Origin of the sequence: Pseudonocardia yunnanensis (genome assembly GCF_039534065.1) — a bacterium.
Lineage (GTDB): Bacteria > Actinomycetota > Actinomycetes > Mycobacteriales > Pseudonocardiaceae > Pseudonocardia > Pseudonocardia yunnanensis.
The window spans coordinates 154,238-209,113 of the sequence record NZ_BAAAUS010000043.1; the positions used below are offsets into that span (position 1 = coordinate 154,238).

Below are 54,876 nucleotides of genomic sequence, written 5' to 3' on the forward strand. Positions count from 1 at the left end.
GGAGCACCCTGAGGTGGTGCTGACGGTCCGCGGCGTGGGATACAAGGCTGGCCCACCATGAGCGTCACGGCCGCCCGTCCGACATGACCGCGTTGCCGCTCGCGGACCGCGCCCGCCGCGCAGCCGCACAGGTCCGCCAGTTCGCGATGGAACTGGCGGATGCGTGGGGCGCGGTCTGGCGGCGGTCGCTGCAGCTGCGGGTCGTGGTCAGCACACTCGTCCTCTCCACCGCCGTCATCGTGGTGCTCGGTCTCGTCCTGCAGACCCAGATCGCGCTGCGGGTGCTGCAGGGCAAGGAGGCCGACACCCTCACGCGCACCGAGGCGGGCGCGGTGCTGCTGGAACGCGATCTGTCCGGTGTCGACCCGAGCCGTGACGGCGCCCAGGGCGATCTGAACAACGCGCTGGACCGGCTGACCAACGCGAGCGTCGCCGACGAGCCCTCGTCCACCGGAGCCGGCGAGTTCCGGGCGGTCCTCAGCACGCCGCGCGGGGAGGGTGCCGGAATCGCCGCAGGCCCCGTGGAGGACGTCCCGGGCGACCTGCGCGACGCCGTCGCCGCGGGCACGCTGTCGAGCAAGTACGTGACCCTCAGCGAGCAGGGCGTGGACATCCCGACGCTGATCGTCGGGCAGCCCGTGCGCACGGCGAACGGCGACCTCGAGTTCTATCTGTTGTTCCCGCTGATCGCCGAGCAACGCACGCTCGGGCTGGTGCAGAGCACGCTGATCGTCGGCGGGCTCATCCTCCTGCTGTTGCTCGCAGGGATCGCGGGGCTGGTCACACGGCAGGTCGTACGGCCGGTCCGGCAGGCCGCGGAGATCGCCGAACGGTTCGCCGACGGGCACCTGGACGAGCGCATGCCGGTGCAGGGCGAGGACGACGTCGCACGGCTCGGAGAGTCCTACAACGAGATGGCGAGCAGTATCCAGAACCAGATCCGCCAGCTCGAGGAGTTCGGTGCGCTGCAGCGGCGGTTCACATCCGACGTCAGCCACGAGCTGCGCACGCCGCTGACCACCGTCCGGATGGCGGCCGACGTGCTCTACGCATCCCGGGAGCACCTGCTGCCCGCGTTGCGGCGCAGTTCCGAGCTGCTCGTCTGCGAGCTCGACCGGTTCGAGGCGCTGCTCGCCGACCTGCTGGAGATCAGCAGGCTCGACGCGGGCGTGGCCGAGCTGGGCGCCGAGCGGGTGGACATGCACGGGGTGGTGATGCGGGCGGTCGAGGCCGTGCGTGGATTCGCCGACGAGAGCGGCACCCCGCTCGAGCTGCGGCTGCCCACCGGCGCGTACGCGGAGGTCGACCCGCGCCGGGTGGAACGGATCGTGCGCAACCTGGTGGCCAACGCGATCGACCACGGCGAGGGTCGGCCGGTGAACATCACGCTGGCCTACGACGAGCACGTCGTCGCGGTGCTGGTACGCGACCACGGCGTGGGGTTGCGCCCGGGAGAGGCTGAGCTGGTGTTCAACCGGTTCTGGCGGGCGGAGGAGTCGCGGGCGCGGCGCAGCGGCGGAAGCGGGCTCGGTCTCGCGATCGCCATCGAGGACGCGCGGCTGCACGGAGGATGGCTGCAGGCCTGGGGTGCGGTCGGCCAGGGCGCAGCGTTCCGGTTGACGTTGCCGCGCACGCTCGACGAGCTCGTCGAATCCAGCCCGTTGCCGCTCGGCCCCGACCCCGCACCCGCCAGCGAGGTCGTGCCGTCCTCCGTGCCGTCGCCGACGCCGCCCCCGGTGCCGACGCCGCCGCGCGGGCGCCCCATCACGGTCGTGCCGTCGTGGTCCGACGACGGCGTCGACACCGCCAACCGGCACGCGGACCTTCCGTGACCCACCGACGGTTCTGTTCAGCGCTCGCCCTGATCCTCGCGCTCACGGGGCTGGCAGGCTGCGCGAGCGTGCCCGAGAGCTCACCGGTGCAGGTGCTGCGCGAGGTGAGCGACGGGGAGGGCGGCACCCTGCCCGCAGGGCCCGTCGAGGGCAGCAACCCACTCGACCTGGTGCGCGACTTCGTGTTCGCCTCCGGCAGCAGCGCCGCCGAACACGGCTTGGCACGTCGCTTCCTCGCGCCCGACGCCGTGGAATGGGACGACGCCGCGAGCCTCACCATCCTCGACGGGCAGTTCGACACCGTGCCCGCAGCCGGGGCGCAGGATCCGAACTCGGGAGTCACGACGATCCGGATCCGCGGCACGGCGGTCGGCCGTCTCTCGTCCTCCGGGGCGTTCGAGCCGGAACAGGCCACGTTCCAGCAGGACGTCACCGTCGTGCGTCGCAACGGCCAATGGCGCATCTCCAACGTGCCGGCGGGCGTCGTCGTGCCCTTGTCGATCTTCCGGGACAACTACCGGCAGGTGCGCACCTGGTTCGTCGACCCGGTCCGCAGGCTCGCCGTGGCCGACCTGCGCTACGTGCCCAGCGTGCCGGCGAGGGCACAGCCCGCCAGAGCACTCGAGCTCCTGCTCGCCGGGCCGTCCGAGGCGTTGCTGGACGCGGCCGTCTCGCAGCTCCCGCCGGGAGCGCAGCTGCGGTCCAACGCCGCCGTGGGTTCGGACGGTGCGCTGATCGTCGACCTCACCGGGGTCGGCGACCTCGACGAGCCCGCGCGGCAGCTCCTGGCAGCCCAGGTGGTCCTCACGCTGTCCGAGGTCAACGTGGCGCGTGTGCGGCTGCTCGTGGACGGCGAACCGTTGCTGTCCGGCACACCCGAGCTCACGCGTGAGGACGTCGCAGCGCTCTCCGCAGAGGTACAGCCCGGTGCCGACGTGCCCGGCGTGGTCGTCGCGGGTGGGAGGGTCCGGCAGCTGGACGGTCCACAGCCGAGCGCACCGCTGCCCGGCCCGGTCGGCAACGGCGCCTACGACGTGGAGTCCGCGGCGACCACGGGTGACGGCCAGCGGCTCGCCGCCGTCGTCCGGATGGGCGGACGGCGCGCGCTGCTGGTCGGCGGGGGAGCGGGGGGAGCGGTGTCCCCCGTGTCGCTGGACGCTGCGACGATGACCCGTCCGTCCTGGACGCCCACGGGTGGCGAGGTGTGGACGGTCCTCGACGGGGCCGTCGTCGCAAGGGTGCTCGTCGACGGCACGGGGCCGGCCCGTACCGGCCAGGTCAACGCCGATCAGCTGACCGCCCTCGGCCCGATCCGCGACCTGCGGCTCTCCCGCGACGGGATGCGCGTGGTGGCGGTGGTCGGCGGGGCGCTCTACACCGCCGCTGTGGCTCGCAGCATCGACGGCGAGGTGGCCATCCGCAACATCCACCGCCTGCGTCCCGACGACCTGGGCGAGGTCGTGGCGGCCGACTGGCGCTCGGCGGAGTCGATCGTCGCGATCACGCGTGGCACCGACATGCTCGTCGGCCAGGTCTCGGTCGACGGCCTGAGCGTGCAGCAGGTGCTCGGCAACAACCTCACGCCGCCGCTCACGGCCATCGCGGCCGCCGCCAACCGCCCACTTCTCGTCACCGACCAGACCGGCGTGTGGAGCTTCGCGGGCGGTGACCAGGCTGCGTGGCGTCAGGTCCTGGGCGGCGCCCCCGACGCGGTCCCCCTGTACCCCGGCTGACCCCCGCCGCAGCCCGGCGAGCGGGTTGGGGGTGAGTTGTGGATAACTGGCTCGTTCCTCACTGTTCGTGACCGGGGGCGGGTGCACGCTTGGCGGGTGGGGATTCGGGAATTTCGGGCGGCGTTGATCGATCTCGTGCTGCCCGGCGACTGCGCAGGGTGCGGTGATCCGGTGCCGCCGTGGTGTCCGCGATGCAGGGCCGGGCTGGGGCGGCCGGCGTGGCCTGCGCTGCCGGGCGGCCCGGCGGTGCTCGCGGTGGGGCGCTACCGCGGTCCGCTGCGAGCCGCGCTGCTCCGCTACAAGGAGCGGGGCCGCCGCGATCTTGCCGGGCCGCTCGCCGCGCTGCTCGCGGCACCGCTCGACGAGATCCTCCGGCCGCCCGCGATCACGTGGCTGGTGCCGGCGCCCTCCCGTCCGGCCGCCGCGCGCTCCCGCGGTGGCGATCACGTCGTGCGGCTCTGCCGGGCGATGGCGGCCGGGCGGCCCGGCGTGCAGGTGGCCCGGCCGTTGCGGCTCGCCCGCCGGGCCCGCGACTCCGTCGGGCTCGACGCCGTGCAGCGCGCGCAGAACCTCTCCGGGCGCCTGCGCGTGCGGCCCGCGGCCCTGCCGCCGGCAGGAGCGACCGTGCTCCTCGTGGACGACGTGGTGACCACCGGAGCCACCCTCCGGGCCTGCCGAGCGGCCCTCGCGGAGGTGGGTGTGAGAGCCGAGGCGGCCCTCGTGCTGTGCGACGCGACGAAGCGTATGGGCGACGCCGAGTGCCTCGGCCGGATGAGGGCCCCGGAAGCCTGAACGGAGCATGGACTTTTACCGTCCGGCAGTCCTACCAAACGTGTCGAGCACCTATATCACCCATCCTGGGTCACTCTGACGCTCAGCCCTGTTGCCGAACCGTGATGCGCGTTACGGTGCTCCGCATCCGCCGAGGCCCCTATCAGGAGGATCTACCGATCGTGCGCCCGGGGATTCGGTTCCCGGCCGCAGTCTGCAACGCCAACCCGACGCTGAGAGCGAGGGAAGTCTGCGTGGAGATCGTTGTCACCGGCCGAAACGTCGAGGTTCCGGAACATTTCCGGGTCCATGTCGCCGAGAAGGTCGCTCGCCTGGAACGCTACGACCACAAGATCGTGGGCTTGGAGGTGGAGCTCTTCCACGAGCCGAACCGGCGCCAGCTCAAGAGCTGTCAGCGGGTCGAGATCACGGGCAGAGGGTGTGGTCCTGTCGCCAGAGCAGAGGCATGCGCCCAAGATTTCTACGCCGCGCTGGACGCCGCTGTCGCAAAGCTAGAAGGACGGTTGCGCCGCTCGCACGACCGCCGCAAGGTCAACGGCAAGCGCACCCGGGTCATGGCCGGCCGCGGCGCCGCCACTGCGCTCCTCGACGAGCTCCCACCGGCCGACACGTCGGCCGAGGTCGAGGTACCCAGCCCCCGTGGCCATGACGAGCACCTGCCGCCCGACGATCAGCTTCCGGGCCGGATCGTCCGGAGCAAGGTCCACACCGCCGACCCGATGAGCGTGGACGACGCACTGTCCCGCATGGAGCTCGTCGGTCATGACTTCTACCTGTTCGCCGATGCCGACAGCGGCGAGCCCTGCGTTGTCTACCGCCGCAAGGGCTACGACTACGGCATGATCCGTCTCGTACGGTAATCACGCGTACGCCCAGGAGGGGCGGCATGTGTTCCCGACCGGAACGCGTGCCGCCCCTCCGGCGTTGTGCTAAGAGGTATCCGTAGCTTCGCTACCCTGGGCCCGGTGGTTCGCCGGGGCACGGCGGGCTACCGGACGAGAACCCGCGTACTGATCCGCGAAGGCGAATGAGGTCGACCGTGCCGCTTTTGAACCGTCTGCTCCGTGCCGGTGAGACGAAGCTGGTGAAGCGGCTGGCACGCTATGCCGACAGCATCGACGCACTCGAGCCCGAGGTGCAGGCGCTCTCCGACGCGCAGCTGCGCGCGAAGACCGACGAGTTCCGCGAGCGCTACGAGGCCGGCGAGTCGCTCGACGACCTGCTGTTCGAGGCGTTCGCCGTGGTGCGTGAGGCGGCGCTGCGCACGCTCGGCCAGCGGGCCTTCCCCGTGCAGCTCATGGGTGGTGCCGCGCTCCACCTGGGCAACATCGCCGAGATGAAGACCGGTGAGGGCAAGACGCTCACCTCTGTGTTCCCCGCATACCTCAACGCGATCTCCGGCGACGGCGTCCACGTCGTCACCACCAACGACTACCTGGCCAAGCGCGACTCCGAGAACATGGGCCGCATCCACCGGTTCCTCGGGCTCAACGTCGGCGTGATCCTCTCGGAGATGCCACCCGCCGTGCGCCGCGGCCAGTACGCCGCCGACATCACCTACGGCACCAACAACGAGTTCGGCTTCGACTACCTGCGCGACAACATGGCCTGGAAAGCGGCCGACATGGTGCAGCGCGGGCACAACTTCGCCATCGTCGACGAGGCCGACTCCATCCTCATCGACGAGGCGCGCACCCCGTTGATCATCTCTGGCCCGGCGGAGCAGAGCGCCCGCTGGTACCAGGAGTTCGCCCGCATGTCGCCGCTGCTCAAGCGCGACCTGCACTACGAGGTGGACGAGCGCAAGCGCACCGTCGGCGTCACGGAGGACGGCGTCGCGCTGGTGGAGGACCAGCTCGGCATCGACAACCTCTACGAGGCCGCGAACACCCCGCTGGTGGGGTACCTGAACAACGCTCTGAAGGCCAAGGAGCTGTTCAAGAAGGACAAGGACTACATCGTCCGCGACGGGCAGGTGCTCATCGTCGACGAGTTCACCGGTCGCGTGCTGGCAGGCCGCCGCTACAACGAGGGCATGCACCAGGCCATCGAGGCCAAGGAGGGGGTGGAGGTCCAGGCGGAGAACCAGACGCTCGCCACCATCACCCTGCAGAACTACTTCCGGCTCTACGAGACGCTCTCCGGGATGACCGGTACCGCCCAGACGGAGGCGGCCGAGCTGCACCAGATCTACAAGCTCGGCGTCGTGTCGATCCCCACCAACCGGCCGATGGTCCGCAAGGATCAGCCGGACCTGATCTACAAGACCGAGGAGGCGAAGTTCGCGGCGGTCGCCGCCGACATCGCCGAGAAGCACCGTGCCGGGCAGCCCGTGCTGGTCGGCACCACGAGCGTCGAGAAGTCGGAGTACCTGTCGAAGCTGCTGGTGCGGCTCCAGGTACCGCACGAGGTGCTCAACGCGAAGCACCACGAGCGGGAGGCGGCGATCGTCGCCCAGGCCGGGCAGGCCGGGGCGGTCACCGTGGCCACCAACATGGCCGGCCGTGGTACCGACATCGTGCTGGGCGGCAACCCCGAGTTCCTCGCCGACATCGAGCTGCGCGGTCGTGGCCTCGACCCGGTGAACTCCCGCGAGGAGTACGAGGCGTCCTGGGAGGACGTCGTGGCCGCGATGAAGGAGCAGGTCGCGGCCGAGGCCGAGGAGGTCAAGACCGCCGGTGGCCTGTACGTGCTGGGTACCGAGCGGCACGAGTCGCGGCGCATCGACAACCAGCTACGCGGTCGTTCGGGCCGTCAGGGTGACCAGGGTGAGTCGCGCTTCTACCTCTCGCTCGGCGATGAGCTGATGCGCCGGTTCAACGGCCAGCTGGTCGAGTCGATCATGAACCGGTTCAACCTCCCGGACGACGTCCCGATCGAGGCGGGCATGGTCACCAAGGCCATCCGCAGCGCGCAGACGCAGGTCGAGCAGCAGAACTTCGAGATCCGCAAGAACGTGCTCAAGTACGACGAGGTGCTGAACAAGCAGCGCACCGTCATCTACGACGAGCGCCGCAGGGTCCTCGCGGGCGAGGACATCAAGGAGCAGATCGAGCACATGCTCGAGGACGTCATCACGGCGTACATCGACGGGGCCACCGCCGAGGGGTACGCCGAGGACTGGGACCTCGAGAAGCTCTGGACCGCGCTACGCACGCTGTACACCGTCGGCATCCGCTGGGAGGACCTCACCGACGGCCATGACGACAACGGGCTGGCCGATCCCGGCGACCTCACCAAGGAAGCGCTGGCCGAGGCCGTGCTCGCCGACGCGCGTGACGCGTACGCCGGGCGCGAGGCCGAGGTCGACGAGCTCATCGCCCCCCTCGGTGGCATGCGGGAGCTCGAGCGGCAGGTCCTGCTCACGGTGATCGACCGCAAGTGGCGCGAGCACCTCTACGAGATGGACTATCTCAAGGACGGGATCGGCCTGCGGGCGATGGCCCAGCGCGACCCGCTCATCGAGTACCAGCGCGAGGGCTACGACATGTTCTCCGCGATGCTCGAGGGCATCAAGGAGGAGACGGTCTCCTACCTGTTCAACGCCCAGGTGCAACCGGCCCAGCCGGCGCAGCCCGCCGCGCAGGTCCCGCCCGCTGCCCAGGCTCAGCCGGCGCAGCAGGTTTCTGCGCAACCGCAGCAGGCCCCGGTGCAGCAGGCCCCGGTGCAGCAGCCGCAGGTGCAACAGGTTCCGGCTCCGGCCGAGCGCCGGCCGGCGGCGGCGGCATCCGGCGGCCGCCACTCGGCCGACCCGACGGCCACCACCAGCGTGCTGCCGCCGGCCTTCCGCGGTTCCCGTCCGGCGGATCTGCGCTACAGCGGCCCGGCGGAGGACGGATCCGCCACGCGCTCGCGCAGCGGCGATGGTGCGCGCGACGGCAGCCGGGGCGAATCCACGGTGTCCGGCTCCGCCGAGCCGTCGCGCAATCGGCCGTGCCCGTGCGGCTCGGGTCGCAAGTACAAGCAGTGCCACGGCTCGCCCACTGCAGCACGCCCCTGACCTGCGCGGTTCGGGTTCAGCAAAGTCGCAGCGCGGTGCACCGCCAGCCGGTGCCCGCGCTGTCGGCTCGCTCGAAGCGCGCCGCCACTGCGCGCACGCGTCCGTCCATGGCGCACGCCACGGCCACCTCCGCGATGCCTGGCTGCGGAAGGCACAGACGCATGCGGGCGAACCGGGCAGGGGAACGCACGGTGCGCTGCTGCGCAGCCGTGCGCCAGTAACGCAGCACGGACGCCGTGACGTGGTCGGCGAGCTGTGTGGACGGCCTGCGGTGGTCGAGCACCTCCAGCGCGAGCCGCAGGATCCGCGTGATGCTGCGGTGCGCGTCGCCGAGCTCGGCCGCCGACGGCCCGGCCGGCTCCGGCTGCGGCGGGCGCGGCGCCGGGATGGCGGCGACGACTGCGCTCGCTCCGGGGCCCGGTTCGTACGCCATACGTCGCAGCCGCGGCCGTCCGGCTGGGCAGGCGGCATGCTGCGGCGCAGGTAGCGGGGGTGGTGAGGCCAGCGTGGTGGTCACGGCGTCAGAGTGCGACCTGGCGCCGGGCCGCCGAGGTCCGTTGGGGTGATCAGGCGACGAACCGTACGGGCACTGATGATCCAACTTCGTACGGTGTGCCGATGACCGGCGGTTTCTTCGAGCCCGACCCGCAGCTGATGCCGCTTCACCGGCTGCTGTCCCGGGCCGGGCAGGCCGTCTCCCGGTACTCCCGTGAGGTGGTCGCCGCACACGGGCTGACCGTCACCTCGATGGGCGTGCTCGGTGCGCTCGCCGACGGCGAGGCCGTGTCGCACCGCGAGCTCTCCGGGTACCTCGGCGTCGCCCCGGCCACGCTGACCCCGGTGGTGGACGCGCTGGAGTCTGCGGGCGAGTTGGCTCGCGAGCGCGACGCGTCAGACCGTCGGGTGGTGCGGTTGCGGATCACCGAGCGCGGGCGGCTCCGGCTGGCGGGCGCGCACGGGGCCGTGGCGACGGCGTTGCGGAGCGGCCTTCCCCAGCCGTCGCCGCGCGACGCCGAGGTCATCCGCGCCTACCTGCTGGCCGTGCTGGCGGCGGCCACGCGGGCGGAATGACGGTCCCGTCGGCTTTGCCGACCCGTGCCGAGCACCGTGATCGGTTAGGTTAGGGTCACCTCATGCGCTCTGGAAGGGTGGGCCGGCCGTCGGGCCGGTGGATGTCTTGGGGGCTCGTGATGGCCCTCACGGCGGTGCTGGCCACGGGCTGCGCTACGCAGCAGCAGAGTTCGTCCGGCGGCACCGGGAACACGGATGTGGCCACCGGCGGCAAACTGTTCTCCACCGCCGACGAGGCGACCGCGAAGCTGGGGGCCGACGTCGGCCCCGGTGTCTTCCCCCGGACGATCACCCACGCCCGGGGCACCTCGCGGCTGGAGAAGAAGCCGGCCAGGGTGGTCACGCTCGACAGCGGCGAGCTCGACGCCGTCCTCTCGCTCGGGGTCACGCCGGTCGGCATGGCGAACCCCAACGCGAAGGCGCCGTCCTACCTGGCCGACCGCGTCGCGGGCATCACCAGCGTGGGGGACACCAACAACCTCAACCTCGAGGCCATCGCGGCGCTGAAGCCCGACCTGATCCTCGGTAGCCAGCTGCGCGTCGACCAGCTCTACGAGCCGCTCAGCGCCATCGCGCCCACAGTTCTCAGCATCCGCCCGGGCTTCCCGTGGAAGGAAGACTTCCTGCTGGCCGGCGCCGCGCTCGGCGAGGAGACCAAGGCCACCGAGGTGCTCAACGACTACCAGCGGCGGGCCGACGCGGTGAAGGCGTCGTTGGCGGGTGGCGCGCCCGCGATCTCGCTCGTGCGGTTCATGCCCGGCCGGATCCGCCTCTACGGGAACCTGTCGTTCATCGGGGTGATCCTCAAGGACGTCGGCCTGCCCCGGGCGCCGGGCCAGGACTTCGACGAGCTGGCCCAGGAGGTCTCGCCGGAAGTGATCAACCGCGCCGAAGGCGACTGGATCTTCTACTCGAGCTACGGCCCGCCGGAGGCCACGGATCAGGGCGCCGTGGTGAACGGGGAGCTGTGGAGTCGGCTGAACGCCGTGCAGAAGGGCCACGCGCGACCCGTCGACGACGAGGTCTGGTTCCTGGGCCTGGGGCCCTCGGGCGCCATGATCGTGCTCGACGACTTGCAGAAGATCCTCGCCACGGCGTAGTGCTCGGCAGCGGCCCGTCCGACCGGCCGACCTGCAGCAAGATCGTCGTTTCGGGACGGGTAGCCGTGAGGGATGCGGTTGTCGGGCCCGAGGCGTTGATCGTGAAAGCGGCGGGCGGTCGAGGCCGGCCCGGGGCGCGACCCTGCCAGGATTTGTGACGGGTAGCCGTGCTCAGGGCGGTTGGCGGGCGCGGATTGCCGATCATGGGCGGCGGGGTCGGGTAGCGGTGGATAGTGGCCGGCGTCCGGTTTCGGGGTCGGCTATCGCCCGGTGTGCATGATCGTCGTTTCGGGGCGCACAACCGTGCCAGAGGCGGCTGCCGGGTCCGAATTGGTGATCATGAGCGGACCGGATTCCAAGATCGTCGGTTCGGGACGGGTAGCCGTGCCGGACGCGGTTGTCGGGCCCCGAACGTCGATCATGAAAGTGGCGGGCGGTGGGGCCGGCCGCGGTGCACCCCGCCAGAATTTGGGACTGGTAGCTGTGCTCGGCGCGGTTGGCTGGTCCAGATTTGCCGGTCATGGGTGGCGGGATCGAGCTGCGGCGGGTAGGGCTGGCGTCCGGTTTCGGGTCGGCGACTGCCCGGCCTGCATGATCGTCGTTTCGGGGCGCACAACCGGGCTCGGGACGGCCGCCGGGCCCGAATCGTTGATCATGCGCGGCCCGGCTTTCCAAGATCGCCCGTTCGAGGCGGGTAGCCGTGCTCGGGGCGGTTGGCGGGTCCGGATTGCCGATCATGGGCGGCGAGGTCGGGTGGCGGTCGGTAGCGGCCGGCGTCCGGTCTCGGGTCGGCGACTGCCCGGCGTGCATGATCGTCGTTTCGGGGCGCACAACCGGGTCAGGGGCGGCTGCCGGGTCCGAATTGGTGATCATGGGCGGACCGGTTTTCCAAGATCGTCGGTTGGGGACGGGTAGCCGTGCCGGACGCTGTTGTCGGGCCCGGAACGTCGATCATGAAAGCGGCGGGCGGGTCCGGGCCGGCCGGGGTGCGGCCCCCGCCAGGATCGGATCCCCGGTTCAGGGCGGGTAGCTGTGCGCGGTGCGGTTGGCGGGTCCTGTGACTGCCGATCACAGGCGGGATCGGGGCCGGCCTGCATGATCGTCAGATCGGGACGCGCAACCGTGTCCGGCCCGCCTCCCGGTACCCGAACGCCGATCATGAACCGTCACCAGAGTGTGAGGTCGACGGCTGAGGGCGCGTAGCCGTATCGGCTGCCGAGGGCCTGGTCACCGATCACCGGTAATGTGCCTGCGGTGCCGCTGCGTGGGCTGCTGATGGATTACCAGGGAGTGCTCACCGACGGGGCGGCCGTGGTCGAACTGGTCGGGCGGGCCCGGGCGGCGGGTGTGGCCACCGCTCTGGTCTCCGACGCGCACGCCGTGCCCGACGAGTGCGCAGCGCAGTTCGACGCCGTGGTGCTGGGGCCTTCGCTCGGCGTGCGGAAGCCCGACCCTGAGGTGTACCGCCGCGTCGCGGAGATGCTCGGGCTCCCCGTCGCCCAGTGCCTCGTGGTGGACGATCAGCTGCGCAACCTGCGAGGTGCGCGTGAGGCGGGAGCGGTCGTCGTCCACCACCAGGACGCCGTTGCCACCACCGCCGAGGTCGAGATCCTGTTGGAACTGCCGCCCACCTGAGCAGTGATGGTCACGACGTGTCGGCGTCGGACGGCTCTTCCTCCGGCGGCTGGGCCGGGTCGTCCTTTTCGGTCCCTGTGATCATCGACTGCCGCAGCAGGTCGCCGACGGAGTACTCCGATCCGGACCGGCCCAAACAGGTGAGCGCTACCGCGGCGGCGGTGGTTCCTGGCTGCCCGGCGTCGCGTCGGGCGGCGCCGCGCCCTGCGGCGGAGATCCAGGCGGTGATTCGCCCGGAGGCTTGGGCTCGGTCGTGTCGCCGTCGCCCGTCATCTGTTGCAGCTTGTCGACAGCCTGGTCGATCTGCTCGTCGTGGCCCTGCACCTTGGTCTTGGCCATCTCTCCGGCCTTGTCGAGCCCCTGGTCAACCTTGTCGTCGTGTTGATGCAGCAGCTCGCGAAGTTTCTCCATGAGTCCCATTCGTGCACGATGGCCCCGTGGCGCCATCTCCGCAGCGTGGGCTCATGCATTCGGGCGAAGGCGGACGTGTTCGCGCCGCAGCTCGTCGACACTGTTGACGCCGATGAGCTGCAGCGTGCGGACGATCTCACCGGTCAGGATCGCCACGGCCTTCTCCACGGCGAGTCGGCCGCCTGCCATCAGCCCGTACAGGTAGGCGCGTCCGACGAGGGCGGCCCGGGCGCCGAGCGCGATCGCGGCGAGCACGTCGGCGCCGTGGGTGATCCCGGTGTCGACGAGCACCTCGGCGCGATCGCCGACGGCCTGGACGGTGGGCTCGACCAGCTCCAGCGGCACCGGTGCGCGGTCGAGCTGACGGCCACCGTGGTTGGACAGCAGCACGGCGTCGGCGCCCGCGTCGACCACACGGCGTGCGTCCTCGACGCTCTGGATGCCTTTGATCACGAGCTTTCCCGGCCACGTGTCACGCAGCCACTCGACGTCGGCGATCGTGAGCGCCGGGTCGAAGACGCGTGCGATCAGGTCGGCGGGAGTGCCCTCGGTGGACGTGAGGCTCGCGAACTTCAGCGGCTCGGTGGTGAGCAGGTTGAACCACCAGTGCGGGTGCCGGGCGCCGTCGACGAACGTCCGCATCGACAGGGCGGGCGGGATGGTGAGCCCGTTGTGGACGTCGCGGAGCCGGGCCCCGCCGACCGGAGTGTCGACCGTGAGCAGCAGGGTGTCGTAGCCAGCATCCGTGGCGCGCTGCACGAGCTCCTTGGCGGGCGCGCGGTCGCGCCACAGGTAGAGCTGGAACCACTTGCGCGCGCCGGGAGCGGCGGCTGCGACCTCCTCGATCGTGGTGGTGCCCAGCGTCGACAGCGCGTACGGGATGCCCGCCTCCTCGGCCACCGACGCGACAGCACGCTCGCCCTCGTGGTGCATCATCCGCGTGAAGCCGGTGGGAGCGAAGGCGAACGGGAGCGCAGAACGCTTCCCCAGGATGTCGCGCCCGGTGTCCACGGACGACACGTCGCGCAGCACCGTCGGGCTGAACTCGACGCGGGCGTAGGCCTGGCGGGCGCGGAGCAACGAGTGCTCGCCGTCGGCTGCGCCGTCCGTGTAGTCGAACACGGCCCGTGGGGTGCGGCGGCGGGCGATCGCCCGCAGGTCGGCGATGCTCGCGGCGCGCATCAGCCGTCGTTGCGCGGAGTCGCGCACGAACGGTGCCGGCCGCAGCAGCGGGCGGAGCTCGGAGGGACGAGGAAGCCTGCGCTGGACCATCCAGACAGACTAGATCTCATCCGGCGCCGAAGCGCTCAGCGAGCGCGTCGGGCCAGCTCGAACGCCGCGACCGCCCCGGCGCTCGCCACGCCCAGCGACTCGACGCCACCGTGCATGGGGATCGCCAGCAGGCCGTCGAGCATCTCTCGCACCGATGACGAGAGCCCGTCCGTCTCGTTGCCCAGCACGAGCGCCACGCGCTCGGGGAGCTCGGCATCGAGCAGCGATGAGCCCCCTGCGTCGAGCCCGTACACGGAGAACCCGGCCGCGGCCAGCTCGGTGCATCCCTCCTCGACCGTGCCCGACCTCAGGACGGGCGCGCGGAACGCGACGCCTGCCGAGGCCTTCACGACCAGCGGGTCGATCGCCGGCACGCCGCGGCGGGGGAGCAGCACCCCGTCGAGCCCGGCTGCGGTCGCGCTGCGCAGGATCATCCCGACGTTGGCCGGGTTGGTGAGGCGGTCGAGCACGAGCACCGACGCCGGGGCGCCGGGAGCGAGCGCAGCCACGAACTCGCCGACCGGCGCCATCCGTGGTGCGACGACGTCGGCGAGTACGCCCTGGTCATGGCGTCCGTTGCCGGCCAGCACCTTCACCCGGTGCGCAGACGCCCACTGCACCGGCACCCCGCGTTGACGTGCGGCGCTGGTGATAGCCCGCACCGGCTCGCCCCGCTGTCCCTCGGCCAGGACGACCTTGTCCACCCGCAGCTGCGCGTCGGTCAGAGCCTCCAGCACCGGTTTGCGTCCGTAGACGGTGATGAAGGTGTCCTTGGGAGAACGGGCTCCCGGCTCCCCCGTGAAACCCTGCGCTCCGCTGCTGCTCCGCACGGGTGTCAGGGTGCCACCTAGGATCTGGTCCATGCCGCCCCGGCTCTCCGCGCTCGACGCTTCGTTCCTGTACCTGGAGCAGCCGACGACGCCCATGCACGTGGGCGGGGTGTCGATCTTCCGGCGGCCGCGCCCGCCCGGCCCGTCCGGCGGATTCGACTACGAGCGGCTCGTCGAGCTGATCGAGCAGCGGATCGCGCTGGTACCGCGCTACCGGCAGAAGGTTCGCTACGTGCCGGGCAACCTCGCCCGGCCCGTGTGGGTCGACGACCCGGACTTCGACATCGCCTATCACGTTCGTCGATCCGCGCTGCCCAAACCCGGCTCGGACGAGCAGCTCACCGAACTCGTCGCGCGGCTGATGTCGCGCCCGCTCGACCACACACGCCCGCTCTGGGAGATGTACCTGGTGGAAGGGCTGGCCAGGGGACGCACGGCCGTGCTCACCAAGACCCACCAGGCGATGGTCGACGGCGTGAGCGCGTTCGACATCGGCCAGGTCATCCTGGACGTCTCGGCCACTCCGGGCGCGGCACCGCTCGACGGGGAGGCAGGCGACGCGCCGCTTCCGGGACGGGGGCGGCGCGGACGCGGCATGGTGGAGGAGTTCTGGATGCCGCGGCCGGAGCCGAGCGACACCCAGCTGATTCTCGGGGCCGTGGCCGAGGCGGTGGCGCGCCCGGCCGAGATCGTCGACAACGTCCGGGTCGCTGCGGGTGATGCGTTGGCCACCGTCGGCAAGATCGCCGGCACGGCAGGCAGCCTGTTCTCGATGGCGCGGGCCGCGAGCAGGCGGGCGCCGGGCACCCCGCTCAACGTCCCGATCTCCACCCAGCGTCGGTTCGCGGTGGCGCGCACGCAGCTCGATTCCTACCGGAGGGTGCGCGCCGCGCACGGGTGCACCGTCAACGACGTGGTGCTCAGCGTGGTCTCGGGTGCGCTGCGCAACTGGCTGCTCTCGCGCGGGGAGCCGGTCAGCCCGTCGTCGACGCTGCGGGCGATGGTGCCGCTGTCGGTGCGGGGCGAGGCTGACGTCCCCAGCTCGGCCACGGCCGGCTCACTCGGCAACCGTGTGTCGTCGTTCATCGTGGATCTGCCGGTCGGCGAGCAGAGCCCGGTGGTGCGACTACATCACGTGACCCACGCGATGCGTGAACACACGTCCACGGGGCAGTCTGTTGGTGCCGACACCCTGGTCCGGATCGGTGGTTTCGCCCCGCCTACGCTGCACGCCCTGGGGGCGCGCGCCGCGAGCGGGTTCTCGAAGCGGATCTTCAACTTGGTGGTGACGAACGTGCCGGGACCACAGTTCCCGCTGTACGCCGCAGGTGCCCGGATGCTCGAGATGTTCCCGGTGGTGCCGCTGGCCAAGGGCCAGGCGCTCTCGATCGGGCTCACCTCGTACGACGGCGGCGTCTTCTACGGCTTCAACGGCGACCGCGACGCGATGTCCGATGTCGACGTGCTCGCCGGTCTGGTCGACGAAGCGCTCGACGAGCTCCTCTCGACCGTGGGGTCGTGAGCGCGATGCGCATCTACGTGCCTGCCACCTGGCCGATGCTGCGGACGCTGGTCAAGAACGGCACCGTGGACCCGATCGGCGGCACCGCGTTCGCTCTCACGCCGCGGTTGCGCGAGTCCTACACCAGCGGCGACGAGGAGGAGCTCGAGTACGCCGCGCTCACCGAGGCCGCCCGTGCGTCACTGCGGCTGCTCGCCGTGGAGCTCGGGGTGGGTGAGGACACCACGCCGGCCCGGCGTGTGGTCATCGCCGCCGACCTCGACGATGTCACCCTGCGGCCCGACCTGGACGACGGCGCCGTCCGGATCGCGGGCACGGTGCCGTTCGAGACCATCGCCGCCGTCCACGTCGACAACGACGAGGCGGAGTACGCGGTGCGCCAGGCCGCCGGTGCCGTCGACGCCGCCGACATGGGCGACCTCGACGCGGAGTTCCTCGTCGGTGAGGCGGAGGACCACGAGCTGGCCTGGTACGACCCGTCCGAGGTGGCGTTCCTGGTGGAGCTGGGCTGACGCCCCACGCGGCCCTGCCCGTCCGGCGGGCGCGGGCTCAGCTCCTCACTCCCGGCACGCGGGATCCATGCGATGTCGTCGGCCGGCTGGTCGCTGTGCAGGCCCAGGACTGGCGGTCGGCGCGGCTCGCTCTGCGCGCCCGGTCCGACGGCCTCACCACCGACGCTCTGGACGCCGCGGCGGCCGACGGCTCGCTGGTGGTCTCCTGGCTCCTGCGGGGGACGCTGCACCTGGTGCGCGCCGAGGACCACGGATGGCTTCTGGGGTTCACCGCGCGAGCCGGCATGGTCCAGTCCCGGCGCAGGCTGGCCGAGGAGGGCGTGACCGAGCCGCAGGTCGACACGGCCCTGCGGGTGATCACCTCGGGACCGGCGGACGGAGCCCGATCCCGCCAAGAGCTCACCGACCAGCTTGCCGCAGCCGGTGTACCGGTCGCCGGACAGGCCGTGTACCACTGCCTGCGCCTCGCGGCGCTGCACGGGCGCGCGGTGCTGGTGCCGGGAGCCGAGGCGGGATCGCTGCTCGTCCGAGCCATCTACCCTCCCGCGGCGCCGACTGATCGGGATGCCGCCGTCGTCGAGCTCGCGCGCCGCTACCTTCGGGGCCACGGACCGGCCACAGCCGCCGACCTCGCGGCATGGTCGGGTCTGCCGCTCCGCGACGCCAGGGCCGGGCTACGAGGACTCGGCGCAGCGCTCGTCGAATGCGCCGACGGCCTCGTCGACCTGGCCTGCCGTGATGCGGCCGGGGGCGATGTACCGGGGGTGCCCCCGCGGCTGCTGCCGCCGTTCGATCCGTTCCTGCTCGGCTGGGCCGACCGCTCGTTCGCGGTGCCGGAGCATCTGCGGTCGCGGGTGCACCCGGGTGGGGGGATGCTGCGGGCCATCGCGACGGTCGACGGTGCGGTGGTGGGTACGTGGACCCTGCGGCGGCGCGATGGGCGCCCGGAGGTCGCGCTCGACGTGGCCGAGCCGGCGCACGTCGCGGCGCTTGCGCTCGACGTGGCCGACGTGCTCCGGTTCTCGGGCTGACCCCTCGGGCGTCGGGTCAGCGCCGGTCGCGGCGGTCGCGGCGGCGCTGCTCGCGCCCACCGTCGCCCCGACCGACCCCACCGCCGTAGACCAGCGCGCCCATCAGCGGAATGAGCAGGAAGAAGAACCACTGCTTGGTGATGAAGAACAGCAACACCGCCACGATCGGGGTGATCGTGGCGAGCCGTGGCCCCCAACCGTCGAGGAAGCCGTCCTTCTTCGGGGCCACCTCACCGGCGGCCGGGGCCACGGGCAGCGGCGCGGTCAACGGAGCGACCGTGCCGGGGAGCTGTGGGTGCGGCTCCGGCAGATCGGTGAACAGCTCGGCGATCTCGGAGGCCACGACGGCATTGGCCGCCTTTGCCGTGCGCTCGCCGTACTCCTCGACTCCCAGCCTGCCTTCCGACAGGTGCTCGTCTAGTGCCTTCATAGCCGCGGTGCGTTCAGCAGTGCCGATCCGCAGGGGCGAGGATTCTTCCCCGGACGTCATGCGCAGAGCGTGCCAAACCCGTCATCTCAGTGCTACCAGTACCCGGCGCAGCGCGGCGAGCCTGCCGGGCTGCAGCAGTCCCTTCTCCGCCAGGGCATCCAGCGCGCACTCCGGATCAGCGGGCGGGCCGAGGTGCCCGCAGCCGCGTGGGCAGTCCTCGATCGCCGCGGCGAGATCGTCGAAAGCGGCCAGGACGTCGTCGGGCGTGACGTGGGCGAGGCCGAAGGACCGGACGCCGGGCGTGTCGACCACCCAGCCGCCGCCACGTTCCTCGGGCAGCGGCAGGGCGAGTGCGGCGACGGTGGTGTGGCGCCCCTTGCCGACGGCCGACACGAGGCCGACCGCCCGCGCGGCGTCCGGAACCAGGGCGTTGACCAGCGTCGACTTGCCCACGCCCGAATGCCCGACCAGCGCCGACACCCGGCCGGTCAGCACCGTGGCGAGCTCGGCAGGCTCCTGGTCGCGACGCGTGACGATCACGGGCAGGTCGAGGTCGCGGTACTGCGCGGCGAAGACCTCGGGGTCGCCGAGGTCCGCCTTCGTCAGACACAGGATGGGGGCGAGTCCACCCGCGTAGGCGGCCACCAGGCAGCGGTCCACGAACCCGGTGCGTGGCTCCGGGTCGGCCACCGAGGTGACGATCACGAGTTGTTCGGCGTTGGCCACGACGACCCGCTCGAAAGGGTCGGTGTCGTCGGCGGTGCGGCGCAGCAGGGTGCGGCGCTCCTCGACGCGAACGATGCGGGCGATCGTGTCGGGGGCACCCGACAGGTCCCCGACGAGCCCGACGCGGTCACCCACGACGATCGGGGTGCGGCCGAGCTCGCGGGCCCGCATCGCGGTGACCGCAGGGCGCGTGCTGTCGGCGCCGGGAGCGCACGTCCAGCGGCCCCGGTCCACGGTGGTGACCATCGCCTCGGCGGCGTCGGCGTGCTCGGGGCGGCGCTTGGTGCGCGGCCGTGACCCCCGGCGTCCGGGGCGGACCCGGACGTCGGACTCGTCGTACTCGCGGCGCTTCACGTCAGCGCGACGCCGACGGCATCCCGGTCACCGGACCGCCTCGACGAGCGCGGACCAGCGGGCAGGGAAGTCGGGGATGGTCTTGTCGGTGCAGGCCACGTCGTCGATCGTGACGCCGGGCACGACGAGCCCGATGAGCGCGCCTGCCGTGGCCATCCGGTGGTCGGCGTAGGCCCCCCAGGGCCTGTCGGCGGGGGCGGTCAGCGGCACCGGACGGATCTCGAGCCCGTCCGGCATCTCGGTGACGTCTCCACCGAGGGCGTTGATCTCGGTGGCGAGTGCGGCCAGCCGATCGGTCTCGTGCCCGCGGATGTGGGCGACGCCGCGGATCCAGGACGGTCCCGTGGCCAGCGCGGCAACGGCGGCGACCGTGGGCGTCAGTTCGCTGGCGTCGTGCAGGTCGACGTCGACGCCTGCCAGGGCGTCCGGCCCGCGCACCGTCATCCCGTCCGGCCCTGGTTCGACGGTGCAGCCGGCCTGGGTGAGCACGGAGAGGATCTCGGCGCCCGGCTGGGTGGAGTCGGTGGGCCAGCCCAGCACGGTCACCTCGCCCCCGGTGATGGCAGCGGCGGCGAGGAACACCGCGGCGTTCGACAGGTCCGGCTCCACGGTCCAGTCGCGGGCCGCGATCGGCCCGGGGGCGACCCGCCAGGTGTCGGGCTCGCTGCGGCCCGTTCCGTCCGCGCTGTCGTCGACCTCGACGCCGGCCGCGCGCAGCATGTCGACGGTCATCTCGATGTGCGGCAGCGAGGGCACCGGCTTCCCGTCGTGATGCACGGTGACGCCCTTGTCGTAGCGGGCGCCGGACAGCAGGAGCCCGGATACGAACTGGGACGACGCCGAGGCGTCGATCACCACATCGCCACCGGGCAGTCCACCGGTGCCGTGCACGGTGAACGGCAGCCTGTCCCCGTCCACTCGCGCCCCCAGCGCTCGCAGCGCGTCGAGCACCGTGGCCATCGGCCGCTTCCGGGCCTGCGGGTCGCCGTCGAACGCGACCGGGCCGTCGGCCAGCGCCGCCGCGGGAGGCACGAACCGCATCACGGTGCCGGCGAGCCCGCAGTCCACCGTGCCACCGCCGCGCAGTCCGTCGTGGGGGGAGAACGTGACCCGCTCGCCGTCGACCTCGATCGGGACGCCGAGCGCGCGCATGGCGCCGACCATCAGTGCCGTGTCGCGGGTGGCGGGCGCGCCCGTCACGACGGCGGCACCGCCGGAGAGCGCGGCGAGCAGCAGCGCGCGGTTGGTCACGGACTTGGACCCGGGCGCAGCCACGCGGCCGCGGACGGGCCCGTGGGCGAGCGGTGCGGGCCATGGGCTGGTCACCCCCGCAATGATTCCGCATGCTGCCCTCCGCGCCGGCCGGGAGGCTGCCGCGCGTCGAACTTGCGCCGTGCGGCGCTGTAGCCGTCGACGGTGGGACGATGGGGACATGTGCGGTCGTTACGCATCGATCAAGGCCCCCGCCGACCTCGCCGACGAGTTCCGTGCCGTCGACGCCACTGACGGAGCGGCGAAGGTGGACTACAACGTGGCGCCCACCAAGCAGATCATCACGGTGGTGGAGCGGCACCCGCGTGACGAGGAGGGCACGCCCGACCCCGACACCACCGAGCGCACGCTGCGCATGCTGCGCTGGGGGCTCGTGCCGTCCTGGTCCAAGGACCCGAAGTCAGGCGCACGCATGATCAACGCGCGGTCGGAGTCGGCGGCCACGAAGCCCGCGTTCCGCCGGGCGCTCAACTCTCGGCGTTGCCTGATCCCGGCCGACGGCTGGTTCGAGTGGCAGCGCGGGCCCGAGCACAAGCAGCCCTACTACACCCACTACTCCGACGGGAGCTCGCTCGCGATGGCCGGGCTCTGGGAGTACTGGAAGCCGAAGGACGACCCCGAGAACGAGTACCCGAACGGGCTGGTCACGGCCGCGGTCCTCACCACCGATGCGGTCGGCCCGCTCACGCAGGTGCACGATCGGATGCCGCTGGTGCTCCCGCGGTCGGCGTGGGACGCGTGGCTCGACCCGGACGCCGGTGCCGACGACGAGAGGGTGGCCGCCCTGCTCGCTCCGCCGTCACCGGAGCTCGTGGCCGCACTCGAATTGCGACCGGTGTCCCCGCGGGTCAACAGCGTGCGCAACAACGGGCCGGAGCTGTTGGAACGGCTCGCTACCGAGGACGTCCGCGAGCCGCTGCAGCTCGACCTGCTGGCCGGGCCGAACCCCAAGTGACCGCTCCGGAGTCCGGCGGTGGCGGCGTGGTCGCCGAGATCGCCACCCCCCATGGTCCGGCCCGGATCACCCGCCACGACGCCGACGGCGAAGCGCGGGGCGTGCTGCTGCTCGGCCACGGTGCGGGTGGCGGGGTGGGCGCGCCCGACCTGGTTGCCGCGGCGGGCGTCGCCGTCACGGCCGGGATGCGTGTCGTGCTGGTGGAGCAGCCCTACCGCGTTGCCGGGCGCCGCGCTCCCGCTCCGGCGGTCCAGCTCGACACGGCCTGGCTGGCAGTGGTGGAGCATGTCCGGGCCGGCACCGATCTCCGACTGCCGCTGCTGTTCGGAGGCCGTAGCTCCGGGGCCCGCGTGGCGTGCCGGACAGCCGCGGAAGGCGCAGCTGCCGGCGTGATGTGCCTCGCCTTCCCCGTCCACCCGCCGGGAAAGCCGGAGAAGGACCGGCTTCATGAGCTGGCCGCGCCGACCGTCCCGGTGCTGGTGGTGCAGGGGGAGAGCGACCCGTTCGGCCGTCCCGATCCTGCTCCCGGTCGGGAGGTGGTGATGCTGCGCGGCAACCACAGCCTGCGCAGCGACATGCCCGGCCTGCGGGCGGCTGTGGCGGGCTGGCTCGCGCAGCGGTTCGAGGCCGTGCCGGTGGCCGGGTAGCTACGAAGTCGCGATCGAGGCGAAGCGAGCGCCGGTGAGCCGTGCGAGGTCGCCGGGCGCGAGCTCCACCTCCAGCCCGCGGCGCCCGGCGCTGCAGAAGAGCGTCTCCAACTCCTCCGCGGACGAGTCCAGCACGGTCGGCAGGCGCTTGCGCTGGCCCAGCGGGGAGATCCCGCCCGCGACGTAACCGGTGGCCCGCTCGGCGAGGGCGACGTCGGCCATCTTCGCCCGCTTGCCGCCCACCGCGGCCGCGAGCGCCTTGAGATCGAGCGTCGTCAGCACGGGGACGATTCCGACGGTCAGCGCGCCGTCCACGTCGGCGACCAGAGTCTTGAACACCCTCGCTGGGTCCAGCCCCAGCATCTCCGCGGCCTCCGGCCCGTAGGCCTGACCGCTCCCGTGGGTGTAGCTGTGCAGCCGGTGCGAGACGGCCTGCTTCGTGAGCAACGCGGTCGCCTGCGTTCCCCTACCTGCCACCCCCGCACGATAACGGGAAGGGAATCGCGCGGCGGAGCCGGATGTTGAGAAGGGGGTGAATCAGGCAGTGATGGATGCGCCGAAAATCGCGCCGCGCCGCGACGGCCGGGTGCGTCCGGCCTTCGGGGTGGCGCTCGGCGGCGTAAGCTCGATCCGTCAGCAGGGCGGCCAACGAGTGGCCGGCCTCGAGGTCGCAGATCATGCGACCCGGCGGGAGAGGAGCAGGGTGCCACGCACCGAACAGGCGGCCGAAGCGGAGATCACCGCAGGTCAAGACGTCGAGCATGAGCAGGACGAGTCCGCCGAGGAGCGGGCTGCCCGCTTCGAACGCGACGCGATGCCCCTGATCGACCAGCTCTACGGCGCCGCCCTACGGATGACGCGTAACCCGGCCGACGCCGAGGATCTGGTGCAGGAGACCTATCTCAAGGCCTACTCCGCATTCCGGACCTTCAGGGCCGGAACGAATCTCAAGGCCTGGTTGTACCGGATCCTTACCAACACCTACATCAACGGGTACCGCAAGCGGCAGCGCCAGCCCGTGCAGTCGGCCACCGACGAGATCAGCGACTGGCAGATCGCGCAGGCCGGTGAGCACACGTCCCAGGGCCTGCCCTCGGCCGAGATGGAAGCGCTGGACCGGCTCCCCGACAACGACGTCAAGGTGGCTCTGCAGCAGTTGCCGGACGACTTCCGGATGGCGGTGTACCTCGCTGACGTCGAGGGCTTCGCATACAAGGAGATCGCTGACATCATGGGCACCCCGATCGGTACCGTGATGTCCCGGTTGCACCGGGGCAGGCGCCAGCTTCGCGACATGCTCACCGACACCGCCCGCGACCGCGGGTTCCTGCGGGGACAGCCGGAGGAGGTCTCCAAATGAGCTGCGGGAACCACCACGACACCGATTGCTCCGAGGTGCTCGCCGAGGTCTGGCTGTTCCTCGACCACGAGTGCGACCAGGCGCGCAGAGCGTTGCTCGCGCAGCATCTGGACGAATGCGGGCCATGCCTCGCCGAGTACGGCATCGACGACAAGCTGAAGAGGCTGCTCGCCACGAAATGCGGCGGTGAGCACGCTCCTGACGAGCTGAAGAACCGGTTGCGACGCCAGATCAGGGTGGCGGTGCTCGAGCAGGCGGACATCACCGTGGAGGCGGGGCCGGACGGCGCCACCACAACCACCGTCGAGGTGCGTGCCAGCCGCATCGAACAGCGTGGTTGAGCGGATAGGGCGGTAGCGCGCGAAGGCGCCGGGGCCATTGGCCACCGGCGCCTTCTCACGATCACCTGCAGATGGATCAGGTGTTGGGCCGCTTGCCGTGGCTGGCCGCGCTCTTCTTGCGGTCGCGACGCTTGCGTGCGCGCTTCGACATCTTCCCTCCCCCTGACTCGTTCTTCGCGATCGGTTCGTCGTACCGACGGTGCCTCGAGTCTTCCACGTGCTTGACTGGGACCAGGTCCGTGGGGCGTGGCGCCCTGACCGGGAGGGGTTTCTAGTTGTCCACCCTCAGCGAGCTGCTCGCGGAGCACACCCAACTGGCCGGCGATGCCGTCGACCATCTGCAGCGCGTGGTCGCCGAGTGGCAACTGCTCGCCGACATGTCATTCGCCGACTTCCTGCTCTGGGTCCCGCTCAACGGTGAGGAAGAGCACCTCGGTCCGCGCGAATTCCTCTGCGTGGCCCAGGCCCGTCCCACCACCGCACCCACCGCGCACCCCGAGGACGTCGTCGCCGCGCGCGTCCAGTCCACCGACAACCCGCAGCTGCGGCGGGCCGTCGTCGAAGGCCGGATCTGCCGGGAGGAGAACCCGCGCTGGCACCTGGAGGTGCCCGTGCGCCGCGAGACCATTCCGGTCCGGCACGCAGGGTCGGTGGTCGCTGTGCTGTCCCGGGACACGAACCTCGCCATGCCCCGGGTACCCAGCCCGCTGGAGATCGCCTATCTCGGCAGCGCGTCGGACCTGTGCCAGATGGTCGCCGACGGCACCTTCCCGCCGCGGGCGGCCGTCGCGGGCGCCGACACGAGCCCGCGGGCGGGCGACGGCCTGATCCGCCTCGACGCGCACGGACTCGTGGCCTACGCGAGCCCCAACGCGCTCTCGGCCTACCACCGCATGGGTCACGCCAGTGACCTCGTCGGGCTGTCGCTCACCCAGGCCACGCGGGAGCTCGTGCACGACCCGTTCGACGCCGCCGAGGTGGCCGCCCGCATCGGAGCGGCGCTCGACGGGCGGCATTCGCTGCGGATGGAGGTGTACGCACGCGGCGCCGTGATGCTCGTGCGTGCCCTCCCGCTGCGCCCACGGGGCGACGCGGCGGGCGCCTTGGTGCTCGTGCGCGACGTGACCGACCTGCGTCGCCGGGACATGGCGTTGCTCAGCAAGGACGCCACGATCCGGGAGATCCACCACCGGGTGAAGAACAACCTCCAGACCGTGGCGGCGCTGCTGCGTCTGCAGGCCCGCCGCACGGCGATTCCGGAGGCCCGCCGGGCGCTCGTGGAAAGTGTTCGGCGTGTCAACTCCATCGCGCTGGTGCACGAGTCGCTCTCGGTCTCGGTGGCCGAGCGCGTGGACCTCGACGAGCTGGTCGACAAGGTCCTGCCCGCCATCGGTGACGGCGCCACCGCGGAGTTCCGGGCCAAGGTGCGGCGGGACGGCAGCTTCGGCACGTTGCCTGCCGCGCTGGCCACGCCCCTTGTGCTGGTGCTCACAGAGCTCGTCCACAACGCGCTGGCCCACGCCTTCGAGCCCGGCCGGGCCGGGGAGGTCGTGGTGTCGGCCCATCGGTCGGCCGGCGGGCTCGACGTGGTGGTGGCCGACGACGGCCGCGGCATCCCCCCGGGGTTCGACCCGGACTCGTCAAAGGGGCTCGGCCTGCAGATCGTGCGGACTCTGCTCGACTCCGAACTCGACTCGGCGCTGCAGGTTCGGCCCCGCGCAGGGGGCGGAACCGAGGCCGTCATCAGGCTCTCGTTGCGGGGGCGTTAGCCTTCAGGTCGTGGTCGAGGATTCCGGTTGTGCGGTCGCCGCCCGGGCCGTCGATCCCCCTCCGGAGCTGCTCTTGCGTGCGCCCGGTGAAACGACCGCGGGCCCGGTGCCGGGTGCAGTCCGGCCTCGGGCCCGCGGTGGGGGAGGTTTGCGTATTGCGGTGTATCAGGCGGTGCGTGCGCGCGTACGCGCGTTGCGGCGCTTCAGGGCGCGCCGCTCATCCTCGCTCATGCCGCCCCAGACGCCTGCGTCCTGGCCACTCTCCAGCGCCCACGTGAGGCACTCGGTGACGACCGGGCAGCGCCGGCAGACGGTCTTGGCCTCGGCGATCTGCAGCAACGCAGGCCCGCTCGTCCCCACGGGGAAGAACAGCTCGGGGTCCTCGTCGCGGCAGATAGCGCGGTGACGCCAATCCATGGTCTCTCGGCTCCTTGTACTTGCGCGATCGGGGTCGCGCCGATCGTCTGTCACGGTGTTTCCGCGCTTGTGAATCGTTTCACGAGCGCGCTCGGTGTTCAAGGTCCGAGGTCCACCCAGGTGAGCACTCTCACCCACTCATAGCAACGAGTTGCGCCACGATCGGTTACTTGTTGCGTACCGCGTTCGTGACTCGTCACCTTGAGCTATGGACTTCGTCCCGCCCACCGGAACCGGGTTACCCCCGGTCCCGAAGGACCATGCGAGAAGGATCCTCGCGATCACTCGCTTGTCCCTGGACAACCTTGGGGCAACGTTTGCCCAGGTGCGAGCCCTTATCGGCTCGACGGTCCACAGGCATCGGTGAGTGGACGAGAATCCTCACCCTCGTGAGTGACGGGGTACGCCCGGCTGCGACGAGCTGCGCATCTCACACGATGACCCGTAGCGCCGCGAACACGGTGCGAAATCACTCTTTGGGCGTGCGGGACGATCCGGACGGCGTACCGCCGGGGCCGGGTTCGGCCCACACAGACCAGCGACAACGGTGGCCGGGGCGGGGAAATTCCCAACCGGACGGCGGGACCGGACGTGACACAGGTCGCGACGCCTATCCTCGAGCTCGTGAAGGCGGAGCGACCGGCGGCAGGACTGCCGCGGCAGGTGCGCCTGGCCGGAGTCCTGGTCGGGGTGCAAGGACTGGTGGGGGTCGGCTTCGCGGTGGCTCTGGGCCTGCGCTCGCTCGCCCCCGGGGTCGGTGTCAGCAGCGTGCTCGGTGAGGCCGGCTACTTCGTTCTCATCGGCGCTGCGCTGGTGGCCGTCGGCGTCGGCCTCCTGAGGGGGCGCCGGTGGGCGCGCACCCCTGCCATCGTCACCCAGCTGCTGCTGCTCCCGGTGGTCTACTCGCTGATCGGGCCGTCGCGTCAGCTCGTGCTGGGGATCGTCTGCGGCGTGTTCGTCGTCGCCACGTTCATGCTGCTCATCAGTGAGCGGTCGCGTGAGTGGTCGATGGGTCTGGACCTGCCGGACGCGAAGCAGCGCTAGCGGCGCCGCCCGCGGTAGCGGCCAGGGCGCTCAGCGCGTCGCCGTGGAGCCGGAACGTGGTCCACTCGTCCATCGCCACCGCCCCGAGGCTGCGGTAGAAGCCGATCGAGGGCTCGTTCCAGTCCAGCACCGACCACTCGAACCGCGCGTAGCCCCGCTCGGCGCAGACAGCGGCCAGGGTGGCCAGTAGGGCCCTGCCGATGCCGCCGCCGCGGTGAGTGGGCCGCACGAAGAGGTCCTCCAGGTAGAGGCCGTGCACGCCGCGCCAGGTGGAGAAGTTGACGAACCAGAGGGCGAAGCCGACCACTTCCGCGGGCCCCGCCCCGTCAGCCCCCGATGGAACCTCGGCGACGTGCCCGAACAGTGCGGGCGCCGGGCCGAACAGGGCGGTGGCGAGCTGCGCCTCGGTCAGCGTGCAGGACTGCGGCTCACGTTCGTACTCGGCGAGCTCGTGCACGAGCCCGACCACGGCCGCCAGATCGCCGGGGCGTACCTCCCGGATCACCGCTGCGGAGGCAGCGCTCACGTGAGCGGTCGCAGGTTCACGCCGTCGAGGCGCGGGACGCCCCGTTCGTCGCCCAGCACGGCCAGGGACGGCGCCGACATCTCGAACCGGACGCCCTGGGTGGCGGGAAGCTCGATCCAGCGGCTGGTGAGAACCCGGCTGAAGTGGCCGTGCCCGGCGAGAACGACGTCGCCGGAGTCGAGCTTCGCCCGGGCGTCGGCGAGCACGGAGTCGGCCCGGCGGGCGACCTGCTCGGCCGTCTCACCGCCGGGGCAGGGGTGGGTCCAGACCGTCCAGCCCGGCACGGTCTCTCGGATCTCCTCGGTGGTGAGGCCCTCGTACTCGCCGTAGTCCCACTCGGCGAGCCGTTCGTCGACGCCGTCGGAGCGCAGGCCGGCCAGCTCGGCCGTGTCGCGCGCACGGGCGCGGGGGCTGGTGAGGACGAGAGCGGGCGGCCCATCGCCGCGTAGCCTCGCCAGGAGCTCGCCCGCTGCCTTCGCAAGGCCCCTCCCGCGCTCGGTCAGCGGGATGTCGGTGCGGCCCGTGTGACGGCCGGACAGCGACCACTCCGTCTCTCCATGACGCAACAGGAACACCCGACCGCTGCTCACTGCGTCGACACTAGTGTGCGGCTGGGCTTCGCGCGGGGTGTGCGTGCACGGTGGCGGCGGTCAGCCGGGGTACAGCGTGTGTGAGCTCGTGCTCGGCGGCGTGCGCGATGGCGTGGGCGCGTTCGATGCTGACCCCGGGCGACACCGACAGGTCCACCTCGGCGCGCAGGGCGTGCCCGATCCAGCGCAGTCGCACGTGGTCGACGCCGACCACCCCGGCCACGCCCTGCAGCGCCGCGACGGCCCGCTCGACCAGCGAGGGGTCGACGGCGTCCATCAGGCGGGCGAGCACCTGCCTGGCGGCGCCCCAGGTGACGGTGACGATCGCGGCCGTGATGGCCAGGCCCACCACCGGGTCGGCCCATCTCCAGCCCAGCGCCGCCCCGCCCGCGGACAGCAGCACGGCGAGCGAGGTCAGCGCGTCGGTACGGGCGTGCAGGCCGTCGGCGACGAGCGCGGCGGACCCGATCCGCCGTCCCGTGCGGATGCGCACCTGCGCGGCGATCTCATTGCCTGCGGCGCCGACCAGTCCGGCGATGGCGACCGCGCCGAGGAACCGGACGTCCGTGGGCTCCGTGAGCCTGCGCACCGACTCGTAGCCGGCGAATACGGCGGAACCGAGGATCACCAGCACCACGACGATGCCTGCGACGTCCTCCGCGCGTCCGTAGCCGTACGTGAACCGGCGCGTCGGCGGGCGTCTGGCGAGGAGGAAGGCGATCCCGATGGGCACGGCGGTCGCGGCGTCGGCGACGTTGTGCATGGTGTCCGACAGCAGCGCCGCGGAACCGGACGCCACAACCACGACTGCCTGGAACGCCGCCGTGGCGCCGAGCACGCCGAGGGAGACCCACAGGGCTCGCATCCCGGCCCGGGAGGCCGCCATGGCCTGATCGACGCGGTCGGCCGGGTCGTGGCTGTGCGGGACGGCGAGGTGGCGGACTGCGTCCCAGAGCCGTCGTACACCGCCGGTGCCGGCGTGGCCGTGCCCTCCATGGCCGTGTCCATGGCCGTGCCCGTGGCCGGTTTGCGGCGCGGTCTGCATCCGGGCACTATACGTGCTCATGTACGCACGCGACTACGATGCAGGTGCCGACCAGTGGCAACGGCTGCCACCGGGCGACCGCGTGGATGTCGCAGTTGAGTCGTTCCGGATGCTCGCCGACCCCACCCGCCTGCGGTTGCTCTGGCTCCTGTGCGGCGGTGAGTACGACGTGTCGGCCCTCGCCGCGGCGAGCGGCGCCGCGCGGCCCGCGGTGTCTCAGCACCTCGCGAAGCTGCGGATGACCGGCCTCGTCGCCACCAGGCGCGACGGACGGCGCGTGCTCTACCGGGCCCGCGGAGAGCACCTGCGCCGACTGCTGGCGGAGGCCGTGACCGTGCCCGACTGAAGCGTTCGAACGAGGCGGGTCCCGGTTCCCGCGACATGGACACGTATCGCTGTTCTGCGGGGCTACGAACAGCGATATGTGTCCATGTCGTCGGAGATCACCCGACAACGAAAACGGCGCTGACCACGGGAGGGTGCTCCCGCTGGTCAGCGCCGCTGTCAGCGCCCGTATCAGGCAGCCGACTTGGTCTCCCAGAAGATCTTGTCGATCTGGGCGATGAGGTCGAGCAGCTGCTGGCCCGTGGCAGGGTCCATCGAGGACTTGGCGCCGTCGGGGCCGCCGCCGGCCTTCTTGGTGGCCTTGTTGAACAGCTCGTGCAGCTCGGGGTACTTCTCGAAGTGCGGCGGCTTGAAGTAGTCGGTCCACAGCACCCACAGGTGGTGCTTGACCAGGTCCGAGCGCTGCTCCTTGATCAGGACCGCACGCGTGCGGAACTCGGGGTCCTCGTTGCTCTGGTACTTCTCCTGGATGGCCTTGACCGACTCGGCCTCGATCCGCGCCTGTGCCGGGTCGTACACGCCGCAGGGGAGGTCGCAGTGAGCGGTGGCCTCCAGCCGCGGGCGGAGAATGCGGGACAGCAGCCGCATGGGTCCTCCCTGGTTGGTGATCGTTCTGGCGCGCCCGACACTACTCTGGGACTCCGGCCGCAGCAGGGTGGCGAGGGGGTACGGGTGCGCTGGCGGAGGGTGGCGGTCCGCGGTCCGTCGATGTCGCCGACACTGCGTGACGCCGACGTGGTGCTCGTCAGGTTCGGCGCAGCGGTACGCAGTGGCGACGTCGTGCTGGTGCGGTGGGCCACCCGTCCGGGGCAGCTGTCGGTGAAGCGCGCCGTGCAGCACACGGAGACCGGGTGGTGGGTGCTCGGCGACAACCCCTACGGCTCCACCGACTCGCGCACGCTCGGGCCTGCCGAGGTGCTCGCCGTGGTGGCCTGGCGGTTGTGGCCGCGGCCGGGCAGGCTGCGGCCCACCGCGGAGTGATTCGGCGTCCGATACCGGGCCGGACGGTCGGCGGGAGTGACGGGCGCTCGGAGACCGGCGGCTAGGGTCGTGCGCGTACCCAGACAGCCGACCCCGCCGATCCGCGCCGCGTCATCCTGCGGCAGTTCCGCGAGAGGCCCCGGCACCGGGAGACCGGGTCGACAACCGCGGCCCCTCCGGTGCACGGCGAGCGTGCGCCCGGCTTTCCGGGCGCCCCCAACAGCACCGTACGAGGAAGTGGACTCCGTTGACGATCGTTCCTGACCGCACCCTGCCCACCCCGGGTCCGACCCGCGAGGAGATCTTCGCCGCCCATGAGGGTGGGAAGCTCGCCATCGAGCCGACCGCGCCCTTGACGAACGCGCGGGACCTGGCCATCGCCTACACCCCCGGTGTGGCGGAGGTGAGCCGCGCCATCGCCGACGACGCCGCGCTGGCGGCCCGCTACACCTGGACCAACCGCCTGGTCGCCGTGGTCAGCGACGGCACCGCGGTGCTCGGGCTCGGCGACATCGGTCCGCGAGCCGCACTGCCGGTCATGGAGGGCAAGTCGGCACTGTTCAAGACCTTCGCCGGGCTGAACTCGATCCCGATCGTGCTCGACACCGTCGACGTCGACGAGATCGTCGAGACGCTCGTGCGGCTGCGTCCGAGCTTCGGCGCGGTGAACCTGGAGGACGTCTCGGCGCCCCGCTGTTTCGAGTTGGAGCGCAAGCTCGTCGAGGCGCTCGACTGCCCCGTCATGCACGACGACCAGCACGGCACCGCGATCGTGCTGCTCGCCGCGCTCCGCGGAGCGTGCGCGGTGCAGGTGCGTCCGCTCGCGGATCTGCGTGTCGTCATCTCGGGCGCGGGAGCCGCGGGCATCGCCTGTGCGCGCATCCTGCTCGCGGCCGGCACGCGGGACGTGACCGTTCTCGACTCCCGCGGCATTCTCGTTCCGGGCCGCGCCGGGATGACGGACGAGAAGGCGCGGCTCGCCGACGTGACCAACCCGCGTGGCACGAGCGGCGGAGTGGCGGAGGCGCTCGACGGCGCTGACGTCTTCGTGGGGCTGTCGAGCACGTCGCTGCCCGAGGAGCTCCTGACCAGGATGGCGCCCGAGGCGATCGTGTTCGCCCTCTCCAACCCCGACCCCGAGGTGCACCCGGACGTCGCCGCGCGGCACGTCGCCATCGTGGCCACTGGGCGCAGCGACTTCCCGAACCAGATCAACAATGTTCTCGCGTTCCCCGGCGTCTTCCGCGGCGCGCTCGACGCGGGGGCGAAGCGGATCACCGAGTCGATGAAGCTCGCGGCCGCCGACGCCATCCTCGCGGTGGCTCGTGACGATCTTGCCGTCGACCGGATCGTGCCCAGCCCGTTCGATCCGCGGGTGGCGCCGGCGGTGGCCGCGGCGGTGGCGTCCGCCGCGCGCTCGGTTCCGGACGGTCCTGACGAGCAGTAGTGGGCGGTTAACCCGTCCTTACCTCTCCACCCCCACATGGATGCACCGGTGACGCAGGGTGCTGACCAGCGCGTTCTCGTCCTCAACGTTAGGTAGGCCGTTTGGGCGGTCGTCCAGATCGAGCGCCATTCGGCGTCGTTGACCCGGTGAGATAGACGCCATGACCGCTGGGGGCCACGTGGATGAGCTCGGACACCGTTCTGGTGAGGGTTCGACCGGTGGGTCGGCGCCCGAGTCGAAGGACTCAGACGGACTGATCACCGACGCCGCCGCGCGGGCGGATCTGCTCCGCTCGCGCCAGGCTGTTTTCGGTCGCGAGCTGCCTGCGCGCACGGCGATGTTCCTCTCCCGCGCCGCGAAGGCGGCCGAGGGCGAGCGCGCCGTCGACAGTGGGCAGGCGGAGAGCACGGTCGAAACCGCCACCGAGCCGCGTGCCGTACAGCTCGCCGAGCTCGACGGGCCCGGTGGCGACAGGCGGGGCCTGCCGGAGCTGCGGGACGCGGTCTTCGGCAGCTCCCTCGCCGGGGCGGGACCGGAGATCGTCCCGCTGCCGGCGGCTCCCGCGCTCGTCTGCGACTCCGCCGAGCGCATCCTGCGGGTCAACGCCGCACTGCTGAGCCTCGCCGGCCGGGGCACGGACGGCGCGCTGGCCCATCCCGCCGACGCCGGCCGCAGTGCGCTGTTCGGGATGAGCCTGTCGCAGCTCGTCGTCGGGCCGGATGTCGATGCCCGGCTGATCCGGCCCGACGGCAGCCCCCTGCGCGTGCGGGTCGTGCGCTGGGATCTCCCGGGGGCCGGGCTGTCGGCTGTGGTGCTGGTGGAGCTGAACGACTGCGTCGACCTCGAGAGCCGTGTGGTGGATCCGGGCTGGACGGCTGAGCTGGAGAGGTTGGCGCGGGTGGGCACGTGGACCTTCGAGCTGGCCACGTCGACGCTGCACCGGAGCGAGACGCTGCAGGAGCTCTACCGCTCCCTCGGCGTCGACCCCGACGGGGCGGGCACGGCGCCGGTCGAGGGCCCGCAGGTGGCCATGCTCTGCCAGGGCCTGCGCTCGGGGGCGCACAGCACCGACCACCACATCGACCTGCAGCTGCCCGGTAACCGGATGCTCAGCTGCCGGGCCGAGGTGGAACGGGCCGAGGACGGCACGCCGCTGCGGCTGGTCGGGGTGGTCCACGACGTCAGCGCGGAGCGGTTGGCCCGCCGCCAGGTCGAGCTGTCGGGCCAGCGCTTCGACGACCTGATGGCGATCGTGCCGGGCGGGGTCGCTCTGGTGGACCCGACGGGCCGGATCATCGACGCCAACAAGGGCCTCTGCCGGCTCCTCGACACCTCGCTGGAGCGCCTGCGCGGTGCCATGGCCACGTCTCTCTCGGTCGACGAGCTGCTCGACCCCGAAGCCCATCTGGTCGAGACCGTCGACGGGGGTCCGGCACTGCCGAGCTGGCTGCGCCCGGTGCCGCCCGGCGCCCGGCACGCCTACCGGGTGGGCGCGGTGCCCCTGCGCCGTGGCGACGACACCACCGTCTGGTGCGAGATCTCGGTCTCCGTCACGGCCGCCGACGACGACGGCTGGCTATGGCTGGTCGCCTGCACCGACATCTCCGACCGCAGGCGCGCGGCCGAGGTGCTGCGCAGCGCGGGCACCGTCGACGAGCTGACCCGGCTGCCCAACCGGGCGGCCTGCCTGGAACTGGTGGACCGGCTGCTCTCGGGATCGTCGCGCTTCCGCGTGGCGGTCGTGTGCGGCGATCTCGACGACTTCGCCAGGGTGAACTCCTCGCTCGGCCACGAGGCGGGCGACGACCTCCTGATCACCCTGGCCGGGCGGCTGCAGCGGGAGCTGCCGGTGGGGTGCACGGCCGGGCGGCTCTCCGGTGACGAGTTCGTGGTGATCTGCTCCGACCACACCGAGGTCGGGGGGCCCGAGCTGCTCGCCAAGGTGGTCGCCGACCTGCTGAGCACCACGATCACGGTGCACGGCAGGCCGGTGCAGCTGACGGCGTCGGTCGGGCTGGCCACGTCCGTGCCGACGGGCGAGGTGCGGGCCGCCGATCTGCTCCGGTTCGCCGAGGCAGCGATGCACGACGCGAAGCGCAGGCAGTCCAGGGGCGCGATCGGGATGGCCACCGACGGCATCGTCAGTTCGGCCACCCAGGCTCTGGAGCTCGAGGCCGAACTGCGCGAGGCGATCGCGGGCGACTCGCTGGTGCTCGAGTACCAGCCGGTCGTCGGTCCCGACGGCACCGTGCTCTCGGCCGAGGCGCTGGTCCGCTGGCCACACCCGGACCGGGGGCTCATCTCGCCCGCCGACTTCCTGCCGGTCGCGCAGCGCACGGGCCTGCTGCGTGAGCTCGACCTCTGGGTGCTGCGCACGGGTGCCCGCGAGGCGGCGGGCTGGCCGGAGCACCGGGGCCGCAAGCCCGCCATCGCGATCAACCTGGCCGGATTGCTGCCCGGAGACCCCGACTTCCTCACCGTCGTGAGCGACACCATCGCCGAGACCGGGCTCGCCTGGGACCGGTTGATGCTGGAGCTGGTGGAGACGAGCCTCGTCGCGCTCCCGCCGCACGCGCTGGCCGCGATGGCCGAGCTGGTGGAGCGGGGCCTTCGGTTCGCCGTCGACGACTTCGGCACCGGGTACTCCTCCCTCGCCAGGCTGAAGGAGCTCCCGGCGCAGACGGTCAAGGTGGACCGGGCGTTCGTCACAGGAATCGCGGACGACCCCGCCGACTTCGCGGTGGCGCGCGCGGTGGTCGACATGGCCAGGGCGATGGGCCGCACCACGGTGGCGGAGGGCGTCGAGACCGCCGACCAGTTCCACGTTCTGCGCGGCATCGGCGTGGACGCCTACCAGGGGTGGCTCTTCTCCCGGTCGCTCTCCTCGCTCCGGCTGCGCGACGTGCTCCTGCGCGGCAGGATCCCGACGCCGGCCTCGGCGCCGGCCACACCGTAGGAGGGCGTTGAGCGGCCCCGTCGTCGTCGGGACGGGCCGTTCAACGCTGTCCCGGCTGATCTCGGTCCGAGCACAATCGGTCGCGGCTGTCGGTGGACCGGGCTAGCCTCGCTGCGATGCGGCGACCGGCAAGAGGTCGTCGGTGAGCACAGCGGAGGTCTCCCGGATGATCGAGTTCCGGGGAGTGACCAAGCGCTTCCCCGACGGCACCGTTGCGGTCGACAGCCTGGATCTCACGGTGGACGCGGGGCGGATCACGGTCTTCGTCGGTCCGTCCGGATGTGGCAAGACCACGTCGTTGCGGATGGTCAACCGCATGATCGAGGCCACCGATGGCACGATCACGATCGACGGGCGCGACGTCACGGCCGTCGACGCCGCCGAGCTGCGACGCGGTATCGGCTACGTCATCCAGCAGGCCGGACTCTTCCCGCACCGCACGATCCTCGACAACATCGCCACCGTCCCGCTGTTGCTGGGGTGGCGTAAGGCCAAGGCCCGCGCGCGTGCAGCGGAACTGATGGAGGTGGTGGGGCTGGCTCCCGAGCTGGCCCGGCGCTACCCCTCCCAGCTGTCCGGAGGGCAGCAACAACGCGTCGGCGTGGCCAGGGCGCTCGCGGCCGACCCGCCCATCCTGCTGATGGACGAGCCGTTCAGCGCGGTCGACCCGGTGGTACGGGAGAGCCTGCAGGACGAGCTCCTCCGGCTGCAGGCGGAGCTGGGCAAGACCATCGTCTTCGTCACGCACGACATCGACGAAGCCGTGAAGCTCGGAGACAAGGTCGCGGTGTTCCGCACCGGTGGGGTGCTCGCCCAGTACGACGAGCCCGGCCAGCTGCTCGCCCGCCCGGCCGACGGCTTCGTCGACGCGTTCGTCGGGCGCGACCGCGGCTACCGCGGGTTGGGCTTCCTGTCATCCGACACCCTGCCGCTGGGCGAGCTGCCCACGGTGGCACTCGGCGCCACCGTCCCCGAGGACGCGGGGTGGGTGCTGGTCATCGACCAGACGAGGCAGCCGCTGGGGTGGATCCACGGCACCGGCACCGGCACGGTGACGGCCGCGCAGGAGTGCCTCATTCCCGGTGGTTCGCTGTACGAGGTGGAGTCGGGCTCGCTGCGCAGCGCGCTCGACGCCGCGCTGTCCTCGCCGTCCGGTCAGGGTGTGGCGATCGACGGCGACGGAGGCGTCGCCGGTTCGGTGAGCGCCGACGACGTGCTGCGCGTGCTCGAGCACACCCGCCGCGACCCGGCGGCGGCGTGAGGCACGCGGCCATGACGTCGGGTACCACCATGACCTGCGCACTTCGTGACCTCGGTGCCGCGATCACGCCGGTGTTGCGATGACGTGGGTGCTCGCCAACCTGGAGATGATCTGGGGGCTGACCCTCGAGCACATCGTGTTCGCGCTCGTCCCGGTCGTGCTCGGGATCGTGCTGGCGGTTCCGCTGGGCTGGCTTGCCAACCGCACGGGCTTCGGGCGCACGCTCACGATCAACGTGGCCGGGCTGCTCTACACCGTGCCGTCGCTCGCGCTGTTCGTGATCCTCCCGCCGCTGCTCGGCACGCAGATCCTCGATCCGATCAACGTGATCGTGGCGCTCACGGTCTACACCGTCGCCCTGCTGGTGCGCACGGTCGCCGACGCGCTCTCGGCAGTGCCGTCCGTCGTCGTGAACGCGGCCACGGCCATGGGGTATCGGCCGGTGCGTCGCTTCATCGCGGTCGAACTGCCCCTGTCGGTGCCGGTCGTGGTGGCCGGGGTCCGCGTCGCGGCCGTGTCGTCGATCAGCCTCGTCACCGTCGGGTCGGTGATCGGCTTCGGGGGTCTCGGCAGGATGTTCACCGACGGCTTCCAGCGCGACATCCCCCAGGAGATCATCGCGGGCATCGTGCTGGTGCTGCTGATGGCGCTCGTCGTCGACGGCGCGCTGGTGCTCCTCGGCCGTCTGCTCACCCCGTGGAGCCGCACCGTCACCACGGCGAGGAGCCCCGCATGAACTACTTCGGGTGGCTGTTCGACGCAGCCAACTGGACCGGCCAGGGCGGGGTGTTCCAGCGACTGCTGGAGCATCTCGGCTACACGGCTCTCACCATGGCCATCGCGATGGTGCTGGCGATCCCGCTCGGAGCCTGGATCGGCCACACCGGACGCGGCGGGTTCCTGGTGGTGGGGCTGGCCAACGGGCTGCGTGCGCTGCCCACGTTGGGCCTGCTCGTGCTGCTGGTCGGGGCGATCGGCATCGGCCTGATCGGGCCCCTGATCGCGCTGGTCATCCTCGCGGTCCCGCCGATCCTCGCCGGCACCTACGCGGGCGTGCGCAACGTCGACAGCGCGGTGGTCGACGCGGCACGAGGCATGGGCATGCGGGGGCGTGATGTGCTGTTCCGCGTCGAGCTTCCCAATGCGCTGCCCCTCGTGGTCGGCGGTATCCGCAGCTCCACGCTCCAGGTGATCTCCACGGCCACGATCGCCGCGTACGTCGCGCTCGGCGGCCTCGGCCGCTTCATCGTCGACGGTCTCGCCATCCGCGACTTCCCGGAGATGATCGCGGGCTCGATCCTCGTCGCCGCACTCGCGATCGCCGCCGACCTGCTTCTCGCCGCCCTGCAGAAGACGCTCGTGTCACCCGGTCTCCAGACGGCCCCGAGCCGTGGCCGCAGGTTGCGAACCGTTCCCGACCCCCGACCCGCCTCACAGGCGGCCTGAACCCGTTCCAGCGGAGGATCACCGATGAGACGCTCCCTGATTGCTCGTGCGGCCGCCGTCGCCGCAATCTCCGTCCTATCCCTGGCCGCCTGCGGCGGCGGGTCCGACCCGCTGTCGTCGGGCGGCAGCCCGGCTGCACCCTCCGACACGATCATCATCGGCTCGGCCAACTTCACCGAGAACCAGATCCTCGCCGAGATCTACGCCCAGGCGTTGCAGGCCAAGGGCATCGACGTGGAGAAGAAGCTCAACATCGGCAGCCGGGAGACCTACTTCCCCGGCCTGCAGGACGGGTCGATCGACCTGATCCCGGAGTACACCGGGGTGCTGCTGCAGTTCGTCAACAAGCAGGCTCCCGAGACCGAGCCGAATGCCGTGTACACCGCACTGCAGGCGGCGCTGCCGGGCACCCTCACGGTGCTCGACAAGTCCGCGGCCGAGGACAAGGACGCCGTGGTGGTCACCCGGGAGACCGCCACCCGGCTGAACGCCACGAGCCTCGCCGACCTCGCCCCGCACTGCGGACAGCTGGTCTTCGGGGGGCCGCCCGAGTTCCAGACCCGTCCCGACGGCATTCCCGGCATCGCCGAGACCTACGGGTGCACGTTCAAGGAGTACCGCTCCCTCGACGCCGGTGGCCCGCTCACCGTCTCCGCGCTGAAGAACGGCGACGTGCAGGCGGCCGACATCTTCACCACCGATGCCTCGATCCCGGCCAACGACTTCGTGGTGCTCACCGACCCGAAGAACAACTTCGCCGCGCAGAACGTGGTGCCCCTGATCAACAAGGCGAAGGTGAACGACACCGTCCGGCAGGTGCTCAACGGCATCTCGGCCAAGCTCACCACCGAGGGGCTCACCGAGCTCAACGCCGAGGCTGCGAGCGACGCGAAGCCGTCGGCCGAGACGGTGGCGAAGAACTGGCTCGACCAGAACGGGTTGGGATGACGACGCCGGGCGCCGCGGGCGCGATCGGGCAGGTCGGGGCCCTGCGGCGCTACCCGGTCAAGTCGATGCTGGGTGAGGCGCTCCACGAGGCCGTCGTGGCGGAGGGTGGCGTCGAGGGCGACCGCACGCTCGCCCTCCTCGACACGGCCACCGGCCGCGTGGCCACGGCCAAGCACCCCCGGCTCTGGCGGGCGTTGCTCAGGTTCACGGCCACTCGCGAGAGCGCCGGGGTGCGCATCACCCTTCCCGACGGGCGCTCGGTCGGGGCGGCTGACGAGGGCATCGACGAGCTGTTGTCGGAGACGCTCGGGCGCACCGTCGTGCTGTCGGCCACCCGGCCGGCCGGCGCCACCGTCGAGCGGCCCGATCCCGAGGACGTGCTGGCGGGCGGCGTGGAGGCCGAGGTGCCCTACGAGACGCTGGAGATCGCGCAGGGCACCACCGGCGGCAATTTCGTCGACTACGCCCCGGTGCACCTGATCACCACCGCCACGCTCGAGCGGATCGGCACGGAGGCGGTGCGCTACCGGCCCAACGTGGTCGTCACCACCCCGTCCGGCACCCCGTACGCGGAGAACGACTGGGTCGGGCGGGAGATCACGATCGGCGAGGTGCGGCTGCGCGGCACCCTGCCCACCCCGCGCTGCTCGGTGCCGACGCTGGAGCACGGCCCGTTGCCGCGTGCCACGCACGCCGTGCGCATTCCGCTCACCGAGAACCGCGTGGAGGTGCCGGGCTTCGGCGTGCTGCCGTGCGCCGGGGTCTACGCCGAGGTGATCCAGGGCGGCGTGGTGCGTGAGGGCGACGCCGTCGTGCTGAGCTGACCTGGGCCGAGGTCAGCGGTATCCGGTGGTGTCCGCGGGCTTCCCCGCGTCCTGCACCTCCACGACGTAGCGCCACGCGTCGGGGGCCGAGCCGTCCAGGTCGGTGAAGCCGTACTCGCGCGCGAGGCCGCCGGAGGAGAGCGAAGCGCCCTGCCAGCGCTCCCGCTGCGGGTCGGCGGCCACCGCGGCCACCGCGCGTCCGACGAAACGGGGTGACTCGGAGATGGCGAAGTGCGGTTCCTTCGCGCACGCGTCGCGCCAGTTCGCCTCGGTCACGCCGAACGTGTCGAGCATCAGCTCCGAGCGCAGCCAGCCCGGCGTGATCGCCACAGCCGTGGCGCCGTGCTCGCGCAGCTCGTGGGCCCAGCTGTGGGTCAGCCGGATCGGCGCGAGCTTCGCGAGGTCGTAGTACACGTTGAGCCGGTAGTGGTCGGCGTTGTACTCGGCCGTGCCGTCGGTGACTTCCACGACGAGCCCGACGGGGTTGCGGATCAGCAGCGGGAACGCGTGGTGCGCGGTGACCAGGTGGGTGTCGATGGCGAGCCGGAGCAACCGCAGCCCGTCGTCGAGGGAGTGCTTCCACACCGGCGTGTCCCACGCGGCCAGGAAGTCGCCGCCGAAGATGTCGTTCACGAGAACGTCGATGCGGCCGTGCTCGGCGTCGATCCGCGCGACGAGCGCCTCGACCTGCTCGGGCACGAGGTGATCGGTGGGTACGGCGATCCCGGTGCCCCCGGCCGCCGTGACCAGCTCGGCGGTCTCCTCGATCGTCTCGGGGCGGTTGTATTCGCTGCGCTTGGCCGTGGTCGATCGGCCGGTGACGTACACGGTGGCCCCGGCCGCGCCGAGCTCCACTGCGATGCCCCGGCCCGCTCCTCGCGTCGCACCCGTGACCAGGGCGACGCGATCGGCGAGCGATTTGTCCGTTGTCATGCGATGAGGCTGGCAGGAATCCCTGTCAGGTCCTGTCGGTGTAACCACGGTGTATCATTGGTGTATGGCACGGACCAACATCGACCTCGACGACGAGCTCGTCTCCGAGGTGATGCGCCGATACGGCCTCAGGACGAAGAAGGAAGCGGTCGACCTCGCACTCCGGCGGCTCGTCGGGCCGCGCCTGTCGCCCGAATTCCTCCACAGCCTGGAGGGAATCGGCTGGGAGGGCGACCTCGACGAGATGCGCGCCTCGAAGATCACGGAGCCAGGGTGGAGCTGATCGACTCCTCTGCCTGGATCGAGTTCCTCCGCGCTACCGGGTCACGGGCGCATCTCGCGGTCCGCGAGCTGGTGCAGGAGCGACCGCACGAGCTCGCCCTCACCGAGCCTGTCGTCATGGAGTTACTTGCCGGAGCCGCTGATGAGCGGGCGTTCGCGCAGATCGAGAAGTTGACCAGCGGGCTGCCCCTGCTGTCGGTGGATGTCGTAGTGGACTATCGCGACGCTGCTCTGGCATATCGCGCCGTCAGGGCCAGGGGGAGCACGGTGCGGAAGCTGCTCGACTGCCTCATCGCGGTTGTTGCGTTACGGACCGGGGCCGTCCTCGTGCACCGTGACCGAGACTTCGACGTGCTCGCCACGGCTCTTCCGGATCTGCGGGTCCGGTCATTGATCTGACGTGAGCGCCGCGTCAGATCACGACCGGGGCGCACGCCACGCGCAGCGTCCGCACCGCTGATCGCACCACGATGGCGCAGACGAGCGCGCTCACCCCGTATGCCGGCAGGGCGAACGGGTTCGTCGCGATGAGGTCGCCGGCGCCGGGACCGACGGCCACGTTCATCACCACCCCGATACTGGCGCAGAACAGGGCGCCGACGGCGCCGGTATGGCCTACCAGCACGGCGATTCGCCGAGCCGACACCGCACGGTGGAACGTGGCAGCCAGCAGGATCACGGAAATCGCCGAGACCAGCAGGGCCGCGGTGTCCTGCGTCCGCGCCAGCCCCACGACCACGTCCGAGACCGGTTGCGCCGGAGACGTATGCCACGCCACGCCGCCGCTTCGCCACAGCAGATCCCAGCCCAGAGTCATCCCGGGGAACGCGACCAGGAGCAGCAGTGCCGCCCACCGGCCCTGGCGCGCGATGAGCTCGGTCTGGAACGCCCGTGCGACCTCCGGGACGGGGCCGAAATCGTGCACGGCCCGCACTGCGGCTTGCTGCGGGTCGAGGCCGCAGCAGCGGTGGGCGGCGGCCGCGTCGTGCAGTCCGTCGCGCACCTCCCTGAGCATGCTCCGGCGGGTGCGGGCCGGGCCCCGCAGCGCGCGAGCGAGTTCGGCGACGTGCTCGTCGACCACATCGGGTGTGCTCACGAGATCCCTCCGGCGGGTCGTCCGGCCGCGGGGCGCAGCACGGCGTCCACCACGGCGCTGAACTCGTTCCAATCGGCGCGCTGGCCGGCGAGGGCGTGTCGCCCCGCGCGGGTGAGCGTGTAGGTACGTCGTTCCCGCCCGCCGACGGTGCTCCACGCGCCCGAGAGCAGGGCCGCCCGCTCGAGCCGCCGGAGCGCGGGATAGACGGTGCCGGTCGGTAGCTCCAGTGCGCCGCCACTGCGGGTCTGCAGCGCCTCGATGATCGAGTAGCCGTGCCGGGGCCCGTCCTCGAGCACCGCCAGGATCAGGCCGTCGAGGTGGCCGCGCACCGCGTCTGGCTTCACAGGTAGGGATTCTACGTACCTCAGCCGGCAGCACATCAGGAGAGGATCAGGGATATCCCGGATGTATATGTAGGCGGGCTACTTATAAATTTCTAGGCGTGGAAACTCTTGCTCCTGCGCGGCCCATCACGCGCAGGCCTCGGATCTCGTTGTGGGCCCTCCGGGTGGTGATCACGGTGAACCTGCTGGCCGTGCTCGCGCAGCCGGTGCTGGCCGGGCTCTTCCTCACCGGCGACGTCGACGCGATCGGCGTGCACGGCGTCATCGGATCTCTCCTGGCAGTAATCGAGCTCGTGGTGATCGTGATCGCGTTCGCCTACGTGCTCGGAGGTCGTGGCCGCCTGTGGGTGCTGCCGGTGGCGGTGCTGCTGTTCCTCGCCGTGGGCTTCCAGATCGGCGCGGGGTACGCCCGTGAGCTGGAGCTGCACGTGCCGCTCGGCGTCACCATCGTCGTCGCATCGGTGCTGTTGGCCGGATGGGTGTGGACCCCGTCGGCCGCCCGGCCGCGGACCCCACGATGACCGGGCTGTCACGCCGCGGCTTCCTCGGCCTGCTGGGCGCGGCCGGAGCCGGCGTCGCACTGGCCGGCTGCGGGATCGGCTCGTCCCCCGGCCAGACGGGGGAGCAGCTCGCCAGCGCGCTACCGCTGCCCGATGCGTTCCGGGTGCCGCTGCCCGTGCCACCCGTGGCCCGGCCCGTGGGCACCGACCCGTCCGGCGCCGACCTCTACCGCGTGACGCAGCGGGTGGCCGACCTGGAGATCCTTCCCGGAGTACGCACGCCCGTACTCGGCTACGACGGGATCTACCCCGGCCCGACCTTCGACACCCGGCGCGGCCGGCCGGTGGTGGTGCTGCACCGCAACGAGCTGCCGGTGCCGACCGTCGTGCATCTGCACGGCGGGCACACTCCGGCGGAGAGCGACGGCTGGCCGCTGGATCTGTTGCTCCCGGTGGGCAACACCGCGATCTGGGCGTCGCACCACGGGATGGTCGGTGACCTCGCCGCGGGGGAGCGGTCGTACCGCTACCCGACCGACCAGCGTGCAGCGACGCTCTGGTACCACGATCACCGCATGGACTTCACCGGTCCGTCGGTCTACCGGGGGCTCGCCGGATTCCATCTGGTGCGTGACGACGTCGAGGACGCGCTGCCCCTCCCACGCGGCGAGCGTGAGCTGCCACTGATGATCTGCGACCGGGCGTTCGCCGCTGACGGTTCCTTCGCCTATCCGGGCCTGGACCAGGGAATGCGCTCGGTTCCGGGTGTCGAGGACGACTGGATGGAGGGAGTGCTCGGCGACGTCGTGCTGGTCAACGGGGCACCCTGGCCGGTGCACGAGGTCGACGCCGCGCGCTATCGGCTCCGGCTGCTCAACGCCTCGAATGCCCGCCGGTACCGGCTCTTGCTACAGGTGCCGGGAGCACCGGACCTGCCGCTCGTCCAGGTCGGGTCGGACAACGGGCTGCTCGCGGCGCCGGTGACCCACCAGGTGCTGGAGATCGCCCCTGGCGAACGCTTCGACGTGGTCGTGGACTTCGGGGCGTTGCCCATCGGCACCGAGGTCACGATGGTCAATCCACTCGGCACCGGGCGCACCACCGACGTCATGCGCTTCCGGGTGGTGCGCACCGCGAAGGACGACAGCCGGGTGCCCGATCGCCTCGCGGACGTGGAGCAGCTCGTGCCGGCTCCCGGCGCGACGCGGCGGACCTTCCGGTTCACGCGCGGTCCGGTCGGCGACCACCGCGGCTGGACGATCAACGGCACGTCCTTCGACCCGCAGCAGTCGCTGGCCGACATCCCTCTGGGCGAGATCGAGGTGTGGCGGTTCGTCACCGACGTCCATCACCCGGTGCACGTGCACCTCGACGGGTTCCAGGTGCTGCGCCGTGGCATCGCCGTCCCCGGCCCGTACGACGTGGGTTGGAAGGACACGGTCGACATCCGGCCCGCCGAGATCGTCGAGGTCGCGGTCCGGTTCACCGACCACGCCGGCCGCTTCGTCTTCCACTGCCACAACCTGGAGCACGAGGATATGGCGATGATGGCGACGATCCGGACGGTGGACAGTGCTCTCTAGCCTGGCCCGGAGCTAGCCTCGGGGGCCGTGCGGATCCACGAATTCTCCGGTGAGGAGCTGGAAGACGCCACCAGTGAGATCTACGTACCGGTGATCGCCCGGGTGGGGCCCGACTTTCGCGGGCGGTCGGCGGTCCACGAGCTGGGCGAGGCCCTGACTCTTTGCCGGTCGCACTGGGGGCCGATGTCGGTGGTCCGGACCGACCGGATGGCAGCGAGGGTGCCGGCGGACGACCTGATGTTCTTCAGCGTGTACATGGCCGGTCAGGGCCGCCTCCGCCAGCACGACCGCTGCGCCGAGCTGGCGGCCGGTACGGGAGTGCTGGTCGAGGCGCGTAGCCGCTACGAGCGAGTCACGCCGATCGAGACCGGGAACCTGACCCTGCGTTTCTCGCGTGAGCTGCTTCCGCTCCGCACCGCCGAGATCACCGAGGCCTGCGCACGCAGCATCGACCCGGCGACGCCGGCCATGCAAATGCTGTCCGGCTACTTCGGGCGACTGTTCGAGGTCGCCGACGACCTCACCGAACCGCAACGGCTGGACGCCGGGCGCGCCGCGATCGATCTGCTCGCGATGGCGCTGCGGGACGTCACCCCCTCGGTACCGGGCGGGGACGGCTCCGCGGGCGTGTTGCTCGACATGATGCGGACGCACATTCGCGAGCACCTGGCTGACCCGCAGCTGCGGGTCGCGGAGCTGGCGCGGCGGCACCACATATCGGTCCGCCATGCGTACACCCTGTTCGAGCGGATCGGGACCACGCCCGGTGCGTACCTTCGCCAGCAGCGGCTACTCGCGGCACGGGCGCTGCTTTCCGACCCGAGATACGACCGTCTCGCGGTGCCGAGCATTGCGGCTGTCGTCGGGTTCCTCGATCTCAGTACGTTCGAGCGGGCGTTCCGGCGGCAGTACGGGACGACGCCGGCCGGTTGGCGGCGTGAGCACCGCCACTCCTGATCCGTCACTTTTGCCCGGGCCCGGGCGCGGGACCGGGATCGGCCATACGTCTTCCACTGCCACAACCTGGTGCTCTCTAGCTGGGCGTGACGGGCAGCAGCCCGCGTTCGGCGAAGACCTTCTTGGCCGCGAGGGTGGCGTTGAGAGCGCGTGGCAGCCCGCAGTAGATGAGCGCGTGCAGAAAGGCTTCGACGATCTCCTCCGGGGTGAGGCCGATGTTCAGCGCGGAGTTGATGTTGAGCTCGAGCTGGGGTTCGGTGCCGAGCGCCGTGAGCATTCCGAGGTTGAGGAGCTGTCGGTCGCGGCGCGACAGGTTCGGGCGGGCGGAGATCTCTCCGAAGGCCCAACCGACGACCTGTTGACCGAGCTCGGGTGAGACGTCGGCCAGGATGTCGATGACCTTCAGACCGTTCTCGCCGTTGGTTTCGCGCAGGTTGCGCAGGCCGCGCTCGTACGCTTCCGCTGAGGGCATTCCGGGTTCTCCTGACTGTGGTGGATCGCTTCGTCTGCGTTGCCGGTCGGTCCTGTCCGGGTGGATCAGTGGTCCGCGTCCACCCCGATGTAGAGCCCGGCAAGTGACGCGCCACTGATCTCCGAGCCCACCATCCGGCGCAGCCGGGCCGCCGCGACCCGAGCGCGGAACGGGTCGTCCGACGACGGGCCGTGCATGACCTCCGACAGCCACTGGTTGAACTCCTGGTACTGCCAGATGCGCCGGAGGGCGTCGTCGGAGTAGCCGGCCAGGCGGCTGTCGTCGCCCTGCTCGTAGTGCGCCCGCAGTGCGTCGGTCAGCAGGAACGCGTCGTGCAACGCGGAGTTCATCCCCTTGGCGCCGATCGGCGCCAGTAGGTGGGCAGAGTCCCCGGCCAGGTGCAGGCGTCCGTAGGACAACGGCTCGACGACGTAGTTGTGCATGTCGAGCACACGCTTCTCCAGCAGTTCCCCTTCGACGAGCGGGGGTGCGTCGGGCACCTCGAGTCGCTCCCGCAGTTCGCGCCAGACCCGTTCGTGCGGCCAGTTGTCCGGGCTGTCGCCCGGCGGGACCTCCAGGTAGTACCGGCTGATCTCCGGGCTTCGGTGCATGAACGCGCCCAGCCCGCGTGGATGCAGGCCAAAGGTGGCGTGTGTGGTTGACGGTGGTGCCTTGGCGAGGATGGCCATCCAGCTGATGCCGAGGTCGTGCCGGATGACCTGCATCGCGCCTTCGGGAACGGCCTGTCGGGACACGCCGCGTGCGCCGTCGCAGCCGGCGATGAAGTCACAGGTGATGACGTGTCGTTCCCTGGTCTCCGCGGCCGTGTAGGAGACGGCGGGCCGCTCGGTGTCGAGCCCGTGCAGTGCGACGTCGGTGACGCCGAAGTGGATCGGTCCGCCGGCGTCGTCCGCGTAGGCCCGTACCAGGTCGGTGACCAGCAGTTGCTGCGGATAGACGTAGTGGTGCTGCCCGCTCAGCTCGGCGTACCGGAAGACGTGGCGGACGCCGTCCAGCCGGAACTCGCACTCACTCTGCGGCTTGGAGTGGGCGAGCAGGCCGTCGGCGAGGCCGTGGCGCTCCAGTGCCCGCACCACCCACTCCTCGATGAAGCCCGCCCTGGGCCGCTGCTCGATGAACTGTCTGCTCTCGGTCTCCAGGACGACGCAGTCCACCCCGGCCGTGCGCAGCAACCGGCCGATCGCGAGTCCGGCCACCCCGGCGCCGACGATGACGACGGAGGTGTCGACGGCTCGCTCGGCGTCGGGATCTCGGCCCATAGCCACACCCTGCCCCTTTGAACGTGGCCCTTCAGTCACGTCGAAAGAACTGTCGCCCGTTGCACATCGCGCCGAGTCCAGTTCGCCCCGAGAGCATCTCTGTTCAGCTCTTCTGGCTGGTAAACGGCCTCTGCGACCGTGGTGCCGACTGTGAAACCGGTCCGTCATGACGGAGGCAGGGGCGCTTGGCCGAACCCCTGATCCGCCAGGAAGGCGATCCGGGCGGGGTAACGGGTGAGGTGACACGTAAACTCAGCTCGTGACACAGACTGAGGTATCCGTCAATGATCAAGGACGTGTGACGATACCGGCACAGATACGCCAGGAGCTCGGACTGGCCCCGGGGTCGCGGCTCGTCGCGTATGTGGAGGATGGACGGCTCGTGCTCGAGGAACGGCGCCACCTTCTCGTGCGCATCCAGGACGCCGTGGCCCGTGAGGCAGCGGCGTCGGGGGCGACCGGTAGCGCGGTGGACGAGTTGATCGCCGATCGGCGTGCGTCGGCGCGCCGAGAGGCCGGGGAGTCCTCCCGATGACCGCTGTACTCGACGCCTCGGCGATCCTCGCGCTCCTGTACCGCGAGCCCGGGGCGGATGCGGTGGAGGAGGTGCTCGACGGCGCCGCCGTGTCGGCGGTCAACTGGTCAGAGGTGCTGCAGAAGCTCTCACAGCGTGGGCTCCATCCTGCCTCGGCCATGGCGGCTGCACTGCAGGAGCTCGGCCTGCGGATCGAGCCCTTCACACCGGACGACGCCCAGCGCGCGGCGGAGCTGTGGGATGCCGGCCGCGAGACAGGCTTGTCTCTCGGTGATCGAGCGTGCCTCGCCCTCGCACACCGGCTCGCCCTGGAGGCGATCACCGCCGACCGAGCCTGGAAGACCGTCGACGCGGGCGTCACGGTGCGGCTGCTGCGCTGACGCCCGAACAGCTCGACGTCCCCGTCGACGCGCCCCGGTTGTCGGCTTCGCTTACCGTCGGAACGGGCAAAAGCGACGGGGGCCGCATGAACGAGGACGTCCGGTGTGTCGTGGTCGGCGGCGGTCCGGCTGGGATGGTGCTCACCTACCTGCTCGCCCGCGGCGGGGCGAAGGTGACGCTGCTCGAATCCCGCGGCGACTTCGACCGCCGGTTCCGCGGCGACAGCATCGCCCCGTCGATCCTCGACCACCTCGACGTCCTGGGCCTGGCCGCGCCGATGCTCGAGACGCTGCCGCACACGGTTGCCGATGCGTTCGTGTGGCGCACGCCCGCGCGCGCCTACACGCTCGCCGACTACCGGAGCGCCAGCCGCACCCATCCCTACTACGCGCTGGTGCCGCAGGCGGTGTTCCTCCCGTTCATGGCGGAGCAGGCGCAGCGCTTCCCCGGTGTCGACGTCCGGATGCGCGCGCGGGTCTCGTCGCTCCTGCGCGGCGGGGCCGGGCGGGTGGCAGGGGTGGAGTACCAGCGCGACGGGCAGCGCCACGAGCTGTGGGCCGACCTCGTGGTCGCCGCTGACGGGCGTAGCTCCAAGATCCGTCAGCTCGCGTCAGTCCACGCCACCGAACTCGGGGCGAGCCTCGACATCTGCTGGTTCGCCGTGCCGCGCCGGCCCGGCGACCCCGCGATGTCGGGCCTCGAGCTGCGCTGCGAGCCGGGCCAGAACGTCGCGGTGCTCGGGCAGGGCACCGACTGGCAGATCGGTTTCACCATTCCCGCCGGTTCGTTCCCCGAGGTACGGGCGCGCGGTGTCGGGCCGCTGACAGCTGTGCTGCGCCGCCTGGTGCCATGGCTGGACGACCGTGTCGAGCTGCTCACCGACGTGAACGAGCTCTCGTTGCTGCCGGTGCGGATCACCAGCCTCGATCGCTGGACCGAGCCGGGGCTGCTGCTCATCGGCGACGCCGCGCACGTGATCTCGCCCGTCGGTGGGAACGGCATCAACCTTGCGATCCTCGACGCCGCCGAGGCGGCCAACCGGCTGGTCGGGCCGCTCACCGCCGCCGTGCCCGACCACGCGGCGATCGACGCCGCGGCCGCCGAGGTGGAGCGGGCGCGGCGGCCGCTGGTGGACCGGGACCAGCGGTCCCAGGTGCAGGTGGAGCGCAGCGCGGCGCAGCGCTTGCTCTCCGGGGATCCCCGGCCGCCGTTGGCGCTGCGTGTGCTCTGCGCTGTGCCGGGGTTCGCGCGGTTGGTGGGTCGTCGCTCGGCGCGGGCGCTGGCCGTGCCGGCGCCGGTGCCGCAGATCCTGAACGGTTCTGCGCCGGGCCGCTGAGCGGTGGTCAGGACAGTGCGGGGATCACCGAGCTCCCGTACGCCTCGATCGTCTCCTCCCGCGCGTCGTGCATGGCGTAGATCGCGAACTGGTCCACTCCGAGCTCCCGCAGCTGGGCGAGCTTGTCCAGTTGGGCGGCGGGCGGCCCGAGCACGCAGAAGCGGTCGATCACCTCGTCGGGCACGAAATCGCTGGAATGGTTGCCGGCGCGGCCGTGATAGCTGTAGTCGTAGCCCTCGCGGCCCTTGATGTAGGCGGTGAGCCCCGCGGGGACCGCGCCCGACGCCTCGCCGTAGCGCGTGACGAGGTCGGCCACGTGGTTGCCCACCATGCCGCCGAACCATCGGCACTGGTCACGGGCGTGGCCGAGATCGGAGCCGACGTAGGCCGGCGCGGCGACGCAGATGGTGACCGCCGACGGGTCGCGGCCCACGGCCTCCGCCGCGGCCCGGACCGTCTTGACCGTCCACTCCACCAGGTAGGGATCGGCGAGCTGCAGGATGAACCCGTCGGCGGCCCGCCCGACGAGGTCGAGCGCCTTCGGGCCGTACCCGGCCATCCACACCGGCAGCGAGGCCCCCTGCGGAACCCAGGGCATCTGCACCGTGGTGCCGTCCACGTCGACCGCTCTGCCCTCGGCGAGCTCCCGGATCACGTGCATCGACGCCTCGAGCCGGGCCAGTGTGGTCGGCGGGCGGCCCTGCACGCGCACGGCGGAGTCGCCGCGGCCGATGCCGCAGATCGTCCGGTTGCCGAACATCTCGTTCAGCGTGGCGTGCATCGAGGCGATGACCGTCCAGTCCCGGGTGCTCGGGTTGGTCACCATCGGCCCGACGATCAGCTGCGAGGTCCGCTCCAGGATGCGCGGGTAGATGACGTAGGGCTCCTGCCATAGCACCTGCGAGTCGAACGTCCAGCCGTGGCTGAACCCCAGCTCATCCGCACGCGCCATCAGGTCGACGACGGTCTGTGCCGGTGGGTCGGTCTGCAGGACGAGCCCGATGTCCAACGGGACTCCCTTCATCGCAGGTACTGGCAGGTGTCTCGCTTGAGGAAGCGGCCGTGGCCGGCGTTCCCGAGGTACTCCCCGTCCTCGACGACGACCCGACCGCGGGAGAGCACCGTGTGCACCTTCCCGGTGGTCTCGCGGCCCTCGTAGCAGGAGTAGTCGACGGCCATGTGGTGCGTCGCCGCGGAGTGCACCTGGGTGGCCGTCGGGTCGTAGACCACGATGTCGGCGTCGGCGCCCGGTGCGATCGTGCCCTTGCGAGGGTAGAGGCCGAACATCCGGGCCGGGGTGGCGCAGGCGATCTCGATCCAGCGCTTCCGGGAGATGTGGCCCTCGACCACGCCCTGGTGCAGCAGGTCCATCCGGGTCTCGACGCCGGGTAGGCCGTTGGGAATCTTCGAGAAGTCGCCGATCCCCATCTCCTTCTGCCCCTTGAAGCAGAACGGGCAGTGGTCGGTGGAGACGACGGACAGGTCGTCGGTGCGCAGTCCCCGCCACAGCGCCGCCTGGTGCTCGGCCGGACGCAGTGGCGTGGAGCAGACGTACTTGGCGCCCTCGAAGCCGGGCTTGCCGAGGTCGTCGGTGGAGAGGAAGAGGTACTGCGGGCAGGTCTCGGCGAAGGCGTTGTAGCCCTCGTCGCGCGCCGCGCTGACCTGCGCGAGCGCCTGCGCCGCCGAGAGGTGGACGATGTAGATCGGCGCGCCGGCCACCTGAGCCAGCTTGATCGCCCGGTGCGTGGCCTCGGCCTCGAGCAGCGCGTGGCGCACCTCGCCGTGGTAGCGCGGATCGGTGTGGCCCTTCGCCAGGGCCTGTTCCACCAGCACGTCGATCGCGATGCCGTTCTCGGCGTGCATCATCACCAGGCCGCCGGTCTCGGCGCCCTTCTGCAGCGCACGCAGGATCTTCCCGTCGTCGCTGTAGAAGACGCCGGGGTAGGCCATGAAGAGCTTGAAGCTGGTGACCCCCTCACCGACGAGGGCCTCCATCTCCTTGAGCGAGCCCTCGTTGACGTCGGCCATGATCATGTGGAACGCGTAGTCGATGGCGCAGTTGCCGTCGGCCTTGGCGTGCCAGGCGTCGAGGCCCTCCCGCAGCGAGCCGCCTACTTGCTGGATGGCGAAGTCCACGATCGTCGTGGTGCCGCCCCACGCTGCGGCCCGCGTGCCCGTCTCGAACGTGTCGGCCGCGTAGGTGCCGCCGAACGGCATCTCCATGTGGGTGTGCGCGTCGACCCCACCCGGCACGACGTACATCCCGGACGCGTCGATGATGGTGCCGGCGTTCCAGCCCTGCGCGACCGTCGAGCCGGTGGCGGCGAGCGCCACCACCTGCTCGCCGTCCACCAGGACGTCGGCCGCGATCTCGTCGGCGGCGGTGATGACCAGACCGTTGCGGATCACTGTCGTAGTCACGGCGTGACCTCCTCGATCGATGCCACTAGTGCGGAGAGTCCCTCGGCCGCCTCGTCCGCGGTGAGCGTGAGCGGTGGCGCGATGCGCAGGACGTTGCCGTGCAGCCCGCCCTTGCCGACGAGCAGGCCGTGCCTCTTGGCGGCCTCCAGCACGGCGCTCGCCAGCTCCGGCGCGGGGTCGCCCGGCGTGCCGGTGCCGGGGCGCACGACCTCCACGCCGATCATCAGCCCCTTGCCGCGGACGTCCCCGACGATCGGGCTCTGCACGGCGCGCAGGCCGTCGAGCAGGGTCGGGCCGTGCCGGGCGGCATTGCGCTGCAGGTTGTGTTCGAGCAGGTACCGGAGGTTGGCCAGCGCGCCCGCCGACGTGAGCGGCGATCCGCCGAACGTCGAGATCGAGTTGGCCCCGAGGCAGTCCATCACCTCGGCGCGGGCGATCACACCGCCCATCGACAACCCGTTCCCCACGCCCTTGGCGAACGTGACGATGTCGGGCGCGGCGGCACCGTGCGCCTGCCAGCCCCAGAAGTGCTCGCCGGTGCGTCCCCAGCCCGTCTGCACCTCGTCGGAGATCCACAGGATTCCGCGCTCGCGCAGCACCTCGGCGAACGCGCCCAGCAGCCCGTCCGGTCCCGAGGTGAAGCCGCCGACGCCCTGGATCGGCTCGGCGATGAACGCGGCGATGTCACCGCCGGCCTGGTCGAGCACGTCCTTCAGGTCGGCCACACACGCCGCGATGTACTCGCCGTCGGACAACCCCGCGTACGGCGATCGGTACTGCTGGCCGCCGTGCACGTAGTAGACCTGGAACGGCGAGAGCGACGTGGGCGACCACGATCGATTGCCGGTGATCGCGACCGTCGAGAACGACCGGCCGTGATAGCTGTTGCGCAGCGCGAGGATCTGGTTCGAGCGCCGCAGCGAGCTCGCGAGCAGCAGCGCCGCGTCGTTGGCCTCGGTGCCGCTGGAGGTGAGGAAGACCTTGGCGTCGGGGATGCCCGACACCGCCGCGATCTGTTCGGCCAACTCCACCATCGGACGGTTCAGGTACAGCGTGGAGCTGTGGATGATCCGCCCGGCCTGCTCGCTGACGGCCTTCGTCACCTCGGGCAGCGCGTGGGCCGTCATCGTGGTGAGGATGCCGCCGAAGAAGTCCAGGTAGCGGTTGCCGTCGGCGTCCCAGACGTGACGGCCCTCGCCGCGCTCGATCTCGATCGGCTCGTCGTAGTAGATGGTGAGCCACGAGGGCAGGACGGCGCGCGTGCGCGCGAGCAGGTCGTCGTTCATGACTCCACCAGCGGGCCGTAGGCGTCGGGGCGGCGGTCGCGGTAGAACGCCCACTGCTGGCGCACCTCGTCGATCATCCCGAGGTCGAGGTCGCGGACCACGAGCTCCTCGTCGCTGTCCGACGCCGGATCCCCGACGAACTGGCCGCGCGGATCGACGAAGTAACTGGTGCCGTAGAAGTCGTTGTCGCCGTACTCCTCCACGCCGACGCGGTTGATCGCGGCGATGAAGTACTCGTTCGCGACGGCCGCAGCGGGCTGCTCGAGCTTCCACAGATAGGCCGAGAGGCCGCGGCTCGTGGCGCTCGGGTTGTAGACGATCTGGGCTCCGGCGAGACCGAGAGCGCGCCAGCCCTCGGGGAAGTGCCGGTCGTAGCAGATGTAGACGCCGACCCTGCCGACCGCGGTGTCGAACACCGGCCAGCCGAGGTTGCCGGGCCGGAAGTAGAACTTCTCCCAGAAGCCCTTCACCTGGGGAATGTGATGCTTGCGGTACTTCCCCAGGAATGTCCCGTCGGCATCGATGACGGCGGCGGTGTTGTAGTAGAAGCCCGAGTCCTCCACCTCGAAGACCGGCACCACGAGCACCATTCCGGTCTCACGGGCCAGCGCCTGCATCCGTTGCACGGTGGGGCCGTTCGGCACCGGCTCGGCCCAGCGGTAGTGCTCCGACTCCTGCACCTGGCAGAAGTACGGGGCGTTGAACACCTCCTGAAAGCCCATCACCTTCGTGCCCTGCTCTGCTGCTGCGCGCGCATAGGACTCGTGAACGTCGATCATCGATGCTGTGTCGCCGGTCCACTTCGCCTGTACCAGTGCCGCGCGGACCACACGGGAGTCCGTCATCGTCCAACCTCCGCCGTACTCGCCCAAGAGGGGAAGGGGACACCTTCGAACGTCGAAGGGGCCCGTCGCAAGACCCGTTCCGGGTCGTCACCACCTCGTCACATGCCCGCTTCCGGGTGCCCCCTACCCCTTGACGGTATAGATCGGCGGGCCGTCCCTCACCTAACGTCACTCATCGATCGGGTGCGCTGCCGACGGCAGGAGAACGCGCATGGTGTGGGGATCCGGAGTGCTGGCGGTGGCCTGCCTCGCTGTCGGTGTGCTGCACGTCGTGCGGCTCGTCGTGGTGCGGCGCGACGTCGTCGGCGAGGCCTCTCACGTGGCGATGGCGCTGGGTATGGCGGCCATGGCGTCCCCGTTAGGCAACCCGGTGCCGGAACCGGTCTGGACCATGGTGTTCGTGGTCATCGCCACCTGGTTCGCCCTGCTCGTGGTGCGTTCCGGCGGCCTCGGCGGCGAGCGTGGGCACCATGTCGTGGGCAGCGTGGCGATGCTGTTCATGCTTGCCGTCGAGCACGGGAGCGCCTCCTCGGCAGGGGGGCACATGGCGGGCATGGGAGGCGCATCCCACGGCTCCGGCTCCGTGGTCGTCATCGCTTCGGCGATCGCCATCGCATTGGCCGGGTACTTCGGCTGGCACACGCTCCGATGTGCCGATCGGTGCCGCCGGACGGACTGCGCCGAGCAGCCTTCCGTCACGATCGGGAACGCGACCCCCGACGCGTCCGTCGCCGTGCGTCCTGGCTGGTCGCTGCGCACGCCGCAGACCGCCGCTGCGGGGCACCTGGTGCTGGCCGTGTCGATGTCGGCCATGCTCCTGACGATGGTGTGAGCCTGGTTCGTCGAGGCGTCACTCGGCGTCGTCGGGGCGGTCGGACCAGTTGCTGCGGGTGCGCTCGATCCACGCGCCCGCCTCGGCGAGCGGTGTGACGTCGAGCCGGTACAGCCGCCGCTGGGCCTCGCCTCGCCAGACGACGAGCCCCGCATCCCGCAACACCCGAAGGTGCCGGGACACCGCGGGCCGCGACGTCGAGAACTCGGCGGCCAGTTCGCCTGCCGTGCGCTCGCCGGAGGCCACCAACTCGAGGATGCGCCGCCGGGTGGGGTCGGCGAGTGCCTCGAAAACGGCGTTCGACATGAGAATTTGTAACTACTCCCGTACGTAACCGTCAACTGACGAAGGCGGACCAGCCCGGGCGC

The 54,876-nt window shown here is 71.2% G+C and carries 59 protein-coding genes; 35 read left to right on the plus strand and 24 right to left on the minus strand.

Going from position 1 to position 54,876, the window contains the following annotated elements:
• Nucleotides 1-83: 83 nt before the first annotated feature.
• The 5 genes from mtrB (at nt 84) to secA (ending at nt 8,357) form a co-directional block, all read left to right on the plus strand.
• On the plus strand, nt 84-1,832 hold the full coding sequence (gene mtrB / locus ABD743_RS34215; protein ID WP_379659170.1) for an MtrAB system histidine kinase MtrB: 1,749 nt from the start codon (nt 84-86) through the stop codon (nt 1,830-1,832).
• Nucleotides 1,829-3,565: an LpqB family beta-propeller domain-containing protein gene (locus ABD743_RS34220; RefSeq protein ID WP_344727202.1), complete on the plus strand. Its 1,737-nt coding sequence runs from the start codon at nt 1,829-1,831 to the stop codon at nt 3,563-3,565. Before mtrB ends, ABD743_RS34220 begins: the two co-directional genes overlap by 4 nt.
• 96 nt (nt 3,566-3,661) lie before the next feature.
• Nucleotides 3,662-4,357, plus strand: a complete 696-nt coding sequence (locus ABD743_RS34225; RefSeq protein ID WP_344727204.1) for a ComF family protein — start codon at nt 3,662-3,664, stop codon at nt 4,355-4,357.
• Nucleotides 4,358-4,590: 233 nt separating this feature from the next.
• The gene (gene hpf / locus ABD743_RS34230; protein ID WP_344727206.1) at nt 4,591-5,217 is read left to right on the plus strand and encodes a ribosome hibernation-promoting factor, HPF/YfiA family; all 627 of its coding nucleotides are present in this window, start codon (nt 4,591-4,593) and stop codon (nt 5,215-5,217) included.
• 179 nt (nt 5,218-5,396) lie between these two features.
• Nucleotides 5,397-8,357: a preprotein translocase subunit SecA gene (gene secA, locus ABD743_RS34235; protein ID WP_344727208.1), complete on the plus strand. Its 2,961-nt coding sequence runs from the start codon at nt 5,397-5,399 to the stop codon at nt 8,355-8,357.
• A gap of 16 nt (nt 8,358-8,373) precedes the next feature.
• On the opposite strand, the gene ABD743_RS34240 is transcribed toward secA, so the two are convergent.
• Nucleotides 8,374-8,874: an Rv3235 family protein gene (locus tag ABD743_RS34240; protein WP_344727210.1), complete on the minus strand. Its 501-nt coding sequence runs from the start codon at nt 8,872-8,874 to the stop codon at nt 8,374-8,376.
• Between the two features lie 101 nt (nt 8,875-8,975).
• On the opposite strand from ABD743_RS34240, the gene ABD743_RS34245 reads away from it, so the two are divergent.
• The 3 genes from ABD743_RS34245 (at nt 8,976) to ABD743_RS34255 (ending at nt 12,163) form a co-directional block, all read left to right on the plus strand.
• On the plus strand, nt 8,976-9,428 hold the full coding sequence (locus ABD743_RS34245) for a MarR family winged helix-turn-helix transcriptional regulator (protein WP_344727212.1): 453 nt from the start codon (nt 8,976-8,978) through the stop codon (nt 9,426-9,428).
• A gap of 62 nt (nt 9,429-9,490) precedes the next feature.
• Nucleotides 9,491-10,528: an ABC transporter substrate-binding protein gene (locus ABD743_RS34250; RefSeq protein WP_344727214.1), complete on the plus strand. Its 1,038-nt coding sequence runs from the start codon at nt 9,491-9,493 to the stop codon at nt 10,526-10,528.
• Between the two features lie 1,254 nt (nt 10,529-11,782).
• Nucleotides 11,783-12,163, plus strand: a complete 381-nt coding sequence (locus tag ABD743_RS34255) for an HAD-IA family hydrolase (protein WP_344727216.1) — start codon at nt 11,783-11,785, stop codon at nt 12,161-12,163.
• A gap of 147 nt (nt 12,164-12,310) precedes the next feature.
• Here ABD743_RS34255 and ABD743_RS34260 read toward each other — a convergent pair whose 3' ends face one another.
• The 3 genes from ABD743_RS34260 to ABD743_RS34270 are packed head-to-tail and all read right to left on the minus strand — an operon-like array spanning nt 12,311 to nt 14,676.
• Nucleotides 12,311-12,583 (minus strand): antitoxin, encoded by a 273-nt coding sequence (locus ABD743_RS34260; RefSeq protein ID WP_344727218.1) that lies wholly within the window; start codon nt 12,581-12,583, stop codon nt 12,311-12,313.
• A gap of 42 nt (nt 12,584-12,625) precedes the next feature.
• Entirely contained in the window at nt 12,626-13,846 is a 1,221-nt protein-coding gene (locus ABD743_RS34265) for an alpha-hydroxy acid oxidase (RefSeq protein WP_344727220.1), read from the minus strand.
• A gap of 35 nt (nt 13,847-13,881) precedes the next feature.
• Nucleotides 13,882-14,676, minus strand: coding sequence for a TrmH family RNA methyltransferase (locus ABD743_RS34270; protein WP_344727222.1), 795 nt, complete (start codon nt 14,674-14,676; stop codon nt 13,882-13,884).
• Nucleotides 14,677-14,707: 31 nt separating this feature from the next.
• Between ABD743_RS34270 and ABD743_RS34275 the strand changes: the two genes are divergently transcribed.
• The 3 genes from ABD743_RS34275 to ABD743_RS34285 all read left to right on the plus strand — a co-directional run bounded on the left by ABD743_RS34275 (nt 14,708) and on the right by ABD743_RS34285 (nt 17,741).
• The gene (locus ABD743_RS34275; protein ID WP_344727224.1) at nt 14,708-16,198 is read left to right on the plus strand and encodes a WS/DGAT/MGAT family O-acyltransferase; all 1,491 of its coding nucleotides are present in this window, start codon (nt 14,708-14,710) and stop codon (nt 16,196-16,198) included.
• 5 nt (nt 16,199-16,203) lie between these two features.
• On the plus strand, nt 16,204-16,710 hold the full coding sequence (locus ABD743_RS34280; protein ID WP_344727700.1) for a DUF6912 family protein: 507 nt from the start codon (nt 16,204-16,206) through the stop codon (nt 16,708-16,710).
• 86 nt (nt 16,711-16,796) lie between these two features.
• Nucleotides 16,797-17,741 (plus strand): winged helix DNA-binding domain-containing protein, encoded by a 945-nt coding sequence (locus ABD743_RS34285; RefSeq protein WP_344727701.1) that lies wholly within the window; start codon nt 16,797-16,799, stop codon nt 17,739-17,741.
• A gap of 16 nt (nt 17,742-17,757) precedes the next feature.
• Here ABD743_RS34285 and ABD743_RS34290 read toward each other — a convergent pair whose 3' ends face one another.
• Genes ABD743_RS34290 through aroA form a run of 3 tightly spaced genes read right to left on the minus strand, consistent with a single transcriptional unit; the run spans nt 17,758 to nt 20,577 of the window.
• The gene (locus ABD743_RS34290; protein WP_344727225.1) at nt 17,758-18,231 is read right to left on the minus strand and encodes a DUF1707 SHOCT-like domain-containing protein; all 474 of its coding nucleotides are present in this window, start codon (nt 18,229-18,231) and stop codon (nt 17,758-17,760) included.
• Between the two features lie 21 nt (nt 18,232-18,252).
• Nucleotides 18,253-19,251: a ribosome small subunit-dependent GTPase A gene (gene rsgA, locus ABD743_RS34295; RefSeq protein ID WP_344727227.1), complete on the minus strand. Its 999-nt coding sequence runs from the start codon at nt 19,249-19,251 to the stop codon at nt 18,253-18,255.
• Nucleotides 19,252-19,278: 27 nt separating this feature from the next.
• Complete coding sequence (gene aroA, locus ABD743_RS34300) at nt 19,279-20,577, minus strand: 3-phosphoshikimate 1-carboxyvinyltransferase (protein WP_344727229.1); 1,299 nt, start codon at nt 20,575-20,577, stop codon at nt 19,279-19,281.
• A 106-nt stretch (nt 20,578-20,683) separates the two neighbouring features.
• On the opposite strand from aroA, the gene ABD743_RS34305 reads away from it, so the two are divergent.
• The gene (locus ABD743_RS34305; RefSeq protein WP_344727231.1) at nt 20,684-21,478 is read left to right on the plus strand and encodes an SOS response-associated peptidase; all 795 of its coding nucleotides are present in this window, start codon (nt 20,684-20,686) and stop codon (nt 21,476-21,478) included.
• Entirely contained in the window at nt 21,475-22,125 is a 651-nt protein-coding gene (locus ABD743_RS34310; protein WP_344727234.1) for an alpha/beta hydrolase family protein, read from the plus strand. The genes ABD743_RS34305 and ABD743_RS34310 overlap by 4 nt, the downstream gene beginning before the upstream one ends.
• On the opposite strand, the gene ybaK is transcribed toward ABD743_RS34310, so the two are convergent.
• A complete protein-coding gene (gene ybaK / locus ABD743_RS34315) occupies nt 22,126-22,602 on the minus strand; it encodes a Cys-tRNA(Pro) deacylase (RefSeq protein WP_344727236.1) in 477 nt (158 codons plus the stop codon). It lies immediately after the preceding gene.
• 259 nt (nt 22,603-22,861) lie between these two features.
• Here ybaK and ABD743_RS34320 point away from each other — a divergent pair, with 259 nt between their 5' ends.
• Together ABD743_RS34320 and rsrA are read left to right on the plus strand one after the other, a co-directional pair.
• Nucleotides 22,862-23,485, plus strand: coding sequence for a sigma-70 family RNA polymerase sigma factor (locus ABD743_RS34320; protein WP_344727702.1), 624 nt, complete (start codon nt 22,862-22,864; stop codon nt 23,483-23,485).
• The gene (gene rsrA, locus ABD743_RS34325) at nt 23,482-23,826 is read left to right on the plus strand and encodes a mycothiol system anti-sigma-R factor (protein ID WP_344727238.1); all 345 of its coding nucleotides are present in this window, start codon (nt 23,482-23,484) and stop codon (nt 23,824-23,826) included. The genes ABD743_RS34320 and rsrA overlap by 4 nt, the downstream gene beginning before the upstream one ends.
• A 76-nt stretch (nt 23,827-23,902) precedes the next feature.
• Here the strand turns inward: rsrA and ABD743_RS44630 are convergent, their stop codons facing one another.
• Complete coding sequence (locus ABD743_RS44630; protein ID WP_379659185.1) at nt 23,903-23,977, minus strand: 50S ribosomal protein bL37; 75 nt, start codon at nt 23,975-23,977, stop codon at nt 23,903-23,905.
• Nucleotides 23,978-24,101: 124 nt separating this feature from the next.
• Between ABD743_RS44630 and ABD743_RS34330 the strand changes: the two genes are divergently transcribed.
• Nucleotides 24,102-25,595 carry a sensor histidine kinase gene (locus ABD743_RS34330; protein ID WP_344727240.1) on the plus strand — a complete coding sequence of 498 codons (1,494 nt, stop codon included), beginning with the start codon at nt 24,102-24,104 and terminating at the stop codon, nt 25,593-25,595.
• Between the two features lie 165 nt (nt 25,596-25,760).
• Here ABD743_RS34330 and ABD743_RS34335 read toward each other — a convergent pair whose 3' ends face one another.
• The gene (locus ABD743_RS34335; protein ID WP_075950692.1) at nt 25,761-26,012 is read right to left on the minus strand and encodes a WhiB family transcriptional regulator; all 252 of its coding nucleotides are present in this window, start codon (nt 26,010-26,012) and stop codon (nt 25,761-25,763) included.
• Nucleotides 26,013-26,636: 624 nt separating this feature from the next.
• Here ABD743_RS34335 and ABD743_RS34340 point away from each other — a divergent pair.
• Nucleotides 26,637-27,056 carry a hypothetical protein gene (locus ABD743_RS34340; protein ID WP_344727242.1) on the plus strand — a complete coding sequence of 140 codons (420 nt, stop codon included), beginning with the start codon at nt 26,637-26,639 and terminating at the stop codon, nt 27,054-27,056.
• Here the strand turns inward: ABD743_RS34340 and ABD743_RS34345 are convergent.
• The 3 genes from ABD743_RS34345 to ABD743_RS34355 are packed head-to-tail and all read right to left on the minus strand — an operon-like array spanning nt 26,995 to nt 29,217.
• Entirely contained in the window at nt 26,995-27,582 is a 588-nt protein-coding gene (locus ABD743_RS34345) for a GNAT family N-acetyltransferase (RefSeq protein ID WP_344727244.1), read from the minus strand. The genes ABD743_RS34340 and ABD743_RS34345 overlap by 62 nt on opposite strands.
• On the minus strand, nt 27,579-28,172 hold the full coding sequence (locus ABD743_RS34350) for an acid phosphatase (protein WP_344727246.1): 594 nt from the start codon (nt 28,170-28,172) through the stop codon (nt 27,579-27,581). The genes ABD743_RS34345 and ABD743_RS34350 overlap by 4 nt, the downstream gene beginning before the upstream one ends.
• A 10-nt stretch (nt 28,173-28,182) precedes the next feature.
• Nucleotides 28,183-29,217, minus strand: coding sequence for a cation diffusion facilitator family transporter (locus ABD743_RS34355; protein WP_344727248.1), 1,035 nt, complete (start codon nt 29,215-29,217; stop codon nt 28,183-28,185).
• Nucleotides 29,218-29,236: 19 nt separating this feature from the next.
• Between ABD743_RS34355 and ABD743_RS34360 the strand changes: the two genes are divergently transcribed.
• Complete coding sequence (locus ABD743_RS34360; protein WP_344727250.1) at nt 29,237-29,563, plus strand: ArsR/SmtB family transcription factor; 327 nt, start codon at nt 29,237-29,239, stop codon at nt 29,561-29,563.
• 170 nt (nt 29,564-29,733) lie between these two features.
• On the opposite strand, the gene sodN is transcribed toward ABD743_RS34360, so the two are convergent.
• Nucleotides 29,734-30,150, minus strand: coding sequence for a superoxide dismutase, Ni (gene sodN, locus ABD743_RS34365; protein ID WP_425567029.1), 417 nt, complete (start codon nt 30,148-30,150; stop codon nt 29,734-29,736).
• A 99-nt stretch (nt 30,151-30,249) separates the two neighbouring features.
• Between sodN and ABD743_RS34370 the strand changes: the two genes are divergently transcribed.
• From ABD743_RS34370 to ABD743_RS34405, 8 genes are all read left to right on the plus strand, one after another.
• Nucleotides 30,250-30,543, plus strand: coding sequence for a S26 family signal peptidase (locus ABD743_RS34370; RefSeq protein ID WP_344727705.1), 294 nt, complete (start codon nt 30,250-30,252; stop codon nt 30,541-30,543).
• A 247-nt stretch (nt 30,544-30,790) separates the two neighbouring features.
• Nucleotides 30,791-31,990: an NAD(P)-dependent malic enzyme gene (locus ABD743_RS34375; protein WP_344727252.1), complete on the plus strand. Its 1,200-nt coding sequence runs from the start codon at nt 30,791-30,793 to the stop codon at nt 31,988-31,990.
• 160 nt (nt 31,991-32,150) lie between these two features.
• Nucleotides 32,151-34,946, plus strand: a complete 2,796-nt coding sequence (locus ABD743_RS34380; protein ID WP_344727254.1) for a putative bifunctional diguanylate cyclase/phosphodiesterase — start codon at nt 32,151-32,153, stop codon at nt 34,944-34,946.
• A 166-nt stretch (nt 34,947-35,112) separates the two neighbouring features.
• Complete coding sequence (locus tag ABD743_RS34385; RefSeq protein ID WP_344727706.1) at nt 35,113-36,207, plus strand: ABC transporter ATP-binding protein; 1,095 nt, start codon at nt 35,113-35,115, stop codon at nt 36,205-36,207.
• A 79-nt stretch (nt 36,208-36,286) separates the two neighbouring features.
• A complete protein-coding gene (locus tag ABD743_RS34390; RefSeq protein WP_344727256.1) occupies nt 36,287-36,943 on the plus strand; it encodes an ABC transporter permease in 657 nt (218 codons plus the stop codon).
• On the plus strand, nt 36,940-37,653 hold the full coding sequence (locus ABD743_RS34395) for an ABC transporter permease (protein ID WP_344727258.1): 714 nt from the start codon (nt 36,940-36,942) through the stop codon (nt 37,651-37,653). The genes ABD743_RS34390 and ABD743_RS34395 overlap by 4 nt, the downstream gene beginning before the upstream one ends.
• A gap of 24 nt (nt 37,654-37,677) precedes the next feature.
• Complete coding sequence (locus ABD743_RS34400) at nt 37,678-38,601, plus strand: ABC transporter substrate-binding protein (protein WP_344727260.1); 924 nt, start codon at nt 37,678-37,680, stop codon at nt 38,599-38,601.
• Nucleotides 38,598-39,425, plus strand: a complete 828-nt coding sequence (locus ABD743_RS34405; RefSeq protein WP_344727262.1) for an MOSC domain-containing protein — start codon at nt 38,598-38,600, stop codon at nt 39,423-39,425. Before ABD743_RS34400 ends, ABD743_RS34405 begins: the two co-directional genes overlap by 4 nt.
• 12 nt (nt 39,426-39,437) lie before the next feature.
• Here ABD743_RS34405 and ABD743_RS34410 read toward each other — a convergent pair whose 3' ends face one another.
• Nucleotides 39,438-40,358, minus strand: coding sequence for an SDR family oxidoreductase (locus tag ABD743_RS34410; protein ID WP_344727264.1), 921 nt, complete (start codon nt 40,356-40,358; stop codon nt 39,438-39,440).
• Between the two features lie 64 nt (nt 40,359-40,422).
• Between ABD743_RS34410 and ABD743_RS34415 the strand changes: the two genes are divergently transcribed.
• Entirely contained in the window at nt 40,423-40,641 is a 219-nt protein-coding gene (locus tag ABD743_RS34415; RefSeq protein ID WP_344727266.1) for a type II toxin-antitoxin system VapB family antitoxin, read from the plus strand.
• Complete coding sequence (gene vapC, locus ABD743_RS34420) at nt 40,632-41,039, plus strand: type II toxin-antitoxin system VapC family toxin (protein WP_344727268.1); 408 nt, start codon at nt 40,632-40,634, stop codon at nt 41,037-41,039. Before ABD743_RS34415 ends, vapC begins: the two co-directional genes overlap by 10 nt.
• 13 nt (nt 41,040-41,052) lie before the next feature.
• Here the strand turns inward: vapC and ABD743_RS34425 are convergent, their stop codons facing one another.
• Both ABD743_RS34425 and ABD743_RS34430 read right to left on the minus strand, forming a co-directional pair.
• The gene (locus tag ABD743_RS34425) at nt 41,053-41,736 is read right to left on the minus strand and encodes a permease prefix domain 1-containing protein (protein WP_344727270.1); all 684 of its coding nucleotides are present in this window, start codon (nt 41,734-41,736) and stop codon (nt 41,053-41,055) included.
• Entirely contained in the window at nt 41,733-42,080 is a 348-nt protein-coding gene (locus ABD743_RS34430; protein WP_344727273.1) for a PadR family transcriptional regulator, read from the minus strand. Before ABD743_RS34430 ends, ABD743_RS34425 begins: the two co-directional genes overlap by 4 nt.
• Before the next feature lie 98 nt (nt 42,081-42,178).
• On the opposite strand from ABD743_RS34430, the gene ABD743_RS34435 reads away from it, so the two are divergent.
• From ABD743_RS34435 to ABD743_RS34445, 3 genes are read left to right on the plus strand one after another with little or no spacing between them, the layout of a single operon-like run.
• Entirely contained in the window at nt 42,179-42,601 is a 423-nt protein-coding gene (locus tag ABD743_RS34435) for a hypothetical protein (RefSeq protein ID WP_344727275.1), read from the plus strand.
• Nucleotides 42,598-44,163 carry a multicopper oxidase family protein gene (locus ABD743_RS34440; protein ID WP_344727277.1) on the plus strand — a complete coding sequence of 522 codons (1,566 nt, stop codon included), beginning with the start codon at nt 42,598-42,600 and terminating at the stop codon, nt 44,161-44,163. The genes ABD743_RS34435 and ABD743_RS34440 overlap by 4 nt, the downstream gene beginning before the upstream one ends.
• A gap of 27 nt (nt 44,164-44,190) precedes the next feature.
• On the plus strand, nt 44,191-45,120 hold the full coding sequence (locus ABD743_RS34445; protein WP_344727279.1) for a helix-turn-helix domain-containing protein: 930 nt from the start codon (nt 44,191-44,193) through the stop codon (nt 45,118-45,120).
• Nucleotides 45,121-45,196: 76 nt separating this feature from the next.
• Here ABD743_RS34445 and ABD743_RS34450 read toward each other — a convergent pair whose 3' ends face one another.
• Together ABD743_RS34450 and ABD743_RS34455 are read right to left on the minus strand one after the other, a co-directional pair.
• Nucleotides 45,197-45,592, minus strand: coding sequence for a carboxymuconolactone decarboxylase family protein (locus tag ABD743_RS34450; protein ID WP_241039608.1), 396 nt, complete (start codon nt 45,590-45,592; stop codon nt 45,197-45,199).
• A gap of 65 nt (nt 45,593-45,657) precedes the next feature.
• Nucleotides 45,658-46,872: a 4-hydroxybenzoate 3-monooxygenase gene (locus ABD743_RS34455; RefSeq protein ID WP_344727281.1), complete on the minus strand. Its 1,215-nt coding sequence runs from the start codon at nt 46,870-46,872 to the stop codon at nt 45,658-45,660.
• Nucleotides 46,873-47,131: 259 nt separating this feature from the next.
• Between ABD743_RS34455 and ABD743_RS34460 the strand changes: the two genes are divergently transcribed.
• The 3 genes from ABD743_RS34460 to ABD743_RS34470 all read left to right on the plus strand — a co-directional run bounded on the left by ABD743_RS34460 (nt 47,132) and on the right by ABD743_RS34470 (nt 49,124).
• On the plus strand, nt 47,132-47,407 hold the full coding sequence (locus ABD743_RS34460; protein ID WP_344727283.1) for an AbrB/MazE/SpoVT family DNA-binding domain-containing protein: 276 nt from the start codon (nt 47,132-47,134) through the stop codon (nt 47,405-47,407).
• Entirely contained in the window at nt 47,404-47,787 is a 384-nt protein-coding gene (locus tag ABD743_RS34465; protein WP_344727285.1) for a type II toxin-antitoxin system VapC family toxin, read from the plus strand. Before ABD743_RS34460 ends, ABD743_RS34465 begins: the two co-directional genes overlap by 4 nt.
• Before the next feature lie 86 nt (nt 47,788-47,873).
• Nucleotides 47,874-49,124 (plus strand): FAD-dependent monooxygenase, encoded by a 1,251-nt coding sequence (locus ABD743_RS34470; protein WP_344727287.1) that lies wholly within the window; start codon nt 47,874-47,876, stop codon nt 49,122-49,124.
• Between the two features lie 7 nt (nt 49,125-49,131).
• On the opposite strand, the gene ABD743_RS34475 is transcribed toward ABD743_RS34470, so the two are convergent.
• Genes ABD743_RS34475 through ABD743_RS34490 form a run of 4 tightly spaced genes read right to left on the minus strand, consistent with a single transcriptional unit; the run spans nt 49,132 to nt 53,676 of the window.
• Entirely contained in the window at nt 49,132-50,133 is a 1,002-nt protein-coding gene (locus ABD743_RS34475) for a TIGR03842 family LLM class F420-dependent oxidoreductase (RefSeq protein ID WP_344727708.1), read from the minus strand.
• An 11-nt stretch (nt 50,134-50,144) separates the two neighbouring features.
• Nucleotides 50,145-51,545, minus strand: a complete 1,401-nt coding sequence (gene hydA, locus ABD743_RS34480; protein WP_344727289.1) for a dihydropyrimidinase — start codon at nt 51,543-51,545, stop codon at nt 50,145-50,147.
• A complete protein-coding gene (locus tag ABD743_RS34485; RefSeq protein WP_344727291.1) occupies nt 51,542-52,831 on the minus strand; it encodes an aspartate aminotransferase family protein in 1,290 nt (429 codons plus the stop codon). Before ABD743_RS34485 ends, hydA begins: the two co-directional genes overlap by 4 nt.
• Nucleotides 52,828-53,676, minus strand: coding sequence for a nitrilase-related carbon-nitrogen hydrolase (locus ABD743_RS34490; RefSeq protein WP_344727293.1), 849 nt, complete (start codon nt 53,674-53,676; stop codon nt 52,828-52,830). Before ABD743_RS34490 ends, ABD743_RS34485 begins: the two co-directional genes overlap by 4 nt.
• A gap of 211 nt (nt 53,677-53,887) precedes the next feature.
• Here ABD743_RS34490 and ABD743_RS34495 point away from each other — a divergent pair, with 211 nt between their 5' ends.
• The gene (locus tag ABD743_RS34495) at nt 53,888-54,508 is read left to right on the plus strand and encodes a DUF5134 domain-containing protein (RefSeq protein ID WP_344727295.1); all 621 of its coding nucleotides are present in this window, start codon (nt 53,888-53,890) and stop codon (nt 54,506-54,508) included.
• An 18-nt stretch (nt 54,509-54,526) separates the two neighbouring features.
• On the opposite strand, the gene ABD743_RS34500 is transcribed toward ABD743_RS34495, so the two are convergent.
• Complete coding sequence (locus tag ABD743_RS34500; protein ID WP_344727297.1) at nt 54,527-54,814, minus strand: metalloregulator ArsR/SmtB family transcription factor; 288 nt, start codon at nt 54,812-54,814, stop codon at nt 54,527-54,529.
• Nucleotides 54,815-54,876: the final 62 nt, after the last annotated feature.

Bases quoted from the DNA above. Each gene is read 5' to 3' on its own strand.
- ABD743_RS34450 (WP_241039608.1), bottom strand. From the start codon at position 45,592: ATGCCCTCAGCGGAAGCGTACGAGCGCGGCCTGCGCAACCTGCGCGAA.
- ABD743_RS34395 (WP_344727258.1), top strand. From the start codon at position 36,940: ATGAACTACTTCGGGTGGCTGTTCGACGCAGCCAACTGGACCGGCCAG.
- ABD743_RS34485 (WP_344727291.1), bottom strand. From the start codon at position 52,831: ATGAACGACGACCTGCTCGCGCGCACGCGCGCCGTCCTGCCCTCGTGG.
- sodN (WP_425567029.1), bottom strand. From the start codon at position 30,150: ATGCGGCTGCTGTCCCGCATTCTCCGCCCGCGGCTGGAGGCCACCGCT.
- ABD743_RS34265 (WP_344727220.1), bottom strand. From the start codon at position 13,846: ATGGTCCAGCGCAGGCTTCCTCGTCCCTCCGAGCTCCGCCCGCTGCTG.
- ABD743_RS34290 (WP_344727225.1), bottom strand. From the start codon at position 18,231: ATGACGTCCGGGGAAGAATCCTCGCCCCTGCGGATCGGCACTGCTGAA.
- ABD743_RS34355 (WP_344727248.1), bottom strand. From the start codon at position 29,217: ATGCAGACCGCGCCGCAAACCGGCCACGGGCACGGCCATGGACACGGC.
- ABD743_RS34280 (WP_344727700.1), top strand. From the start codon at position 16,204: ATGCGCATCTACGTGCCTGCCACCTGGCCGATGCTGCGGACGCTGGTC.
- ABD743_RS34260 (WP_344727218.1), bottom strand. From the start codon at position 12,583: ATGGGACTCATGGAGAAACTTCGCGAGCTGCTGCATCAACACGACGAC.
- ABD743_RS34455 (WP_344727281.1), bottom strand. From the start codon at position 46,872: ATGGGCCGAGATCCCGACGCCGAGCGAGCCGTCGACACCTCCGTCGTC.
- mtrB (WP_379659170.1), top strand. From the start codon at position 84: ATGACCGCGTTGCCGCTCGCGGACCGCGCCCGCCGCGCAGCCGCACAG.
- ABD743_RS34250 (WP_344727214.1), top strand. From the start codon at position 9,491: ATGCGCTCTGGAAGGGTGGGCCGGCCGTCGGGCCGGTGGATGTCTTGG.
- ABD743_RS34440 (WP_344727277.1), top strand. From the start codon at position 42,598: ATGACCGGGCTGTCACGCCGCGGCTTCCTCGGCCTGCTGGGCGCGGCC.
- ABD743_RS34335 (WP_075950692.1), bottom strand. From the start codon at position 26,012: ATGGATTGGCGTCACCGCGCTATCTGCCGCGACGAGGACCCCGAGCTG.
- ABD743_RS34400 (WP_344727260.1), top strand. From the start codon at position 37,678: ATGAGACGCTCCCTGATTGCTCGTGCGGCCGCCGTCGCCGCAATCTCC.
- ABD743_RS34305 (WP_344727231.1), top strand. From the start codon at position 20,684: ATGTGCGGTCGTTACGCATCGATCAAGGCCCCCGCCGACCTCGCCGAC.
- ABD743_RS34495 (WP_344727295.1), top strand. From the start codon at position 53,888: ATGGTGTGGGGATCCGGAGTGCTGGCGGTGGCCTGCCTCGCTGTCGGT.
- ABD743_RS34465 (WP_344727285.1), top strand. From the start codon at position 47,404: ATGACCGCTGTACTCGACGCCTCGGCGATCCTCGCGCTCCTGTACCGC.
- ABD743_RS34245 (WP_344727212.1), top strand. From the start codon at position 8,976: ATGACCGGCGGTTTCTTCGAGCCCGACCCGCAGCTGATGCCGCTTCAC.
- ABD743_RS34405 (WP_344727262.1), top strand. From the start codon at position 38,598: ATGACGACGCCGGGCGCCGCGGGCGCGATCGGGCAGGTCGGGGCCCTG.
- ABD743_RS34415 (WP_344727266.1), top strand. From the start codon at position 40,423: ATGGCACGGACCAACATCGACCTCGACGACGAGCTCGTCTCCGAGGTG.
- ABD743_RS34275 (WP_344727224.1), top strand. From the start codon at position 14,708: ATGCCGCCCCGGCTCTCCGCGCTCGACGCTTCGTTCCTGTACCTGGAG.
- ABD743_RS34410 (WP_344727264.1), bottom strand. From the start codon at position 40,358: ATGACAACGGACAAATCGCTCGCCGATCGCGTCGCCCTGGTCACGGGT.
- ABD743_RS34380 (WP_344727254.1), top strand. From the start codon at position 32,151: ATGACCGCTGGGGGCCACGTGGATGAGCTCGGACACCGTTCTGGTGAG.
- ABD743_RS34470 (WP_344727287.1), top strand. From the start codon at position 47,874: ATGAACGAGGACGTCCGGTGTGTCGTGGTCGGCGGCGGTCCGGCTGGG.
- ABD743_RS34390 (WP_344727256.1), top strand. From the start codon at position 36,287: ATGACGTGGGTGCTCGCCAACCTGGAGATGATCTGGGGGCTGACCCTC.
- ABD743_RS34500 (WP_344727297.1), bottom strand. From the start codon at position 54,814: ATGTCGAACGCCGTTTTCGAGGCACTCGCCGACCCCACCCGGCGGCGC.
- ABD743_RS34385 (WP_344727706.1), top strand. From the start codon at position 35,113: ATGATCGAGTTCCGGGGAGTGACCAAGCGCTTCCCCGACGGCACCGTT.
- ABD743_RS34360 (WP_344727250.1), top strand. From the start codon at position 29,237: ATGTACGCACGCGACTACGATGCAGGTGCCGACCAGTGGCAACGGCTG.
- ABD743_RS34490 (WP_344727293.1), bottom strand. From the start codon at position 53,676: ATGACGGACTCCCGTGTGGTCCGCGCGGCACTGGTACAGGCGAAGTGG.
- rsrA (WP_344727238.1), top strand. From the start codon at position 23,482: ATGAGCTGCGGGAACCACCACGACACCGATTGCTCCGAGGTGCTCGCC.